Genomic DNA, 57,671 nt, shown 5'->3' with positions numbered 1-57,671 from the left:
CAAATCGTTTCCAGCAAATGACCGGTCAGGGAGATGCCACATGAACGTAATGGTAGACGTCGAAGACACGCGCAGGCTGGAGGCATTTCGCGCTGAGGCGGAGGCCTGGATCAAGGCCAACTTTCCGGAATCGCTGAAGTCGAAGCTGGAAGAATACTATCAGAACATGCCGCGCTACCCGGACGGACCGGATTGGGCGCTTTGGAAGGAGCGGGTCCGCGACAAGGGGTGGGGCACGCCGGGCTGGCCCAGGGACTATGGCGGCGGCGGATTGCCGACGCCCGAGGCGCGGATCGTGCTTCAGGCCTTCACGGACTGTAGTGCCTTCAACCCGATGATAGGCATGGGTACGTCGCTGCTCGGTCCGACGCTGCTCGAATATGGAAACGAGGAACAGAAGAAGCTGCACCTGACCCGCGTTTCGCGCGGCGAGGTCCGCTGGTGCCAGGGCTATTCCGAACCGGGGGCGGGCTCCGACCTCGCCGGGCTGCAGACCAAGGCCGAGGACAAGGGCGATCATTATCTGGTCAACGGCCAGAAGATCTGGACATCCGGCAGCCGGTTCGCCGACTGGTGCTTCTGCCTCGTGCGCACCGACCCCAAGGTCAAGCAGGACGGCATCAGCTTCCTTCTGATCGACATGAAGACGCCCGGCGTCGAGGTTCGGCCGATCAGGACCATCTCGGGCGAGTCGCCGTTCTCGGAAGTGTTCTTCACCGACGTGGTGGTTCCGAAGGAGAACCTGGTCGGCAAGCTCAACAAGGGATGGACGATCGCCAAGCGCCTGCTGCAGTTCGAGCGCAATGCGACCAACACCGCCCGCCGCCAGCTCGCCGGCGACACGCGCCCGCTTGATGTGGTCGCCAAGGAATACATCGGTACCGACGAGAAAGGGCGGATCGCCGACCCGGATCTGCGCCAGCGCATCATCAAGCACATGATGGAGTTCCGCTCGCTGAAGCTGATGCAGCAGCGCATGCTCGATGAGACCAAGGCCGGGCAGGGGCCGAGCGAGTTCACTTCGGTGGCCAAGAATGCGCGCGCTCGCATCCAGCAGGAGCGCGAGGAACTGCTGGTCGAGATCTTCGGGCAGCAGGGGCTCGGCTGGGGCGCCGCCGGCGATCAGTTCAAGCAGGAGGAGATCGACACGACCCGGGCCTTCTTCTCGAACAAGGCCATGACGATCTTCTCCGGCACCACCGAAGTTCAGAACAACATCATCGCCAAGCGGATGCTCGGCCTGTTGGATCATCAATAAGAAACCGCGCGGGAGAGCATCATGTCGTTGTTGACCGAAGAACAAGTCATGCTCCGCGACAGTGCGCGGGGCTGGGTGAAGGCAAATGCGCCCGTCAGCGCATTCCGGAGAATGCGCGACAGCGAAAATCCGAAGAGTTTCGACGAGGCGACGTTCAAGAGCATCGCCGAAATGGGCTGGACCGGCGTCGTCATCCCTGAGGCCTATGGCGGATCCGAGTTCGGCTATCGCAGCATCGGCGTGGTGCTCGAAGAGCTCGGCCGCAATGTTGTCGCCGCGCCGCTGATCGGTTCGGCGGTGGGGGCCGCGAGCGCACTCGTGCTTGGCGGCACGGAGGCGCAGAAGAAGGCGTGGCTGCCGAAGATCGCCGAAGGCACCGCGATTGCCGCGCTCGCGATCGACGAGGGGCCGCGCTATGCGCCGGACAAGATCGCACTCGCAGCCAAGAAGAAGGGGAAAGGCTACACGCTTTCAGGCAGCAAGACGTTTGTGATGGAAGGCATGGCGGCCGATGTGTTCGTGGTTGCGGCGCGCACCAGCGGCAAGCCGGGCACCGAGAAGGGCATCACCCTGTTCCTGATTCCGGCGGATGCGACGGGCCTCAGCCGCAAGGGTCGTTCGCTGATCGATTCGCGAGGCTATGCGGATCTGACCTTCGAAGGCGTCGAGGTCGGCGCTGATGCGGTGATCGGTCAGGCCGACGCCGGCAAGGCGCTGCTCGACAAGGTGCTCGATCGCGCGACGGCGGCTGTCGCAGCCGAGCAGATGGGCCTCGCGCAGCAGGCGTTCGACACAACGATCGAATACATGAAGACCCGCGTTCAGTTCGGCCAACTGATCGGTTCGTTCCAGGCCCTGCAGCATCGTGCCGCCTATCTCTTCACGGCGATGCAGCTTGCGCGGCCGACGGTCGACGAGGCGTTGCAGGCGATCGATGAGGATCGGGACGAGGTGCCGGAGCTGGTCTCGCTGGCGAAGGCCGCCGCGAACGACTTCATCAACTACGCGACGCGCGAGATGATCCAGCTGCACGGTGGCATCGGCATGACCGATGCACACGACGCCGGCTTCTACCTCAAGCGCGCGCGCGTGCTTGAGGCGGCGTTCGGTTCCTCAGCCTATCATCGCGAGCGATACGCAAAAATCATCGGCATGTGAGTGGCGCGGTAAAAAGCAGGGGGCGGATGATGCCGATCAAGTATCCCGAGGTGATGAGCCTGAAGACGGAAGGCGTCCCGTATGCCTGGTCCGATCGTGAGGTGATGCTGTATGCGCTCGGCATCGGCATGGGGGAAGACCCGCTGAACGGGAAGGAGTTGCTGTTCGTCAACGAGGGCTATATCAATCCGAAGCCGCTGAAGGTCGTGCCGACCTTCGCCTCGGTTTGCACCTGGGGCGCCAATCCCGGGCCGATCGACCTCAATCGTGTGATGGTGGTCGACGCCGAGCGCGACATCTCTTTCCACAAGCCGCTGCCGGTCACAGCGAAGGTGACAGCCGATTCATCCGTCGTCGGCGTCTATGACAAGGGCAAGGAAAAGGGTGCCGTCATCCAGCGGCAGACCGTGGTGAAGGATGCGGCTTCCGGCGAGAAGCTCGTCACGATCCGCTCCTCGACCTTTGCTCGCGGCGATGGTGGGTTCGGCGGCCCGACGGAAGGCCAGCCGGAACCGCACCAGGTGCCGACGCGTACGCCGGATCTCAGCGTCGACATTCCGATCCGGCCGAACCAGGCGCTGATCTATCGACTGTCCGGCGACCGGAACCCGCTGCACTCGGACCCGGAGTTCGCCAGCCGCGCAGGCTTCAAGATGCCGATCCTGCACGGCATGTGCACCTACGGCCTGACTTGCCGCGCCGTGCTGCAAACCTACGCGGATTATGATCCGACCGCCTTCCGCCGCCACGCGGTGCGGTTCTCCTCGCCGGTGTTTCCTGGCGAAACGATCACCGTCGACATGTGGAAGGACGGCAATGTCGTTTCGTTCGAGGCGCACATCAAGGCGCGCAATGTCACGGTCGTGAAGAACGGCCGGACCGAACTCGCTTAAGTCAGCCAACAGAATCCGGGAGGTGTGAATGGGCTTGCTGGACAAGAAGGTTGCGATCATCACTGGTGCCGGCGGCGGCCTCGGCGAAGCCTATGCAAAGCTGTTTGCACAGGAGGGCGCCTCGGTTGTCGTCAACGACCTGGGCGGGCCGCGCGACGGCAGCGGCAAGGACGCATCGATGGCGCAGAAGATCGCCGATGCCATCATCAAGGAAGGCGGCAAGGCGATCGCCAACGGCTCCGACGTCAGCACGATGGAGGGCGGCGAGGCGCTGTTCAACGACTGCATCAAGGCGTTCGGCAAGGTCGACATCCTGGTCAATAACGCCGGCATTCTGCGCGACGGCACCTTTGCCAAAATGACCGAGGTGCAATGGGACTCGGTGGTGAAGGTGCACCTGAAGGGAACGTTCTGCGCCACGCTGCCGGTGTTCAAGCACATGAAGGATCACGGCGGCGGTGTGATCGTGAACACCTCGTCCGGGTCAGGCCTGATAGGCAACTTCGGCCAGACCAACTACGGTGCTGCGAAGGCGGGCATCGCCGGATTCACGCGAGTGCTGTCGATCGAGGGTCGCAAGTACAACATCCGCGTCTGGACACTCTCGCCGGGCGCACTGACGCGAATGACCGAGGATTTGCAGGAACGCCGCGGCGCGAGCTACGCACCCTGGAAGCCCGAAATGATCGCGCCGGGCGTGCTCTATATGGTGAGCGACCTGTCCGGCGATCAGACCAACAAGATCCTGGCGGTGTCGTCGGCACGCGGCGTGCGCGAGATGAAGATTTTCATGGCCGAGGGCTGGATGCCGACCGGCCCCTGGACGGCACAGGATCTCGCCAAGCACGCCGACAAGGTATTCTTCAAGGAAGACGCCAAGGTTGTTTGATCAGGGCGGGTTGCGAGGCGTAGCCGCTGGTCAAACGGCGTTGGCGGCATTGATGCTGCGGGATGACGTCCTCGGCTGACTTCGGTATAAGGGGTAGAGACACTCCTGAAGGACAACCCCATGCCGCTTTCCCACGACGCTTCCGGAACCTTTGCGATCGCGCCGACGCCGTTTCACGAGGACGGCCGCATCGACGAGGCCTCGATCGAGCGGCTGACCAACTTCTATCGGGATGCCGGTTGTAACGGCATCACAGTGCTCGGCATCATGGGAGAAGCGCCGAAGCTTGACGGCCAGGAGGCGGTGGACGTGGCCTCACGCTTCATCCGCTGTGCCGACAAGATGCAGATCATCGTTGGCGTCTCGGCGCCGGGATTTGCCGCGATGCGATCGCTCGCGCGCGGCGTCATGGAGGCGGGTGCCGCCGGCGTCATGATTGCGCCGCCGCCGCATCTGCGCACTGACGATCAGATCGCGACGTATTTCAAGCAGGCCGTCGAGGCGATCGGCGCCGACATTCCATGGGTGCTGCAGGACTATCCGTTGACGCTGACGGTCGTGATGACGCCGCAGGTGATCCGCCGCATCGTCATGGACAATCCATCCTGCGTGATGCTGAAGCACGAGGACTGGCCGGGGCTGGAGAAGATCAGCGCGCTGCGCGCGTTCCAAAAGGACGGGTCGTTGCGGCCGCTCTCGATCCTCACAGGCAATGGCGGGCTGTTCCTGGATTTCGAGATGGAGCGCGGGGCGGACGGGGCGATGACCGGCTACGCCTTCCCGGACATGCTGGTCGATGTGGTGCGGATGTCGCAGGCAGGCCAGCGTGATGCGGCGCACGACCTGTTCGATGCGCATCTGCCGCTGATCCGCTACGAGCAGCAGCAGGGGGTCGGACTTGCCGTGCGCAAATACGTGATGAAGCGGCGCGGCATGATCGCGAGCGACGCTCAGCGCAAGCCGGCGTCGGCACTGACCGCAGCAGCGCGCGCGGAGGTCGATTATCTGTTGTCGCGGCTCGCGCGCAAGGACAAGCGTGCCGACCTTGCGGCGCGGCTGAACGTGGCTTGAGGGACGGATGAGCAAGGAAGCAGTCGCCGTTCGTCCAGCCTCCACGATGCTGCTTCTGCGTGATGGCGCCGAAGGCATGGAAGTCTTCATGGTGGTGCGTCATCACCAGATCGACTTCGCCTCCGGCGCTCTGGTGTTTCCAGGCGGCAGCGTCGACGCAGACGATCATCGCATTGCCGGCGATCCCACGCTCTACGGTGACTCTGCGGGCCTCGACGCGGCGGCGCTTGCGTTTCGGATCGGCGCGGTGCGGGAGACCTTCGAGGAGTGCGGCATCCTGCTGGCGCGGACGAAGGGATCGAATGCCCTGGTCTCGGCAGCACGTGCTGACGAAGTTGCCGCTGCGCACCGTGCCGCGCTCAACAAGGGCGAAAGAAGTTTTTCGGAGATCCTGACGACCGAAGGGATGGTTCCTGCGCTCGACCTGCTGGTGCCGTTCGCGCATTGGATCACGCCGGTCGGCATGCCGAAGCGCTTCGATACGCATTTCTATCTTGCTGTCGCTCCGGCGGATCAGGTCGGCGCCCATGACGGGACCGAGTCGGTCGACTCGATCTGGGTTTCTCCGAATGCGGCCGTGGAGGGCGCGAAGACAGGCAAGTTCAAGCTGGTGTTCGCGACCGAGCGCAACCTGATCAAGCTGGGCAAGCAGAACTCGGCTGCAGCTTCGCTCGACGCCGCAAGACGGGACCGCGTCGTCACCGTCTGCCCGGAAATCATCCGCAGCGAAACAAGCCGGCAGCTTCGTATCCCCGCCGACGCCGGCTATGACGGCAGCCTGTTCGACATGGGCGCGGGATAGTCATTGCGAGCGAAGCGACGCCGTTCTTCGAACGGCTATGCCTCGCAATGACGGCTAGAGCCCAACTTCCGCCTTCGAAGCTTCGTTCAGCACCTGCTCGCCCGCGAGATAGCGCCTCAGGTTTTCCAGAAACAGCTCATCGCCGCGGCGGACCGTGCCCGATCCGAACGGGGAGGTGTGGGCGCTGACACGGATGTTCGGATGGCTCCACATCCAGTTGTCTGCCGGCAGCGGCTCCTGCTCGAACACGTCGAGCACCGCATGGCCAGGCTGGCCGCGCTCGAGGCCGCGCTTCAGCGCCTCGGAATCAATCAGGGCGCCGCGGCCGATGTTGATCAGGATTGCGCCCTTCTTCAGCTTCGCAAAGAAGGCCTCGTTGGCGAGATACCGGGTCTCATCGTTCAGCGCGCAGGCAAGAACGACGACGTCGGTCTCGGGCAGAACCTTGCTGATGTCCGAAAGCGGAATGACAGCGTCCGCAAGCCCGCGATCGTCCGACTGCCGCCGCACGACGGTGAGATGCACGCCATAGGCCTTCACGCGCTTGGCGATCTCCGGACCGATGGCGCCGAAGCCGACGACGGTCCAGCGAGTCTCGTTGATTTCACGAAAGGCCGTACGCGTCCATTCTTTCTTGCCTTGCGCGGCGCGCTGCGCGTCGATCGGCACGATCAGGCTGAAGGCGTGCGTCGTGACGTATTCGGCGATCGATATTGCCTGGGCGCTGCTTTTCGACAGGCGGATGCCTTTGGCGATGATCTGCTTGAATGCTGGATGGTCGAGGCCCGCAAGGAACGACTGCATCCACTTGGTCTTCTTGCTGTTGACGACGCAATCAAGGAAGTTCTGAAGGTGTCCCTCGCGCATGGCGTCAGACGCGATCCAGACGATGTCCGGGTCGACCTGATCGGCAGAGATCTCCTTGCCGTTGCGTTCGAACGTGCCCGCCGGCGTGATGAGCGTGAGTTCGAGGTCGGGGGCGAGCGCCTTGAGGCGCGGCTCGATCCGCGCGAGCGCGGTTTTTCCAAGAAGAAGCTGCACGAAGATGCTCTCTGCGATGGGTTATGGCGCCGGATCGGCGCGATTGATGGCCGGAAAGCTTAGCGCAACCGCCGCGCAGGCACCAGCCGCGCAGCCTGGCCTAGGCCGTACTGGTCGGGTCGGCCTGGATCGGCACGTCTTTCGCCGCGCGGTCCGGCGTCTCGTCCTTCCAGCGCACAGATCCGAATGGGCGCTCCAGCATGCGGCGGATGCGCACCGGTTCGGGCCCTAAGTGAAATTCCTGGGCGCTCTGGGTCAGCGCGCGTTCGGATTGCGTCGGCCGGTTGCGTTGGCGCAAATAATCCAGCCAGGTCGGGCATTGGTATCGCTCGGTCCATAGTTCAGGGTCGGCGATGTCACGGGCGATCGACCAATTGTAAGCTCCGTTGCGCTGACGTGACAGCTGCACCTGCTGCATCAAGTTGTGAAATTCGCGCGCGCGCGCTTGATCGACCCGGTATTCGATCTCGATCACCACCGGGCCGCTGCGCGCCGTGAGCGCCAGGTGGACCTCCGGATCGGCGAGCGCCTCGGCATCGTCGCTCGGAGTGCCGACCGTCGGCATCGTCAGCCAGAAGCCGATCAGCGGCGAGGCCAGCATCACCCCACCGGATAGCAGCAGGGTCTCGCCGACGCCTGCACCGTCAGCGACGTGGCCCCAGATCCAGCTTCCAAGCGCGACCCCGCCGGCGATCGACGCCTGAAATGCAGCAAGCGCGCGACCGGCAACCCAACGCGGAGCGGATAACTGTACGCCGATGTTGCACAGGGCGATCGCGAGCATCCAGACGGCGCCGGCGATCACGAGCGCGCAGGCGGTCAGGATGGACCATGGGCTCAGCGCAGTGACGATGACGGACGCGCCCATGATGAACGAGCAGATTCGCACAGCGGTTTCGGCGGCAAATGTCCGCCGCACGGTTGAGATGTTCAAGGCGCCAATCACCGCGCCCAGACCGAACGCGCCGAGCATGATGCCGTAAAGCCGGGCGCCGCCGCCAAGCAGGTCGCGCGCGAGCAGCGGCATCAGCGCCGGCACCGCACTGCCGATCATGCCGAACAGCAGCGTCCGGCTTAGAATGGTGCGCAGATTTGGCGAATGGACGATATAGCGGACACCGGAGACGATCGCGCGGGTAAGCCGCTCCGGTGGCAGGCGAGGCGGCTCGACGGTTCGCTTCCACAACAGCAGCACGACAATCAACGGAATGTAGAGCAGCGCGTTGACGACGAACGACGCCATTGCGCCGGCAGCAGCCACGATAACGCCGCCGATGGCAGGGCCGAAACTGCGCGCAATGTTGAAGCTGATACCGTTCAGCGCCACCGCCTGCGGCAACGTCTCCGGCGGCACCTGTTCGTTGACCGAGGCCTGCCAGGCAGGCTGGAACAACGCCATGCCGGTGCCGATCAGGAACGAGAAGCCGAGCAGGATGTAGGGCGAAAGCAGGCCGATAGAGGCGAGCACGGACAGCGTCGCCGCGGACATCAGCGAGATCGTAAGCCCGACCAGCGCGACGATCCGCCGGTCGTGCATGTCGGCGATGGCGCCTGCCGCGATCGAGATCAGCAATGTCGGCATCAGCGCGGCCGTCTGCACCAGCGCCACCATGTCGGCAGACGACGTCATCAGCGTCATCGCCCAGGCCGCGCCGACGCCCTGGATCAACAGGCCGAGATTTGACAGGAGGCCCGCGACCCAGATGCGGCGGAACACGGAGAAGCGCAGCGGCGCCACGATGCTGTCCGGTGTGGCGATGCCGGCAAGAGAAGTTTTGATCATGCACGAGGACCGTGAACGTTCGCAGCGGGAAGGTCAACGCCAGACGCGACACCTGCGCCTTTTCTCGCAGGCGCTGACGGCGACGTCAGGGGCCGAGCAGTTGCTCCGCATTGGCCGTCACGAAATAAACTGAACCTGCGACGGTAAGATGGCCATGATCCCAGGCGATCGGTTGCGGCGGCGTACCGGGAGATGTCAGCCGGCAACCGGCAGAATTGCAAAGCGTTGTCCGCGGCGAAATGAACGTCACGTTCGACGCCATCCAGGATTGCCTGACAAAATCGTCGGCAGCGAAAGCCTTCTGGTCGAGGTACTTGGTCTCGTAGTCCGCAAGCGGCGTGGAAGCTTTGGCTTCGCGCGTGAGCAGGCCAAGCTGGTGGTTGCGGATCAGAATGCGCGAGGGCGCGAGTGACCAGGCTGGGAACTGCCCGACCACGACGATTCGCTGCACACCGCTTGCCGCGAGCTTTGCGCGCGTCGCGTCGATTGCGGATCGGTCCATGGCGCCCCAACCGCGATGTCCGTCATAGAGATTCCACCGCCCTGCAAGGATCACGGTATGCGGCTTTAACGTTTCGATCCGTTTCATCACGAACGTGTTCACCGCATCGCAATTGGTTCGTTGCGTGCTGGTGAATCCCAGGATCGGCGGACAACCGGACGCCGTATATTCCGCAAGATCAAAGTTCTTCGTGCGCTGCAGGGCGGCTAGTCCTGGAAACAGATGCGCGGCATAGGAGTCGCCCCACAGCAGGACAAGCCGCGGCGCGGACGGTGTCGCGCTGACGCAGGCATCGGAAAAAGCGGAAGGCGCCTGCGTCTCTGTCAGGAAGCACGTGTTGGTGCGATAGGCCTGGTTGGCCTCGGTCTGGAAATCTTTCGCCAGTTTCTGGACGTGATTATCGAAGCGGCCCGGAATGCCTGCCTGGCTCCAGACCAGCACAGCCAGACAGGCCGCTGCCGCAAGACCCGCCGATGCGCCGATCGGCTGCAGGAGCGACGGATGGCCAGTGCGGAACGGGCGTTCGATCCACCGCCAGGTCAGATGCGCGAACACAAAAGAGGCGCCGACAAGGGCGAGCTTCATGATGATCGTCGGCTCGGCGCCGAAACGCGCTATGCGCGTGAACACCAGCAAGGGCCAGTGCCACAGGTACAGCGGATAGCTGATGAGGCCGATGTAGACGAGCGCGGGATGCTTGAGCAGCAGCCTGTTGATGTGGGCGGTGGGACCCGCGAAGATCAGCAGGGCTGTACCCGCAACCGGCATCAGCGCCCACCAACCTGGAAAAAGGCTGTCGGGATCGATCAGCATAACGGCGGCCACGAGCAGGCCGAGGCCGGTCCATGCTGCGGCATTTTGGATCGCGAAAGGGTGCGGGCGCCGGGGCATGAGGGCGAGCAGGGCGCCAGCCGCCAATTCCCAGGCGCGCGATGCAGGCAAATAGAAGGCTGCCGTCCGATCGGCGGCTGACAGCGCGATATTGCAGGCGAATGAAAGGAGCAACACCACAACGGCGGCGCGCCACATCCAGCGTCGTCGCGCGGTCAGCATCAATAGCAGCGGCCAGATGATGTAGAACTGCTCCTCGATGCCGAGCGACCACAGATGCAGGAGCGGCTTCGTCTCGGCCGCAGCATCGAAGTACCCGGCCTGGAAGAACAGTGCGATGTTGGCGACGAATGCCGCGGACCAGGCCGCGTCTGCACCCAGATTGCGGTAGTCGGCCGGCAGCAGCAGGAGGAAACCCGCAGCAAGGCAGACGAGCAGCACGAGAACCAGCGCAGGGAATATTCGTCGTGCCCGTCGGCCGTAGAAGACCGGCAGGCTGAACGTTCCCGCCTCGAGCTGCTGAGCGATCAGGCCCGAGATCAGAAAGCCGGAAATCACGAAAAAGACGTCGACGCCGATGAAGCCGCCGGGCACGGCGTTCGGAAACGCATGGAAGCCGACAACCAGCAGCACCGCGATTGCGCGCAGGCCATCGATGTCGGGACGGTAGGCGGGGGAGCGCTGCGCGCAAGATATCATGGGCGTGGCGCCACCGTCAGCATCGTGGGAAAGGGATTTGAAGTAGGCGAGGCTCAGGGCGAGAGTATGATCTAGGCGGCCCGCTTATGTGCCACGAGCGCCTCGCCGAACGCCTCGAACAGCTTGCGGTTGATCGGGTTCTTCTGCGGATCGTATTCGGCGTGCCATTGAACGCCGAGCGCGAAGCCAGCTGCTTCCGCGATGCGAATGGCCTCGATCGTGCCGTCCTCAGCAATTCCTTCGATCACCACCCGCTTGCCAGGCTCGAGGATGCCCTGGCCGTGCAGAGAGTTGACCCGGATCTTTTCGCATCCGAGCAGCCGGGAAAACGTGCCGCCGGGTGTCAGGGTGACGTCGTGACGGTCGGCGAAGATGACCAGGGGGTCGGGATGGATCTCACCCGTCTCCAGCCGCGGCATCCGGTGGTTCATGCGGCCGGGCAGCTCGCGGATCTCCGGGTGCAGCGAGCCGCCGAAGGCGACATTCATCTCCTGCAGGCCGCGACAGATACCGAAAACGGGCACGCCGCGGGCGACGCAGGCTTTCGCCAGCTCGAGCGCGACGCCGTCGCGATGCTCGTCATAGGGTTCGTGCTTCGGGTCCGGTTCGAGGCCGAAATGGGTGGGGTGCACGTTGGCGCGGGCCCCGGTCAGCAACACGCCGTCGACCACGTCCAGAAGCGCGCCGATATCCGTGATTTCGGGCGAGCCCGCAAACATCAGGGGCAGCGCGCCGGCGACTTCAGCGACGGCGCGGAGGTTGCGCTCACCGACCATCTGGGTCGTGAACCGGTTCTCGACGCGCTGGGCGTTGCCGATCACCCCGACAACGGGTTTTCTCATCGTCAGCCTTGGTCCTGCAGCGGGCACTCAAATCAGTATATTCGCCAATCATGCCCGGGCGTTGCGGCGGGATCAATATCCACAGGACTGCTTGGTTCGGACCCCTCATATGCATCTCTCGCCTTTCCGAGCATATTGAACGGCTGGCTTAACCAGACTTAACTGGCGGCGAAAAAAGAGGCGGAGCAGGGGGACAGTCATGTTCGAAGGTAATCGCGTCGTTGCGCATACGCGCTCCCGCTACCCGATTTTCCAGTCGCCGATGACCTGGATTGCACGTTCGCCCCTGGTGTCGGCCGTCTCGGCGGCGGGCGGCATGGGCCTGCTGGAAAACTCGATCGCCGACCTGTCCGTGACCACCCGCGAATTTTCCGCCATCCGCGCTGCGACCAACCAGCCGTTCGGCGTGAACCTGCCGGTGCGCTACCTGCAGGCCAACCAGAACGAGGAAAAGAAGATCATCGACTGGCTGCTCGCACAGGGCATCCACTTCGTCACCACCTCGGCAGGCGATCCGACGCGCTACGCCAAGCTATTGAAAGACGCGGGCGTGATTGTCTACCACGCCACCGCAACCTTGCGAGGCGCGCAGAAGGCCGTGGACGCGGGTGTCGACGGGCTGATCGTCGAGGGCGCGGAGAGCGCCGGACTGCGCAACCCGGACGAGGTGCATTCGTTCGCGCTGCTGCAGGCAGTGCGGGAAGCTGTCGATGTGCCGATCGTTGCGGCTGGCGGCATTGTCGATGGCCGGGGCATGGCGGCGGCCTTCGCGCTCGGCGCCGAGGGCGTCACCATGGGTACGCGCTTCGTCGCCTCGCTCGAAAGCCCCGTGCACCAGAACTACAAGAACGCGATTGTGAATGCGCCGATCACCGGCACGATCCTGACCGACAATCCACCGCGCGCACGCTCGCGCGGTTTGCGCACGTCCTATGCGGAGGGCGTCAAGGAGGGGACCCGCGAGCGCCACCAGGGCAGGGCGACGCTCGACCTGCTTTATGTCAACGGCGACGTGGACAACACGTCCGGCTCGGCGGGCGAAAGCGCCGGTCTGATCCACGAGGTCAAAGCAGTGCGCCAGATCATCGACGATACGGTCACAGGCTTCTGGCGTGAGATTGACCGGCTTGCGGCGCTCCGGCCGCAAATTCGGCAGGGGCAGCAGAGGCCGGTGCGATCCGCATAGCGGGTTCCGGGACAGGGCTTATCGGCGCCGTCGAAGCCTCCCCGGGCAACGGGCCGCGCCCCTTTTTTTCGACCGTCCGACACTCGTGCCGTCGTGCGCGGGCTGTTGTATAGTCAAGGAAGGCGGGGGAGATGTTGCAATGCATCCAGCAACGGAGGTCCGCCATGAAAGTCAAAGACGCGATGCACAGGGGCGTCGACTGGGTCAGCCCGGACACCCCGATTAGCGAAATCGCAAAACTGATGCGAGCGCACGATATCGGCTGCGTCCCGATCGGCGAGGACGACAAGCTGGTTGGGATGGTCACCGACCGCGATATCGTCTGTAAGGGAGTCGCCGACGGGCAGTTCGACGCCGCCCGCGCGACTGCGCGCGACGTGATGACCGAAGGCATCCATTGTTGTCGGGAGGACGACGACCTCGCAAAGGCCGTGCATCATATGGAGCAGTTGAAGGTCCGGCGGTTGCCGGTGATCAACAAGAGCAAGCGGATGGTCGGCATGATCAGCCTGGGCGACGTTGGCACCTTTGCCCCCAATGATCTGCTGGCTGGGTGCGTCAAGACGGTGTCGGCGCACCACTGACGACGGTGAGGCTGTTCGCCGGCGCGCAGCGTCTTGAGCCAATGTTTCGGGCCGAAGCCGCGGTAGCGCACGCGGCGCGGGGTCCGTCGTGCCGGAGCTAATGGTCCGCCGGTGCTGTGGTGTTGCAAAAATGCACCGCGTGCCGATGATCGTTTCCACAAGGTGGGCTCTGGCGTTGCGATTCACAGTCGCGCAGTAGATGTATCGGCCCCTAGGTAACTTGGGGGTTTTCAAAAGAAATGAAGAAACTAGTTCTTGCCGCTGCCGCGCTCGCTGTCTTCGGAACGACGGCATCGGCAGCCGATCTCTCGGCCCGCATGCCGCTCAAGGCTCCTCCGGTCGTTTCTCCCGCCATCAACTGGTCCGGCTTCTACGCGGGTGCCATGGGCGGATATGGCGTATCGGATGAGGTCAGCGCGTCCATTCCGGGCGTGGGGGGCGTGTCGGTCAGCTCGAGCGATCTCGACGGCGGCTTCGTCGGTGGCACGATCGGCTACAACTGGCAGGCGCCGGGCAGCCAGTTCGTCTTCGGTATCGAAGTGGATGCGGCCTGGTCCGACATCAGCTACAGCGAAAACTTCGGCTTTGGCGTCACGGCTGAAGATCGCATCGAGGCTCTGGGCAGCGTCACCGGCCGTCTGGGTGTCGCGTTCAACTCCGTGCTGCTTTACGCCAAGGGCGGTTACGCCTGGGGTATCAACGAAATCTCGGCATCGAGCGTCGGTGTTACCTTGTCCGAGAGCCAGACGCATCACGGCTGGACGGTCGGCGCAGGCGTGGAATGGATGTTCCTGCCGAACTGGTCGCTCAAGGGCGAATACATGTACGTCGATCTTGGCGACGCGAACTACCTCACCAGCGCGCTGCTGCCGACCGGCGTCGACCTTGGTGTGACGCTGCACACCGGGAAAGTTGGTGTGAACTACCGCTTCTGATCGAGCGGACTGTCGAGATCCCAAAGCCCCGCTTCGGCGGGGCTTTTTTTGCGCCATGGGACAAGGCGACGCTATCTGAGTAACCTCCAACGATTCATGTCTGTCTGCTCAGGCGTAATGGGGCTGGCCTCATGATCCAGACAGTCGTCTCGCGATTGATAGCGGACCTGCTCCAGGCCTTTGCCTTTGCGGTTGGCGCGGAAAAGCAACTGATGCGTGGGGTGCGATTACGTGGTGGAGCGTCTTGTCTCTGGTCGAGGGAGATGGCTCCTCGTGCCTGTTCAAGGCTCACTCATACGTAACGGACCAGTGCCAGACAACGGCGTAGTGTAACTCTCCATCTGTCGGTCCGGCCGTCATACCCTCGCTTTGAAACGGCACTTCTTCCTGCAGCCCGGTTGGAAAGTTGATGTACTTCGTCTTCAGGTCCGGCCGCCCGGGATGCCAGTAGTGAGCGTCATCGGTCGAGTAGAAGAGCGTGAACAGCACCTCGAACCGATCATACTCCCTTCCTTCGGTGCTGACACCCACACCTTTGCCCTCTCCATTGAGGGCCTCCGGACCGATCGTGTGCTTGAAATTGAGGTCGAAGATCTTTTTGCTATTCGATGGATCATTGCTGTCATCTATTTCGATCTCGCCGAGGTGAAATTCCTTCACCTCCGGGCCGTTGTGCACCTTGAACCAGAATCTGGCTTCGCCGGTATCTTCGATCCCGATCGAATCGCTGTCGTCATGAACGACGAGCCGATCAAATTGAACCTCGACCTTGCGGCGTTTGGTTGTGATCTCGTAGTGCAGGTTCTGCCAGCTTCCCTGCGCATCGCTTGCCCGAACGACGACATGATAGCGGGTGCCGGGTATGAGGGGCTGAGCGGTGAGCCCATGCGCTGTCCCGATGAAGCCGGAAACAGTAACGACGGGCGATGCAATGTCGATCGATCCGAATGGGCCTTGCACGGGAGCGTCCCGTCCAACCTTCATGACCAGGTGCGCCGGCCGGCGCGTGAGGAGGCGCGCGTCGTGAAAGGTTCCTCCGGTCAACAACGAGCCACGATCCGGAAGCCATAGTCTGTCGGAAACCTCGAGCGGCAAGATCAGGTCACTGGGACCGGGTTGCTCGAGCAGAGCGAAGATCGTGATGAGGGGGCGGAAGCGCCCGAGGCTCATTCCGGAATTATTCGGATCAAGCTCCTGCGGCAGCAGGCCATACTGCAACACGTCTCCCGGCTTCATCAGAGGCGTGAGCCGCCGGCCTTCGCGTTCGAGCTCTGCTGCTTCTGCGGCCGTCGTGGCGTCTTCAACGAGATTCTCTTTCGTCCATGGCTGACCCACGAAGCGCCGCCACAGCACGGTGAAGGCGTCGTCGATCTCGTAATTGACCCCTGTAGACAGCGTCATTCCAGGCTTCAGGTAGAAGGTTTCGGTGTCGGCCGTCAGCTTGCTCATGGCACTCGCACTCCAATTCGCGATGTCGCCACGCTGTACGTCCGGCCGTCGGTCAGCATCATCCAAACGAAGGAGGTTACGGAAAAGCTTAACGATGGCAACGGCTCTTGCCCCGCACGTACCAGACCGCCGAGCAGGGCGGTCGGGCCTGGTCGTTGCTGATACGCGCTCGATTCCCGACAAACGGATTGCTCATGGTCCGTTTTCCGTCATCAGCACGTCAACGCCGCCAACCTCGATGGCGCAACGGGAAAGGCGATGTCCAGTTACGATGAGGTGTAGGCGCGGTCGCCGCGGCGAACATCACGGGAGCGCGGGACGTTCCGCGACACCGGACTGACGTAACCGGTGCAAGGATCCACGCGCCAGTCTCAATCCCGCAAATGCCAAGTGCGCCACACGTGCAACCGTTGTTGCGAAAGCGCGGCCAGCGCGGCAAGGGTGTGCTTGTGCTGATAGATGATGATCTTGTGACCCGCATTCGCCGCATGGGATGCAGGCATGTGGCAAAGCGCGCCTCGCGTCATCTCAAGAGATCGACAACACGGAAGGAATCATCGCCCAATACGACTTGGCGCGGGGGCTTCTTGTCTGGAGAAACTGCCGATGAACAGTCTGCATGCAACCGCGCAAACCAGAGGTCTGACGTTCGGAGCTGCCGCCGGTCCCCGGACGATCACCGAGCCCGAGCTTTGCGCGCTTGTGAAGCAGCATTGCGGAATCATCACCACGGACATTGCGCTGAAGTGGAATACCGTCTGCCCGTCGGGACCCTCATATGATTGGACGCAAGCGGACAACATGATCGCCTGGGCGGAGGCCGCAAACATCAAGGTCAAGGGCCATCCACTGGTCTGGAACGAGTTCAACCCGACATGGCTCTGGACCGACAGCAAGACTGCGCCCGATTTCGGCGAGTTGACATCGCCTATGACCGTCGACGAAGCGAAACGCGTATTCGATCAGCACATCACGGAAACGATCGAGCGTTTTTCCGGGCGCATTCACATCTGGGACGTGGTCAACGAACCCATCGAGCTCGCGCACGGTCGTGACGACGGGATGCGCGCAAAACTCTGGATGAAGGTTTGGGGACCTGACTACGTCGCGCGCGCCTTCGTCCGCGCGCATGCCGCCGATCCGCACGCGAAGTTGTTCATGAATGAGCAGTCGCTTGAGAAATTCAACAACGAAAAGGCGCGCGTCAAATTTCTTGCGTTGATTGACCGGTTGCTCGACGCCGGCGTCCCCATCCACGGCGTCGGGCTCGAAAGTCACCTGATCATGTGGGCGATGGTGACGCATGAGGGCATCATGTGGCTGCTGAATGAGTTGCACAAACGGGGCCTCGAGGTGCACATATCCGAACTGGATGTCGCACACGTGGGTGACAGCGGTCAGGGCCTTCCGGCTGGTACTGATCCGGCGACGGTGGATGCTGCTGTCGCGAGTTTCGTGGGCTCGTACCTCGATGACGTGCTGTCGTTTCCGAACGTGACGACAGTGATAACATGGCAACTCATCGACAAGTACTCGTGGCTCTACAACTCAAATCCGCGCCCGCTGCCGTTCGACGACTGCTGTCAGCAGAAGGCCTTTGCCCGGGAAATCGAGCGGGCGCTCATCTCGGCGCGGCCGCGCGCGCGGCGATGAGATGGGCAGTTACGGGAGAGAGGCGCCCGAAACGAAGCTCCCGGCTTCTGGTCGGGGCTTTTTCATCGGCCTGAAACCAGTACGCCTTATCCTGAGCGGGGATTTAAAGTCGTTCGGTGCGCGGACCTGGCGCAATCAGTGCGTCCGCCACTCTGGGCTATCGCACTCGAAAGCTAGACCTCCGCATGCTTCGCATGGCGCAGGTGCGGATGGCGATGTCGAGCGGAGGTTGACCGGGAATATCGTGAGGCGAGATGGCGGCTTCAGTGATACCGGTGCAGCCTAGAGCATCAGTAGCCCACTGATCATCGTCACTGTTCCTAGAAGGATCGCGGCCAACAAGGCGTTTTCAGCAAGCGTGGTGTTCTCCATCGCGCGAACCCCTCCCAGGCTAGCAACACAACGATATGAAATATGAGTCCTAGGAGGCGACCGTCGTTCCTGCGGAACCGAAAATTTTGTTCACTTTGTAACACTGGGGCAATCGTAACCATCAATTGCAAGGTTTTCGCAACCTTATCTAAAACACTGACTTGCGGTTGGCGCTAAATCGTTCATCGTTGCCGAGCTTTCGAAAGAAAGTATGTGGAACTCCTGGCGGTGTCCCTTTGGGGCGCCGCCTTCTCTTTATCAGCACTGCTAACTGGGATTAGCGAGGGCTGCGTTTGTTGCGTACATCCGCACCAGTCTCTTGCGAGCCGCCGCTGCCGTTGCCAGCACACCGTCGAGTTCACCAGCCTCGGTCGCTGCAATCAGCTCGGTGAGGGCATCCGTACTGCGTGCTGATCAAACTTTCCGATCATGAGACCAGCTTTGCCCGGTGAGAGCAGGACGTTCTGCAGCCCGTTCAGCTAATCCGTTGCGCTGTAAGGATTTTCATTGGCGCACTCGGAGTGCTTCTAAAACGCTCCCAGCTCGGTGTCTCTATTTTGAGCGGCTACCTCACTTCCGAGGAGCAGCGGACTGGTCATATTTTTCGGGAGATGCCGATCTCGCAGAGCCGTGCGCTGATGACCAAGGGCCAACTCTATGGAGGGTAGCGTGCACGTCCGGATAGAACCGTGTGAGCCTCTCTCTGATCTTCGGAGCCCCCAGCTCGGCCTGTCCTGCTTCAGGCGTAGGATCTGCGTCTAATCTGGACGCGAGTTGGCTGGCGTAGCGATAGGGCCGGCGAGCGGGTCGCTCAGCGCTTCCAGACCGCATTGTTGTAGCGGGTGATGAGCTTGTCGCCGGTCTTACCACCGCACCTGTCCTAGATTGGATTTTCCCGATACGCGAGAGCCTGCGCTGCGCGATCGCGCCTGACGCACTCACCTGCACCTCACCAGCATGACGTCCCGTCTCGATCTTCCGCGTCGGGACAATCTGGTGACGACATTGCATCAAGAGGCGCGGCAGATCGAAGCGCAGCTTGAGCCCGTATTGGCAATGGTTTTAGCGACTGATCGGCAGGCCCCAAGACCCGGAATCAGCTACTGACCTCTCCGCGCTTTTCCTTGTTATCGGGAATCACCTTCGCCAGTGCTGCCTGAAAGGCAGGGCCGTAACGCTCAACCAAATGGTCGTGATCGGGGTACGGGTCGGATACGCGTCGTACTCCGTCGCGGGCCGTTTGCGCCAGCGAATTAGCCATTTGCGTTTCCACCTAGGGCCTCTCGGTCAGGTGGCAGGCAACCTGATGGCCGGCTGCCGTGGTGCGAAGCTGCGGTTCCTGTGTGCGGCAGATCGGCATGACGTGCGGGCAGCGCGTGTGGAAGCGGCAGCCCGTCGGCGGATTGAGTGCGCTCGGGATGTCGCCAGCAAGACGCGCGCGGCGCCCGCGGCCGCGGTCCTGCGGGCGCAGCACCGGCACGGCGGCGATCAGCGCCTGCGTATAGGGATGTTGCGGGGATGCGTAGATCGCGCGCTTCTCCGCGATCTCCACAATCTTGCCGAGATACATCACCGCCACGCGATCCGAAATGTGTTTCACCACGCTGAGATCGTGCGCGATGAACAGGTAGGTGAGGCCGAGTTCGGCTTGCAGGTCCTGCAGCAGGTTGACGATCTGCGCCTGCACCGAAACGTCGAGTGCCGAGACGGGCTCATCGCACACCACAAAGCGCGGCTTTAGCGCGAGCGCCCGCGCAATGCCGACGCGCTGGCGCTGGCCGCCCGAGAATTCGTGCGGGAAGCGGCTAGCCGCGCGCTGCGGTAAACCGACGAGGCGCAGCATGTCAGCCACCACCGCACGGGCTGCGGCGTCGGCCCTGGCGCCGTGAATTACCAGCGGCTCCATGATGATGTCTTCGACCGACATGCGCGGGTTGAGCGCGCCATACGGGTCCTGGAAGATGATCTGCATGGCGCGGCGTTTCGGCCGCATCGCTTTCATGTCGAGCGAGGTGATGTCGTCTCCATCGAACAGGATCGTGCCGCCGGTGGGTTCGATCAGGCGGATCAACGTGCGGCCAAGCGTCGACTTGCCGCAGCCGGATTCGCCGACGAGGCCCAGCGTTTCTCCGGGCATGATGTTGAGGTCTACGCCGTCGACCGCGCGCAAGGCAATGGCTTGCCGGCGCAGCAACAGGCCGCCGGAGATCGCGTATGTTTTGGTGAGGCCGGCGGCGGAGAGGAGATGGGTCACGTGGCAACCAGTTCATCGGCGCGGATGCACGCGACGGCGCGATCGTCATGCTGGACCACGAGCGGTGGATTGGCCGCGCGACATGCCTCAATGCAATAGGTGCAGCGTGGGGCGAAGCGACACCCCGCCGGACGGTGCGCGGGTTCGGGCAGCGAGCCCGGAATGGCGATCAGGCGGTGCCGGTCCTGCTCCAGGGTGGGCACGCAGGCGAGCAGGCCTTTGGTATAGGGGTGCTGCGGCGCATCGAACAGGTTTGCAACGGAGGCGCGTTCGACGATGCGCCCCGCATACATCACCAGCACGCGATCGGCGACCTCGGCGATGACGCCCATATTGTGGGTGATGATCATGATGGCCATGCCCAGCTCGTCGCGCAGGTCCATGAGCAGATCGAGCACCTGCGCCTGAATGGTGACGTCGAGCGCCGTGGTGGGCTCGTCCGCAATCAGCAGCTTGGGCCGGCACGCGAGCGCCATCGCGATCATCACGCGCTGGCGCTGACCGCCGGACAACTGATGCGGATAGTCGTTCAGCCGTTTTGTCGCCGACGGGATGCCGACGCGCTCGAGCATTTCGAGTGCGCGATCCCGCTGATCGCTGGCGGACATTCCTTCGTGCGCGCGAACAGTTTCCATGATCTGCTCGCCGATGGTGAACACCGGGTTGAGCGACGTCATCGGCTCCTGGAACACCATCGAGATGCCGGCGCCGCGGATTTTCTCCATGCGGCTTTGCGAGGCGGTGGTGAGTTCCTCCCCCGCGAACCTCACGCTGCCGGCGGCGATGCGTGCGGGAGGCTGCGGCAGCAGGCCCATGATGGTCAGCGCAGTGACGGATTTGCCGCTGCCTGACTCACCGACGATGCCGAGGATTTCGCCGGCGTCGAGGTTGAAGCTGACATCTTCGATGGCGGTGATCTCTCCGCGGGCGGTCTGGAACGCAGTCGTGAGGCCGCGCAGTTCGAGCAGGCTCATTGCTGAATTCTCAAGCGTGGATCGAGCACGTCGCGTAAGCCATCGCCCAGCAGATTGAGGCCCATCACGGTGATCATCAGCGCAATGCCCGGGATGGTGATGATCCAGGGCGCCTCGACCATGTATTGGCGGCCCTCGGCCATGATGTTGCCCCAGGTGGGCGTCGGCGGGACAGCGCCAAGGCCGAGGAAGCTCAGCGTCGCCTCCGAGAGCACAGCGTAGGCGAACAGAAAGCTGAGCTGCACGATCAGCGGCGCCATCGCGTTGGGCAGGATGTGGCGGCGCAGGATGCGCCAGTGCCCCGCGCCGGCCGCCACCGCCGCCTGCACATATTCCATCTCGCGCAGCACGATCACGGAGGAGCGCACAATCCGCGCCGTGCGCGGGACATAGACGATGGCGAGCGCCAGGATGGCATTGAGTGTGGATGGGCCGAGCACGGCGGTGATGCCGATCGCCAGCAGGATCGCCGGAAAGGCCATCATCGCGTCGTTCACCCGCATCAGGGCATTGTCGAGCGACCTGAAATAGCCGGCCAGCGCGCCGATCAGCGTGCCGAAGACTGCGTTGAGCGCGACCACCGAAGATCCGATGATGACGGACAGCTGCGCACCCCAGATCACGCGCGACCAGAGGCTGCGGCCAAAATTGTCCGTCCCGAATGCGAACTCCGAACCGGGCGGACGGAATTTGAAGCGCATTGCGAGCTTGGTCGGATCTGTCGGCGCGATCCATGGCGCGAGAACCGCCGCAGCCAAGATGATGCCGAACAGACCGAGCCCGGAGAGGAAGAGGCGGTGGCGGAACAGACGCTTCAACGTGGCCCGCGCGGGATGCACATGCGTCTCGGGGACGTCGGCGTCGAGTTCGAGTTGCGCCGCTGCGCTATTCATGACGCACCCGCGGATCGAGCAAGGAGTAGCACACGTCGACGCCGATATTGATCAGAACAAGAAATGCCGTGACCAGGAACAGCCCGCCCTGGACCATCGGGTAGTCTCGGTTCAGCACCGCCTGCGTCAGCAGCTGCCCCATGCCGGGAATGGAGAACAGCGTCTCCGTCACCACCGAGCCTGAGACCAGAAGGCTCACGATGATGCCCACCACCGTGGTGATCGGGATCAATGCATTGGATAACGCATGCTTCATCACCACGAGCCGTTCCGGCAGACCCTTGGCGCGCGCGGTGCGGATGTAATCCTGCCGTAGCACCTCCAACATCGTAGAGCGCGTGATGCGGGCAAGCAGGCCCACCTGGAGCAGCGCGAGCGAAATCGCCGGCATGGTGGATGTGCGCAGCCACCCGATGGGATCGTCAGTGAATCCGACGTATCCGCCCGTCGGCAACCAGCCGAGCTGCACGGCGAAGAAAATGATCATCAGCAATCCCAGAAAGAAGTTCGGGATTGAAATTCCCAGCATCGCGAGCATCATCGCAAGCTGGTCGATCAACGTGTTCTGGCGCAGCGCCGCGAAAATTCCGCTCGCCAATCCCAGCACCAACGTGATGACGAGCGCATAGGCCGAGAGCGCAATCGTCACCGGCAGCCGCTGCAGCGTCACCGACATCACGTCCTGGCCCATCAGAATGGACCGCCCGAGATTGCCCTGCAGCAGTCCGCCGTACCAGCGCACGAGCTGCACGGCGATCGGTTCGTCGAGGCCGAGATCTCTCCGGATCTGCTCCAGCTGCGCCGGCGTCGCGCTCATGCCGCCGATGACCGACGAAGGATCGCCGGGGATCAGCCGCATCATCCCGAAGGTGATGAGGCTGACGATCAGCAGAACCGGCAGCGCGCCGAGAACGCGGCGCAGGACAAGGCTTGCCAACTCATCATCCCTTCATCGGCTCATTTCGTAAACCACACGTTGGACATGCGCGGAATCCGGAAGGACTTGTACCCTTGCACGTTCGCCCGCACACCCTGTACCTTGGTCAGCGCACCGAACGGAAGGGCGTAGACCTTCTCGAGGATGAGTTTCTGCATGCGCGCGAATGCGGCCTGACGGTCCTTCGGGTCCGGCAAGTTGTTCATGTCGTCCCACGCCTTGATGATCTCCGGATCGTCCTTGCCTTCGCCGGGCTTGTAGTTGGCATTCGGCGGCGTGAAGAACTGCATCGTCGCGAGCGCGCCGAGTGCGGGCTGCGTGCCGTATCCGGTGAAGAAGAAATTCCAGCCCGGCTCGTTCTTGGTCATAATGCCGACCGAGGTTGGCCAATCGACCACCTTCAGGTCCGCCTTGATCCCGATCGCCTTCAACTGCTCCGCCATCACGAGCGCAGCGTTGTACATCGAGGTGTAGTCCTTGTTGGTGAGCAGCACGATCGGCTCGCTCTTGTATCCGGCTTGCTTGAGATACTCTTTCGCCTTGGCGGGATCCTTGATGTTGTAGGTCTCCTTGCCGACGTCGGTGTAGCTTGGTTGGTTCGGATACTGGAAACCGACGTTCAGTTTGTAATTGCCGTCGGTCGCGGCATCCATGATCTCATCCATGTCCAGCGCTGCCTGGATTGCCTTGCGTAGCAGCAGATTGTCTGTGGGCGGGTTGGTGATGCTCGGCAACGCGATCTGGATCCACCAGTTCGGCAGTGGCACGATCGTGATGTTCTTGTCCTTCTTCAACTCGTCGAGCGACTTGGTCGGCAGGTCCTCTACGCCCTGCAACTCGCCCGTCTTCAGGCCGGCCACACGCGCGCCTGCCTCGGTGACGATCCGGAACACCACGGTATCGAAGCAGGCCTGCTTGTAGCCGCCAAAGCCGGTGCGCTCCTCGTATTTCGTGTTCGGCGTATAGCCGTCATAGCGCTTCAGCTTCACCTGGCCGCCCGGCGTGAAATCGACGAGCTGCCACGGCCCGGTGCCGACGACATGCAACTGCATGGCGGGATCATCCTTGAATTCTGCCGGGATGATGACAATCGGAACCGAGAACGAGCTGAGCTGCTCGATGAAGGTTGGCTGCGGCTGCTTCATTTTGATCACGAAGGTCGACGCATCCGGCGCGTCCCAGCCCGCAACATTCTTGAACATGCCACGCTCAAGCCCGACCTTGTTGTAGCGGTCGAACGAAGCGAGCACGTCCGCCGAGGTCATCGGCTTGCCGTTGTGGAATTTCACGCCCTGACGAAGCTTGAATGTGTAGGTCAGCCGGTCAGGCGACTCCGTGTAGGACTCGGCGAGGTCCGTGATCGCGTTGTTGTTCTCATCCCGAGTCATCAGCGTCTCGAAGATGTTCATCGCGATGTTGCGGGTCGAGATGGTGTTCGACGCGGGCTGGTCGAGGCTATTGACGTTAGCCTCCTGGCCGAACACGAACTCTCCGCCCACGGACGGACATTTGAACGGCGCCGCGGATGCCAGACCGGTCGAGCACAGAAAGGCAGCAGCGAGCCCGATCGGGACAAGTCTCACGCGAACCATGGGGTGCCTCCAGGATGTTGCGGCGCCCGGGAGCGCCAGGACCAAACCGTCACGTCTCTCCCGCGAATTTTCGAACGACGTTCTCCAGCAAGCAAGAGATGGGCCCGTTAAATCCGCGATTGGCGGGAGCCGGGTTCCAGAGGCTACCGCAGAACGTGATGGAGCCAACCGCGAAGACGGCCCCGCCGGACTCCGTGTTGAAATAGACGATTTCGCCACGCATCAGCGCGTCCGGTTCTTCGCCGCTGACCGTGTGCAGGTGCGAGAGGAGTTCTTCCGGTACGGTGACGAATGAGGCGGGGGGATTTTCCGAGCGAGCGAGGATCGCCGCGTTGGCGGGCGTGCCGAGAACCGGGTCCGCGCGGTCGAGCTCGAAGCCAGCCGCACCACCGCCGGAGAGGCCGTAGTCGCCGATGATCTCCCCGTCGATGCCGGCAAACATCCAGGCGTAGTCCGGATGATAGGAAGCGGGCAGTCGGCGATAGTAAGTGCCTTCGAACTTGCCTTGGCCCGAAAAGCCAACGCCAGCCAGCATTTGCGGCGGGCGGCGATTGCGGCGCCAGAGGCCGCCGTATTGGCCATCGAGCTGATGATAGTATTCGCCGGGTTCGGCTTGCCAGGCGCGAATGCCGCCCTCGGCGCGGCGCAACTCGATGATGTGGGGAAGTTCGGGCACACGCGCGACGCGCCAGTAGAAGCCGTTGCCGCCGAGATAGGCGAGCTTGCCCCCGGCGTGCGTGTAGTGCTGTAGCGCGTTCAAGGTGTTGGGCGTGTGGTACTCGGGATGTGAGCCGGTGAGCACGGTGCGGTACGTCGCGAGCAGTGCCGGGCCCTCGTTGTCGAGGTCTTCGTCGGTGATGACGTCGAAGGCGATGTTCTTGGCCTCGAGCCACCCCAGCAGATGCGTGTCGGCGGGATAATGCCGCAGGCCAGAGCCACGCGCATCGTCGAAGGTGAGAAAGCCCGGGCGCATCGTGAGGATGGGGCGCCGGCGCGACGAGATGCTGATGCCGCTATTGTCGGCGTGGCAGTTGTAGGTGGAGCGGCCGTAAATCGGATAGTCGTCGGGGTTGTAGGGCGAGGCACCCCAGGCCGCGGCGCGCGCCTTGTAGGCAGCGTCGGCATTGCCGCGCGCGTGGTTGGCGTAGGCCTGGTATGTGAAGGTCGAGGCCAGGAAGGCGACCCGCGCGAACGGACCGGTTTGCTTGGGCAGTACATAGAACGGGATGTGATCCTGCCCCGCATCGCAGGTGAGGTGCAGCGCGTAAGCACCACTCGGCATGTCCGACGGAACGGTCCAAGTGAAATCGGAATCCCAGCCGCAATCGTCGAGATCGCCATCGTGGAATTGGATGGCGGCGTAGTCCTGCGGGGCGTGGCGCCAGCACATTTCTCTGCCGATCCAGTGAGCGCCGACGATGGCGCGTGCGGGAAGGTTGACGAGGTGCCCGTGGCAAGCCTGCGGACCGGTATCGGTGATGACTTGCGTCGGGATGCCGATCGCGAAATCCCAGGCGGCGAGTGTCGGGGGGAGGGGCGCCGACCAGTCGGTGACAAAGCCCGCGAGAATGGCAGGGGCTTCGAGCTTGCCGGTGAAGTGATGCCGCGGAGTGCCGGGTGTATCGGCCGCGAACATGACTGCGGCGGCGCTGGGAAGTTGCAGGCCGTCGAGTTCACGGCTCGCCTGAACGATATCGCTGGAGCCGAGCGCTTGTTGTCCGACCACGATACGACCGGCTGCGGGGTCGGCTGACAGCCACACGCGATACCATCGCCGGGGCGCAAGCGGTGTGCCGGTGTTGATCCGCACGACACCACTGGAGCCGGCTATTTCGGCGAACGCGCCGGCACTGTCGCTGCCGATGCGCAAGTGACCGTCGGAAAGGAGAGTGGCCGCGCCAACGACATCGGCGGTCCAAACTAGAATAGTCCATGTGCATGGCGCCGTAGGGCTACGTGCGGGACCTTTGGGGACCAATCCGTAGGAGCCGAGATGGATCGGCTGATGGCGGCCCTGGAGTGTGCGGTCGAGGCGCGCGGACAGGTCCTCGAACTGCATGCCCGGTCCATCCGGGTTCGGATCACCACAGATCACGCGCACCAGCCGGGCGCGATAGGGGCCTGCAGTGCGCAGACTGATGCGGGCAACGACGTCCTCGCCGGGGCGCGCAGAGAAGCGGTCGAGATATCCGGTGATCGGCAGGACCGCTTGGTTCACTGTGCCTCTCCGGGCGCGGGTTACGAACTCTTCGGCAGCCCGGCGATCGCGTCATCCACAGCGTCGCCGAGGCGCTCCACGATCGCGTCGATGTCGGAGGGTGTCGCGATATAAGGCGGCGCGATGCAGATGTGGTCGCCGTACTTGCCGTCGACGGTGCCGCCCATCGGATAGATGGCGAGGCCATGCGCGAAGGCGGCGTCCTTGATACGCTCGTTCAACTTCAGCGCAGGATCGAAAGGCGTCTTGCTGGCGCGGTCGCTGACCAGCTCGATTGCCTGGAACAGGCCGCGGCCGCGGATGTCACCGACGTGGTGGTGGTTGCCGAGGCGCTCGGTCAGCCCGCTCATCAGGCGCTTGCCCATGACGCTGACGTTCTCAACGAGGTTATCCTCGGCGATCACTTTTTGCACGGCAAGCGCAGCCGCGCAGGCGACGGGGTGGGCCTGATACGTGTGGCCATGCATGAACGCGCCGGAGCCGGCGCGGAAGGCGTCGATGATCTTCTTGCCGATCAGGATGCCGGCGATCGCCTGATAGCCGCCGCCCAGCCCCTTGCCGATGACCTCGATGTCGGGTGCGATTCCTTCCTGCTCCCAAGCGTGCATCGTTCCGGTGCGGCCCATGCCGCACATGACTTCATCGAGAATAAGCAGCGCGCCATGGCGGTCGCAGATCTCGCGCATCGCCTTGAAATACCCCGGCACGGCGGTAACGCAGCCGGTGGTGGCGCCAACGACCGGCTCGGCCATGAAGGCGGCAATGTTGCCGGGTCCGAGGCGCTGGAATTCGGCTTCGAGCTCGTCCGCGAGGCGCCGAACGTACTGTTCGTCCGTTTCGTCCGCATTCTGCCAGCGGTAGGCGAAGCACGGTGAGACGAGAGAGAAGGCTTCGGACAAAATGGGCGCATATGGCGCGCGGCGCATCATGTTGCCGCCGGCGGAGAGCGAGCCGAGCGTGTTGCCGTGGTAGCCTTGGCGTCGGGCGATGAAGCGCGTGCGCTGAGGCTGACCGATCTCGATGAAGTATTGGCGTGCGAGCTTGATCGCGGCTTCGTTGCCCTCGGAGCCGGAGGAGCAGAAGTAGGCGTGGCTGAGGCCGCCGGGTTCATGGCCGACGAGTGTTTCGGCAAGCTCCTCGGCGGCCGGGTTGGTGAACAGAACCGTGTGGACGTACGCGACGTTGGAGAGTTGTTCGGCGATTGCGGCGTTGATCCGCGGATGCCCATGGCCGAGGCAAGCGACCGCGGCGCCGCCGGAGCCGTCGATGATTTTGCGGCCATCGGCGGTGTGCAAATAGATCCCTTCTCCTCGTGTCGCGAGGAGGGGATCGGCGAACAAGGTGCGGTGGAAGACACGGCTCATCGAGATGGACTCGCTACATCAGTGCCGAGATGGAACAGGCAATCTCCGCGTTCGCAGCGCGCAGGCTGGCGTTTGCATAGGACGAGCCCGGCACGGGCGAACTTCAGCAGGATCGGCTCCCGCCAGGGCACATCAATGAGGTGGATGCGGGCGGCAGGCTGATTGGCCTCAACCTCATCGCCCGGCTCGACGAGCGCTTCGTAGACGCCGGGATCGGACGCATAGACGTAATAGTCATCGCCACCGAGTTCGGTCAGCCTCGTCTTGCGTGGCGGCGGTACTACAACGCTCTTCTGCAACAATCCGACGTGGGAGAGGGCCCGCAACAGGCAGGACCGTGCCACCTCTATGGTGGTCTGGCTGAGCGAACCCGCGCCGCCGAGCTCGGTGCCGATTACTGCAACGCCTTTGCGACGACACGCGGAGCTGAACGTCCGTCCACCGCCCTGCGGCGCGGCCGCGATATAACTGACGGGCGCACCGAACGCCTCTATGAGGTCGAGGCATCGTTTGACATAGGCCTCGTCACCGTCGCGCGTCATCAGGGCGCTTGGCGTGTACATCAGCGAGCTGCCGCCGGAATGAAGATCGATCGCGTAGTCATTGCCGGGCAGGAGCACGTGTTCGATCCAGAAGGCGATCTGGTGCGTGATGTCGCCGTCCTGGTCACCCGGATAGGCGCGATTCATGTTGCTGCCATCGATGGGCGAGGTGCGCGTTGCCGCCATGGCGGCGGGGAAATTCGCTGACGGCAGTATGATGAGCCGACCCTTGATCTGCGAGGGCTCGAGCTTGCGGATCAGTTCGCCAAGTCCGAGCTGACCTTCCCATTCGTCGCCGTGATTGCCCGCGATCAGCACTACGCGTGGTCCTTCGCCGTTGCGGATGCACACAATCGGGATCGGGATCCATCCATAGGCAGAGCGATGCACGGAATGCGGTACACGCAGGAAACCGCAGGCCTTTCCCTCTGCCTCAAGGTCGATATCGGCATAGAGTCGGCTGACGGCGGAAAAATCCGTTCGCGCGGGCGTGGAGGCCATGTCGTTCACAGTGGTTGATCCTGATTGGGCCCGTGGCGGGATTGAGCTGCGACGTTCTCACGTCGCGTAGTCCGGTTCTTCCCGATCGAGAATCCGCCTGTAGGCGGCAAATTCGAGGTTCGAGTCCCAACGCTCGCTTAAGGGACCGTAGTGCCGTTTGCGCAGCTGTTCGGGCATTTGTTTGAGCTTGCCGCCGTAGCTGGCGGCGATCGACTGCCACATCGCCGAGCGCTCCACGGCCGCAAGCTCGCAGAAGGCATCGGCGACTGTGCTGCCAACCGTCGTCAACCCGTGGCTGCCCATGATCAGCGTTGTTCGCTGGCCGAGCAGATGGGCGATGCGGTCGCCCTCCTCGTCGTCGTTGACGGCGCCATTCATCTCGTCGTCGTAGGCGATGCGATCGTTGAACAGCAGGTCGTTGCTGTGCGCCACGGCCAGCCGGCCGCCTTCGACCAGGGAGAGCGCCGTCGTATAGGGCGGATGCACGTGCAGCACCACCTGTGCCTGCGGATGCATCAGATGGATGCGCGAATGAATGTGATGCGCCACCTTGCGCAATTCGCCTTTGCCCGAGACGACATTGCCTTTCAGATCGCAGACTAGGAGGTCGCTCGCGCGGAGTTCATGAAAGATCATGCCGCGCGGGTTGATCAGCATGTACTCGGTATTGGGGATCATCGCGCTGTTGTGGTTGCCGATCCCTTCGTTCCATTTCTCGCGCGCGCTTAGCCGAAACGTCGCCGCGAGATCGACCCGCAATGCCCACTCAGCGGCATCAGCGTCCTTCAACACGTGCAATTGCGCCATGAGTGGCCACCACTCCCATCTCGCCTGCAGCAGGTTTGCCGTTCAGTAGATACGAAAACCCGCCTGCCTTCAACGTGTGGCAGGCGCGGTCCAGTGCGGCGAGAGGCGCGGGGCTCGGCTTGATGCAAGTCGTCGTGGTCGAGCGCTACTCAGCAGCCGAGCTATTTATTGCGATGCGCAACGACGCCGAAACGTTCCCAAAGTAGCAAGGCAGGCGCGTAAAAGCGCTTCCGCATCAGAAATCGTGGTCCGCATAATGTGGGCGCCTGCCAATGGGGCGCTGCCCGGACGCCGGCGGGGTTGGTGGGACCACCGATACGAGATCTACATATGGAGGCCGCACAAACGCTGCGGGGTTTGGGCGCTTGTGTTGAAACGCCTTGAAGTTCAATCGCGACTCATTTCGCGAAGATGCCAGATCGCAAGCAACGTCGCCTCGACATGCTTTGGCATGATTTCGTCAAGCCACAGATCGTGCAGTGGCTTGCAGTGGTTGTCGATGATGTTCTTTAGTTTCTGACGCGCTTTTGGATGGCGCAGTCCCTTTTCCATCTTCAGCCGCCATTCGGTGGCGAAGGGATAGAACTTTTTGCGGACCGTCGAATCCTTCGCGTCGCCGCGCGTGTCGCCCGGTACGCCATTTTCGAGGACGTTCTGCTTCAGCCCCAGCGCTTTCTCTTGGCTTCGCTGGGGGTCAACAACTTGGCTGCGCCAAGGCCGCGCTTGAACGGCTTGCCACCCACATGCCACCGAAACTTCCAGCTACGGTTCGTGACTGACACCACATCGTAGTAAACGTTGTTCCCGCATGCGTAGACACCCGGTTCTAGCTTCGGTGACAGGTAATTCTTTTCCGTGATGGTGGTTGTGTCGGACATTCGATCGTTAGTGCGGTCGTTGTACCTTTGTTCTTCGGAGTGATCCTAACTCGCGAAAAGGTACAGGCAAGGGTACAGCGAAGCGGGGTGGAAGCACCGGACAGGGACGGCCGCCTACAGACAGCACAGACACACGAAGTGCCTAGTTTTATGGGAGTTTTGATTTTTTTGGATGGCGGCGGATGTGAAGGATGCTGTCAAACAGCGTCTTGGCGCACTCGGAGAGATTCGAACTCCCGACCCTCGGAATCGAAATCCGATGCTCTATCCAGCTGAGCTACGAGTGCGTTGGGGCACACAATACTGATCGTGCGGCAGAACGCCAGAGGGGGCGTGATTTCAGTCAGGCATCGACGGTCGCGGGTCGCTGTGTCGTTCCCCAGTGGTCGAAGGCCTGAAACAGGGCCATTCCGCAGAACATTGCTGCAACGAAGACGGCCGCGGGGGTGCTCAGGAAGCCCAGATTGACGAGCGCCGGTCCTGGACACACGCCGGCGAGACCCCAGCCGGCGCCGAACAGCAGGCTGCCGACGATCAGGCGCACGTCGATCGTCGTGTTCGAGGGGATCTGCATCGGTTCGCCGAGCGCGCTGATGCGACGGCCACGGGTGACAAGATAGGAGATGCCCGCGACCACGAGCCCGGCCGCCATCGTCAGGATCAGCGAGGGATCCCAGGCGCCGAAGAGATCGAGGAAGGCCAGAACCTTGCGCGGCGCCACGAGGCCCGAGATGCAAAGCCCGAGGGAGAAGCAGCAACCGATCAGAAACACCGAAATGTTTTTCATCTGAAGCACTCCTTCAGAACACGTGCCGCGTCAGGTAGACGATCAGAAATCCCGTCAGCATGAAGCACGCGGTCGCCGCGATCGAACGCTTCGAGAGGCGCGCCAGGCCGCAGATGCCGTGTCCGCTGGTGCAGCCGGATCCCATCCGCGAGCCGAAACCCACGAGCAGGCCGGCGGCCCCGACTATCCAAAGAGGGCTTGCGAATTCAGGCGCCTCCATCGTGCCCGATAGCAACAAGAGAAGTGGCGACGCGAGCAGTCCGGCAATGAAGGCGAGCCGCCAGCCGGTGTCGCCGGCGCGCGGTTGCAACAGGCCGCCGGCGATGCCGCTGACGCCAAGGATGCGGCCGTTCAGCAACAAGAGCGCCGCGGCAGCGACGCCGATCAGCAGGCCGCCAAGCAACGCCGACACCGGCGTGAAGTTACTCCAGTCGATCGTCACCATGAGTGCCTCCCGGACAGCCGGTCCAATTTATTGTCCTTGCGACCCGGCTACGGCCTTCGGGCTACGCCGGGGACGAGGTGAAGCGACTTGTTCGCCGCAGCGCGAAGCGGGCAGGCGGAAGCGATCCGGCAACGTGAGCGCAAGCTCAAACCTGGACTGCCAAAGTCCCTTCGCCTCGTCCGGCGTCAGCCCGGCAGGCGAAGCCGATCGGTCGCAATATCCATCTCAAAACGTTACCACGCTCCTGATCGACTTGCCCTGATGCATCAGATCGAAGGCCTTGTTGATATCGGCGAGCGGCATCACATGGGTGATCATCGGGTCGATCTGGATCTTGCCGTCCATGTACCAGTCGACGATCTTCGGCACGTCGGTGCGGCCACGCGCGCCGCCGAAGGCGGTGCCTTTCCAGACGCGGCCGGTGACCAATTGAAACGGACGGGTTGCGATCTCGGCGCCTGCCGGTGCGACGCCGATGATGATCGATTGACCCCAACCCCTGTGGCAGGCTTCCAGCGCCTGCCGCATTACTGTGACGTTGCCGGTGCAGTCGAATGTGTAGTCGGCGCCGCCAATCTGGTCGTCGCCTGATTTCGTCATGTCGACCAGATGCGGGACCAGATCCTTGCCGGCATCTTTCGGGTTGACGAAATGCGTCATGCCGAAGCGCTCGCCCCAGGCCTTGCGCTCGTTGTTGAGATCGACGCCGATGATCATGTCCGCACCGGCGAGCTTCAAGCCCTGGATGACGTTCAGGCCGATGCCGCCGAGCCCGAACACGATCGCCTTGGCGCCGACTTCGACTTTGGCAGTGTTCAGGACAGCGCCGATGCCGGTGGTGACGCCGCAGCCGATGTAACAGACCTTGTCGAACGGTGCGTCCTCGCGAATCTTGGCGACGGCGATCTCCGGCAGCACCGTGTAGTTAGCAAAGGTCGAGGTGCCCATGTAGTGATGCACCATCTGGCCGTCACAGGAGAAGCGCGAGGTGCCGTCCGGCATCAGCCCCTGGCCTTGGGTGGCGCGGATTTTCGTACAGAGGTTGGTCTTGCGGGATCGACAGGACGGACACTCGCGGCACTCGGGCGTGTAGAGCGGGATGACGTGATCGCCCTTTTTCAAACTGGTGACGCCCGGGCCCACATCCACGACGATGCCCGCACCCTCATGGCCAAGGATCGCCGGGAAAAGTCCTTCCGGATCGGCGCCCGACAGCGTGAATTCGTCGGTATGGCACACGCCGGTCGCCTTGATCTCGACCAGGACTTCGCCCGCCTTCGGCCCCTCGAGCTTGACGGTTGTGATCTCGAGCGGTTTTCCGGCGGCAAATGCGACCGCGGCGCGAACATCCATGACGAACTCCTTAAGCTCATTCCGCTCCGGCGCAGGGCGGAGGCGACGAATTGTCGATTGCACGCCATCATACGATCGGGCAAGCAGCGCGGCAAATGACCGATCGGTTCGACGATTTTGCCGCGCGTGCGGCGCCTGCGTTGTTCGTGCTGCTGTGGAGCACCGGCTTCATCGGCACGAAATACGCGCTTGAAGGCGCCGAGCCGTTGACGATGCAGGCGCTGCGCATGACGCTTGTGGTCATTCTGCTTGCGGTGCTCGCGCTGATGACGCGACCTGCCTGGCCGGACCGGGCAGGGGCGATGCACAGCATCGTCGCGGGCATTCTGGTGCACGGCTTCTATCTCGGCGGGACAGCTATTGCGATCGCGCATTCGGTGCCGGCAGGACTGTCCGCGCTGATTCCAGGATTGCAGCCGGTGCTGACGTCGACGCTGGCGAACCGCTTTCTCGGCGAACGCGTGACGTCGAAGCAGTGGGTTGGGCTGCTGCTCGGACTTTCCGGGGTGGTGCTGGTGCTTCACAACCGGAATTTCGAGGGGCAGTCCCTCATCGGCTGGGCGGCCTCCGGCGTCTCGCTCGTCAGCATCACCATCGGCACGTTGTACCAGAAGCGCTTCTGTAGCCTCATCGATTGGCGCGCGGGCAACTTGATTCAGTTCATTGCGGTGACGATCTTCTTCGCGCTCGGAGCGCTCGCATTCGAGACGCGCGTCGTGACGTGGAGCACGACGTTCGTGCTCGCAACCGCCTGGCTATCGGCGGTGCTGTCGGTCGGCTCGATCGGGCTGCTGTACTGGCTGATCCGGCATTCCGCCGCAACACAGGTGGCGAGCCTGTTCTATCTGGTCCCGGCCGTGACCGCGCTGATGGCCTATGTACTGTTCGACGAGCGTCTCGATGCGCTGTCCGTCGCCGGCATGCTCATCTGCGCCGCAGGCGTCGTGCTGGTGAACAGGCCGGCGAGGCTGGGCAGCTAAAGCACGATGAATCTAGCTTCGAAAGCCGACGCCACAATGCTCGGCGTCATCCCTGCGAAAAGCAGGGATCCATATTCCAGAGCGACTGTGATCTAGTCTCGAACGCTCTGGAATATGGGTCCCCGCTTTCGCGAGGACGACACCGGGGGGCGTAGTTGCGACCAAACTGATTTCGTCAAGCATTAGTTAGTCGCGCGAGCCAACTCTCGGGTCATCACCGGGCTTGACCCGGTGATGACGTTTAGCGACGCGGTGCTCGCCCGATCAGGGGCGATTGCGTTACTTCGGCTGCGGCACGATGCGGATGTACGGCTTCGGCGCCTTCCAGCCCTGCGGGTAGATCTTCTTGGCCTCGTCGTCGCTGACAGAGCCCGCGATGATCACATCCTCGCCTTGCTGCCAGTCGGCGGGGGTCGCGACGCGGTGCTTTGCGGTCAACTGCAGCGAGTCGATCGCGCGCAGGATCTCGGCGAAGTTGCGGCCCGTGGTCATCGGATAGGCGAGCGCCAGCTTGACCTTCTTGTCGGGGCCGATGACGAACACGGTGCGGACGGTCTGGTTGTCGGCCGGCGTGCGCGTCGCCGGATCGCCCGATGTCGACGCCGGCAGCATGTTGTACAGCTTCGAGACGTTGTAGTCGCTGTCGCCAATCATCGGATAGTTCGGCGCAAAGCCTTGCGTCTCCTTGATGTCGTTCGACCACAGCGTGTGCTTGTCGACCGGGTCGACGGAAAGACCGATCAGCTTGACATTGCGCTTGTCGAACTCCGGCTTCAGGCGGGCGAGCGTGCCGAGTTCCGTCGTGCAAACCGGCGTGAAGTCCTTCGGATGCGAGAACAGCACCGCCCAGCCGTCGCCGATCCAGTCATGGAACTTGATCCGGCCTTCGGTCGTCTCCGCCTCAAAATCCGGTGCAGTGGCGTTGATCTGCAGGGTCATTCGAGCCTCCTCGTCGTGAAAAATCAGGTTAAGATATAGCTCGTTGGCCCTTGAGCGAAATGCCAAGTCTCAAGTTGGGAAAGTTCTTTTAAGGCTTGAAGATTCCGGGGATAAACCTTCTTTCGCAAACGTGATGGCAAGAAGACCCCAGTTAACAAGGTCTTTACAGTTTGCCGCGAATTTGCCCGCGCCCGGCCTCACCGAGGCCCGCCTGCATCGCCATCTGAACCTCTGTGACGTACGTCACGACAAAACGGAAGCCACTCCGGTAGAGCCGCCGTACCTCAAGGGGTCGCGCAATTCACCGGGCGTTCAGGCGGGCGCGGGCATGATGGAAGAAAGACGAAGAGATTGGAAATGTTGACCGCTGTGAACCGTCCGACCGGCAGCCCTGCTGCCCTCGTTGCCACCATCGAATCCTCCGCCATAGCCACCATCACAGATGCCGCGCAGGCGCTCGCCTTCGTCCGCGATGGCGTCATCACCGGCGAAGGGCCGACCACCACCGGCCGCGTCCACTTTTCGCGTTCGCTCGATGCCCGCGATGCCGAGTGGTGCACGCGCATTCTGACCTCTGACGCCCTCAATGAGAGTGCCGTCAGCCGCGAAGAGGCGCAGGCGTTGTTCCAGATCGATGAAGCTGCCGCCGAGCGTTCCGACGACGGAAAATTCGACGACCTGTTCGCCAAGGCTATTCTGCATCATGCTGCGAGCGCGTCCGGCCTGCCGGTGCCTCCGCGTGCGGTTGCACTGTCGCCCACGACGGCGATCGAGAGCTGGGCGCCGAGCCGCTCCAGCGACGTCAAGGTCGAGGTGCTCGAGTGGGTCGCCGCGCAGATGCGTGGCAGGCGCCGCACCAGCCGTACCCTGATGACGGTCGTCGCAGCGCTGCTGGGTGCCGCCTTGCCGCTGTCGCAGTCCCTGCCGCACGTCGCCGACCTGGCGATCTGATCGGAGCCGCGCAGAGCGGCCGCTCCAAGTGATATTGCCGCGCTGCGGAAAAGCCCGGCCGCAGCGCCGCCCATGCGCCACTGAACGTTGACTTTTTCCGGCCAACCCGCGAAGGCTGGATCAAGGGTTTCCAGCGACGGGCGTACATGTTCAAGAAGATCCTGATTGCGAACCGGGGCGAAATCGCCTGCCGGATCATCAAGACCGCGCGGCGGATGGGCATCAAAACCATCGCCGTGTATTCCGAAGCCGACGAGGACGCGCTGCACGTGGAGATGGCGGACGAGGCTGTCTTCATCGGCCCACCGCCAGCCGCCGAATCCTACCTCCTGATCGACCGCATCATCGATGCCTGCAAGGCGACAGGTGCTGAGGCGGTGCATCCCGGCTACGGCTTCCTGTCCGAGCGCGAAGCGTTTCCGAAGGCGCTCTCCGAGGCGGGTCTGGTCTTCATCGGCCCGAACGCCGGCGCGATCGCGGCCATGGGCGACAAGATCGAATCCAAGAAGGCCGCGGCGAAGGCGGGCGTCTCGACAGTGCCTGGCCATCTCGGCGTGATCGAGGACGACAAACGCGCGGTGAAGATCGCCGAGGAGATCGGCTTTCCGGTGATGATCAAGGCCTCCGCCGGGGGCGGCGGCAAGGGCATGCGCATCGCCTCCAATGCTGCCGAGGTCGCCGAGGGCTTTCGGCTGGCGCGCGCGGAGGCGAAGTCCTCGTTCGGCGACGACCGGGTGTTCGTCGAGAAGTTCATCGTCGACCCGCGTCACATCGAGATCCAGGTGCTCGGCGACAAACACGGCAATGTGATCCATCTCGGCGAGCGCGAATGTTCGATCCAGCGCCGCAATCAGAAGGTCATCGAGGAGGCGCCGTCGCCGCTACTCGACGAGGCGACGCGGCGCAAGATGGGCGACCAGGCGGTGGCGTTGGCGAAGGCGGTCAATTACGATTCCGCCGGTACCGTCGAGTTCGTCGCAGGCCAGGACAAGAGCTTCTATTTCCTGGAGATGAACACCCGTCTGCAGGTCGAGCATCCGGTCACCGAACTCGTGACCGGCATCGACCTGGTCGAGCAGATGATCCGTGTCGCCGCAGGCGAAAAACTGGGGATCGCACAAAAAGACGTAACGCTGACCGGCTGGGCGGTGGAGTCGCGCGTCTACGCGGAAGATCCGTTCCGCAATTTCCTGCCCTCGATCGGCCGGCTGGTGAAATACCGTCCGCCGGCGGAAGGGGCCACAAAGACGATCACCGTCCGCAACGACACCGGCGTGCAGGAAGGCGGCGAGATCTCCATCTTCTATGACCCGATGATTGCGAAGCTGGTGACGCACGGGCCGTCGCGGGCCGCCGCAATCGAGGCGCAGAGCCAGGCGCTCGACGCCTTCTATATCGACGGCATCCGCCACAATGTGCCGTTCCTGTCCGCCGTGATGCAGCATCCGCGCTGGAAGGAGGGGCGGCTCTCGACCGGCTTTATTGCCGAGGAGTTTCCGCGCGGCTTCGCTCCGCGCGCGGCGGAAGGCGAGGTGGCGCGCCGTATCGCCGCTGTTGCGGCGGCCATCGACCATGTGATTGGCGAGCGCAAGCGGCGTATCTCCGGCCAGATGATCGGTCGGCCGGTGACTCGCGAGCAGCGGCGCGCGGTCTGGCTCGGGCGCGCTGAAATACCACTCGAAGTATCGCGCGAAGGAGACGGCATCGCCATCCGCTTTGTCGAGGCCAACGGGGAGGTCGGGTCGGCGCATCTCCTGGTTTCGAACTGGAAGCCGGGCGATCCGACATGGCACGGCACGGCCGACGGGCACCCGCTCGCGGTGCAGGTGCGCCCGATCGCCAATGGCTTCCGCCTCGCGCATCAGGGCGTCGAGGTCGCGGCGTATGTGTTTACCGAATTCGAGGCGCAAGCCGCGCGGCTGATGCCTGAGGAGACGAAGGCCGATGCCGGCAAGAAGCTGTTGTGCCCGATGCCGGGCCTCGTCATCTCCATCGACGTGAGTGAGGGACAGGAGGTCAAAGCCGGCGAGACGCTGGCCGTGGTCGAAGCCATGAAGATGCAGAACGTGCTGCGCGCCGAACGCGACGGCGTCGTCAAGGCAATCCATGCCAAGGCGGGCGCAACGCTCGCCGTGGATGCCCCGATCCTCGAATTCGCGTAAGGAGCCCTTCCGATGTCGTGGTCCAAACAGCGCGCAGGCCTGCGAAGCATCCTTTCCGGCAGCACCTGCATTCGCCCGGCGTCCGTCTATGACGCCGTCTCCGCGCGCATCGCCGAAGACATTGGCTTCGAACTTGGCATGCTCGGCGGTTCAACGGCGTCGTTGACGGTGCTCGGTGATCCCGACCTGATGCTGATCACCTTGAGTGAGCTCGCCGAAACGGTGCGGCGCATTACGCGCGCCGGGACATTGCCGCTGTTGATCGATGCGGACCATGGCTTCGGCAACGCGCTGAACGTCCGTCGCACGGTGCAGGAGCTCGAAAACGCGGGTGCCGCAGGCCTCACGATCGAGGACACGCTGCTGCCGACTGCTTATGGCCAGGCCAAACCGCAGCTGATCTCGCTGGAGGAGGGCGTCGGCAAAATGAAAGCGGCCGTCGAGGCAAGGGTCGATCCTGTGCTGTCGATCTTTGCGCGGACGGCTGTGAACATCACCGGCCTCAACGATGCCATCGCACGCGCCAAGGCCTATGAGGGGACCGGCGTCGACGCATTGTTCTTCACCGGCATAAAAGCCCGGGCTGAACTTGACGCGGTGAGGGCGGCGACCAGCTTGCCGATCATGCTCGGCACTACCGAGCCGGAGCTCGACGACATTCCCTATCTGACATCTGCCGGCGTGCGGATCGCCAATCAGGGGCACACGCCGTTTGCCGCCGCTGCCTTGGCCGTTCACGAGACGCTTAAAGCGTTGCGTGAGGGAACGAAGCCGAAGGATTTGAAGGGATTGCCGTCCGCCGATTTCGTCAACCGCTACATGCGCAGTGGCGACGTGCAGAAGCGCTCGGCGGCGTATCTGGGATTGAAGGCGTAGCGTCTCATGGTGAGGAGCCGCGCAGCGGCGTCTCGAACCACTCGGCGCGCGCCTCGGAACCCGGACTTCCCCCAAACACCTCCTCGAACGCGTGCTTCAGCGCTACGTCGAGATCGTCCATCGTCACCGGCAGGCCGAGGTCGACCAGGCTGGTGACGCCGTAGCGGGGGTCCGCGACGCCGCAGGGCACGATGCCGCCGAAATGCGACAGGTCCGGCTCGACGTTGATGGCGATGCCGTGCAGCGAGACCCAGCGCTTCAGCCTGACGCCGATCGCCGCAATCTTGTCTTCGTAGCCGTCTCCCTTGTCGGGCCGCTTAACCCAGACGCCGACGCGGTCCTCGCGCCGAAGGCCGCGCACGTTGAAGGCATCGAGCGTGCGGATGATCCATTCCTCGAGACCGGCCACATAGGCGCGCACATCCGGCTTTCGCCGCTTGAGGTCCAGCATGGCATAGGCCACCCGCTGGCCAGGGCCATGATAGGTGAACTGACCGCCGCGGCCGGTCTGAAAAACGGGGAAACGCTGGTCGAGCAGATCGGCGGTTCTGGCGCTGGTGCCAGCGGTGTAGAGCGGCGGATGCTCAACCAGCCAGACGAGCTCCTTGTCCGCGCCCGCAGCAATGGCGGCGGCCCGCGCTTCCATCAGAGCCACGGCGTCAGGGTAGGCGACCGGGTCGTCCGCGATACGCCACTCGACATCGCTTCGCCCGGCGGGGCGGGAGAGGGTCAGATCGAGGCTGTCGCGTGTGTTAACCATTGCTTCACCATACCGTGGTGACCTGAAGCCAGCATCCTCATTTGAGTCACCTCGTCCGACCTGCGCCGGAGCGCCTGTGCCAACCCTCGATAAAGTCTCAGTCGATCTCATGGTGGTGCTCGGCACCACCTCGATGCCCGTTCACCAGGTGCTCCGCCTCAGCCGCGGTGCCATCATCGAGCTCGACGCCACCGAGCAGGACGAGGTGAAGGTGCTCGCCAACAACCTGCCTGTCGCCAGCGGCGCGGTGGTGGTGAATCGCAACCGTATCGCGGTGGAAGTCAAGCGCATGCTGCCGCGCGAGGCCGGCGCAAGGTAATAGGGCGCTTGGCACAGGCGGCTCTTGTACCCCCTATCTCGATTTGTTACATGGGCCGGCGTTGCTCAGGCGCTGGTCATTCGACCGGCGCTATCTCCCTGCGGCCGTGGCGGAATTGGTAGACGCGCTAGCTTGAGGTGCTAGTGGGGCAACTCGTGGAGGTTCGAGTCCTCTCGGCCGCACCAATCTGGAAAACAAGGCTCCAGGTTCGTGCTTTCAATTTGAAGGCAGCCCCATCCGACCAATTTCCTCAGCCTCGCTGTGTTCGGTCTTGACCGGATGCGCGCAATGTTCTTATTTTGTTCCATTGCGGGTTAAGGTATTTGGGGCGGGGCACAATGAGTGAACTTCAATCGGCAGACGCGCCGGCCGTGCCGTGGTCGGCGAGTGGATCGGCCGCGGCGGAGCTGCGGGGCATCGGCGGCTGGCTGCTGGTCGCAGCCCTGGCTCAGCTGTTCGGACCTCTCCGACTGCTGATCCTGCTCGGGCGAGATTATCTCAATCCGGAAAACAAGGAAGCCCTCGAGCAATTTCCGATCGCAGGATATGGCGAATTTGCGCTCAACGTCATGTTGCTGCTGTTGATGACGGTCACGGCGGTGCTGTTCTTCCTGACGTCCCGCCATTTCCCACGCTTCTTCATTTGCACGCTGATCACGGTCGTCATTTTCCCGGTTCTCACGTCGGCCTGGCTGGCGTTTGCGCTCTCGGTCCAACTCGACGAGCCGTTCGGCGACCACTTTGTGTTCGAGGGGCAAGACGTTGCGCAGATCGGCTTCGCAGCGATATGGGCGCTCATCTGGATTCCCTACACGCTTCGATCGAAGCGCGTGAAAAACACCTTCGGCGCACCGGCGCTCGCGGCGGAAGAGGCAACGGGTCCCGTCAGCTAGATGCTTCTCACGGTTGTCTGCTTCTTCGTTGTGTCCGGGCTGTTCGGGGTGCTTGCAGGCCTGGGCCACTTGTACGGCCGCGGCGTCTTCAGCGGCCAGTTGGTCGGCGGGTCGCTCCAAATTGCACTCGCTGTCTGGCTGTTTCGCGGCTCGAACATTGCGCGAGCCCTTCTGGCGATTCTTTCCTTTGCTGGCGCTGGCCTCTTCGGTGCGCTTGTTATCTTTTTTCCGGGGGAACCTGCCGCCATCATGCTCTGGCTCGCGCTGGCGGCCACGTCTGTTGTTATGTTTTGGGTGTTGGTTTTCTCGAAGCGTTTCCGCGCGGAACTCGCGCTGAACGCAGCGAAATATAGGGATCCCGAACTGGCGATTGTCTCGGGAGAGCGATAGGCTCGGTCACGACTGTTGGATCGAGTGGAGGCATGCATGCGAGAGCTGACGCCGGAAACGATCACAGACGCGGTGCTCGAGCAGATGGCGGCGACGCCGGATCCGCGTATGCGGGAGGTGATGGCCGCTGCAGTGAGACACCTGCACGCCTTCGCCCGCGAGGTGAACCTGACGCCGTCGGAATGGCTCAAGGGCATCGCCTTCATGACCGCCGTCGGCAAGATGTGTACGCCCGAACGGCAGGAATTCGTCCTGCTTTCGGATACGCTTGGTCTGTCCGCGCTGGTCAACGGCCTGCATGACAAGACGGCGATCGAGGAGGGCACGCATACGAGCCTGCTCGGCCCGTTCTATCGCGAGGCGTCGCCGAAGCTCGCGGCCGGTAGCCAGATCGCCAGGACCGTCAAGCCCGGCAGCGAGTGTGTTCTCTACGGTCGCGTGACCGATACCAGTGGCATTCCGATCGCGGGCGCGACGGTATCGGTTTGGCAGACCGGCGCAGACGGTCTCTACGATATTCAGGAAGACGGGGCTGCGACCGACTATCGCGGGGTTTTCACGACGGACGCAGATGGCAGCTACCTGCTGCGTACCGTCAAGCCGATGGGATACTCGATCCCGATCGACGGCCCTGTGGGCGAGCTGGTCAAGGCGCAAGCGCGGCATGGCATGCGGCCGGCACATATCCATTTGCTGGTCGGAGCGCCGGGATATCGCGAACTGGTGACGGCGCTTTATCTGCGCGACGATCCTCACCTTGCAGACGACGTTGTGTTCGGCTCGTCCGATGATCTCGCCGTCGATATTCATCCCAACGATCTGAACTGCCCCATCACGGGGCTGCCGAGCATTCGTTTCGATATGCGGCTCTCACGCGAAGGGGCAGCCGACGCAGCAAACGGACGCGTCGGCGCCGACCCGGCCGCGATCGTGAAATCATCGGCCCAGGCGGCGAGCCAACAGCGGGCATGAGCACGCGACTGCGGCGACACCGATTGGCGGGATTTGACCTCGGCGCAGCGTAGCTGCAAGCTGCCGGCACGACGCGCGGGTGCAACGTCAATAGCAGGGGACCATCTTCAGAGCGATACCATCCCGTCCATCATAAATCGGGCGAAGATCCGAATGCGGCCGGGAGCAACAGACACGTGGGAGGATCGATGAAACGCAGAGCACTTCTCGGTGCTGCGATTGCCGTTGCCGCAATCGCCATCGACGCAATCGCGCTTGCCTCAGGCGCTATCGCTCAACAACCGCCGATCAAGATCGGCATGTCGATGGCGCAGACGGGAGGGCTGGCGGGGGCGGGAAAGGCCTCGCTGCTCGGTATCCAGATCTGGGCGGATGAGCTCAACGCCAAAGGCGGTTTGCTCGGCCGCAAGGTCGAGCTTGTCGTCTACGATGACAAATCGACTGCCGCTGAAACGCCCGCGATCTACGCAAAGCTGCTTGATGTCGACAAGGTCGACCTGCTGTTTGCGCCTTACGCAACGGTGCCGACTGCGCCGCTCCTGCCGCTCGCCAAGCAGCGCGAGCTGCTGCTCATGGGAAACTTCTCGTTCCAGGTGAACAGCAAGGTCAAGCACGACATGTGGTTCAACAACGCGCCGTGGGGTCCGGCCGACAGCTGGGCGGCGTCGTTTCTCGAATTGGGCCAGAAGGCGGGCGGCAAGCGGATCGCGCTTCTCGCGGCGGACCAGGAGTTCGCGCAGAATCTCGCACTGACCGCCCGGGAGGTGGCAAAGACGCGCAACATGCAGATCGTTTTCGATCAGGCCTATCCGCCGAACACGGTCGAATTCTCCAGCATCATCCGCGCGCTCAGCGCCACCAAGCCCGATATCGTCTACGTCGCGTCCTATCCGCCGGATTCGGCCGGCATCCTGCGCGCCGTGAATGAGATCGGGGTCGGCGACAACGTCAAGATCTTTGGCGGCGCCATGGTCGGCCTGCAGTTTGCCGCAGTGATGGAGAATCTCGGCTCGCTGCTCAACGGCGTCGTGAACTACAACACCTGGCTTCCTGAGCCGAGCATGTATTTCGAAGGCACGAAGGCGTTCTTCGAAACCTATGCGAAGCGTGCCGTTGAAGCTAAGGTCGACCCGCTCGGCTATTATATCGCGCCTTATGGGTATGCGATGGGCCAGATGGTGGAGCAGGCCGTAAACGCGACAAAATCGCTCGACCAGAAGGCCATTGCCAAATATCTGCACGCGAACGAGCACAAGACCATCGTCGGTCCGATCGCGTACTCGCCCGATGGCGAGTGGAAGGAAACCGCGACGCTCCAGGCACAGTTCCGTGGCGTCAAGGACAAGAACGTCGAGCAGTTCCGCTCCGCCGGAAGGCAGGTGATCCTGTTTCCCGAGAAGCTGAAGACCGGCGATCTCATCAGCCCGTTCGAAGCCGCCCGTAATTAAGACTCGCCGGGGGCACGCGTGTTTTCTTTTGACCTGCTGCTAGGCGCGATTGTGCTCGGCACGCTGCTTGGCTGCTTTTACGCGGCCGTCAGCATCGGGCTGTCGGTGTCGTTCGGCCTTCTCGACGTTCCTCACGTTGCGCACCCGGCCTTTCTGGTGCTGGCCTCCTACGGCGTCTATCTGCTCAACGATCGCTATGAGGTGGACCCGCTGCTTGCAGGACTTTTGATCACGCCGCTGTTCTTCCTGCTGGGTCTGTTCGTCTACCGTCTTTACCACGAAACCTTCGAACGACGCGGCACCGACGCAGCCGTGCGCGGCATCGCCTTCTTCTTCGGCGTCGCCTTCATCGTCGAAGTGCTGATCGTGCTGCAATTCGGCGTCGATCAGCGCTCGGTCACGGCGTCCTATATCGGCAGGTCGTGGCGGATCGGCGATCTGCGGATTCCGATCCGCCAGCTCGTCGCATTCGCGGTGGCGCTCTCCCTGACGATCCTGCTGACGCTCTATCTGTCGAAGACGTTCATGGGCCGCGCCATCCGCGCGGTCGCTCAGGATCAGGAGGCGCTGCGGCTGATGGGCGCCAACCCGGTCCGCGTCAAGCAATGGGCCTTCGGCATCGCGACCGCCGTGCTTGGGATAGCGGGCGCACTGCTGATCATCGTCGCACCCGTCGAGCCGATGCTCGACCGCGCCTATATCGGCCGCACATTCTGCGTCGTGGTCCTGGCGGGTCTCGGCAGCATGACCGGGACACTCATTGCCGGCATCATCCTCGGTGTTGCGGAATCCATCGTGCTCACCATGTTCGGCGCCTCCTGGGCGCCAGCCATCGCCTTCGCAATGCTGCTCGGCGTGCTTGCCGTCCGGCCGCAGGGTCTGCTCGGCAGGCGGTTATGAAGAGCAAGAGCACCGGCGTCCGGTTCTGGATTGGCGCGATCCTGTTTCTTGCGGCCATGCTGGCGGCGACGCAGGTGATCCGCAATGAATATCCCTTCTTTGCGGGCTACATCATCCTGCAGTTCGTGGTGCTTGCGGTGGCGTGGAGCATCCTCGGCGGCTACGCCGGCTACGTGAATTTCGGCACCAGCGCGTTTTTCGGCATGGGCGTCTATACGGCGGTGTTTCTGGTCAAGGCGACGGGCGCGCCGCTTGCCGTGCAGATCGCGGCCGCCGCAGGCGTCGGCGCGTTGCTCGGCTTCGCCGTAGGCCTGTTGACATTGCGCATGCAGGGCATCTTCTTCTCGATCGCGACGATCGCGCTGACGATCATCATCGAGACGACGGTGACGAATTGGCGGTTCGTCGGCGGGGCGGCCGGCATCCAGATCCAGCGGCCGCCGGTAACGCCGCCATTCGACACCTATGTGCAGATGCTGTTCTTCGTTCAGGCCCTGCTGGTGGTGCTTGCGGTTGCGATCGCGCGCTACATCCAGCGTTCGTGGATCGGTCGCGGTCTGCAGGCGATCAAGGACGACGAGCTCGCCGCCGAGTGCACCGGCGTGCCGACGTTGCGGCTGAAGCTCCTGGCCTGCGTGATCTCCGGCGCGCTGATGTGTGCGGCGGGCGCGCCCGCCGCCATGTATTTCCAGTACGCGGACCCGTCGTCCGCCTTCAATCTCAATTACTCGGTCTCGGCGCTCGCCATGTCGCTGATCGGCGGCACCGCGCACTGGGCGGGGCCTGTGCTCGGCGCGATCCTGCTGGGGGTCACGCAGCAGTTCCTCGCGGTGACCATCTCGTCGGAAGTGAATGTGCTGATCCTCGGCATCATGCTGGTGCTGTTCGTGGTGGCGGCGCCGGAGGGCCTCATCGGCCTCATCCGCAAGATCGGCAACTGGCGCGCGGGGAGGGCGACGTGATGGCTGTAGCCGAAAGCGCATCCCCCTTGCTGCGGATCAATGCGGTTACCAAGCGGTTCGGCGGCTTCGTGGCGGTGAACAACGTCAGCGTCGACATTCGTCCAGGCGAGCGCTTCGGCCTGATCGGCCCGAACGGCTCGGGAAAGACGACGCTGATCAACTGCATTTCCGGTGCGTTCCGCACCGAGGCCGGCACGGTGATGTTCCGCGGCGACGACATCTCGCGGCTGCCCGCCCATATGCGCACACGGCGCGGCATCGCGCGGAGCTTCCAGATCCCGCGGCCGTTCCGGAGCATGACGGTCGCCGAAAATCTGTTGGTGGCGCTCGACTTCACGAGCCTCCACGGCTTCGCCTCGGCCGTGCAGCGGCGCGACATCGTGATGTCGATCCTGATGCGCACAGGTCTTGCCTTGAAAGCCGACGTCCCGACGGGAAACCTCAGCCAGGTCGAGTTGCGCAAAATGGAGCTTGCGCGTGCGATGGCGACGCATCCGAAGCTCCTGATCTCCGACGAGGCCATGGCCGGGCTTGCCGGATCGGAAGTCGACGAGGTCCTTGATCTCCTCATGAAACTTGCGAGCGAAGACATCACGATCATCATGATCGAGCACATCATGCAGGCGGTGATGCGCTTCTCGGAGCGAGTGATGTGTCTCGACGCCGGCAAGATCATCGCGATCGGCACGCCGGCCGAGGTGATGGCGAACAAGCGAGTGCAGGAGGCCTATCTTGGCACTTAGCCTCGCGGTCACGGGCCTTGATGCGGGATACGGCGCCGTGAAGGCGTTGCGCGGTGTCACGCTTCATGTCGAGGCCGGAGAGACGGTCGCGCTGCTCGGCACCAATGGCAACGGCAAAAGCACGCTGATGAAGTGCATCGCCGGCCTGGTCCGTCCACAGCGCGGCGGCCTGTCGCTCTCGATCGATGGGCTCGCGCATGATCTGGCAAGGCTTACGCCCGAGGCCATCGTCGATCTCGGCGTCGCGCTGGTTCCTGAAGGGCGGCGACTGTTCTCCAAGCTGACCGTCTCGGAGAATTTGATGCTCGGAGCGTTCCGCAAGGCCGCCCGCCGCGACATCGATCGCAACCTTGCCTTCGCCTATGAGACGTTTCCGGTGCTTAAGGATCGGCAGCGCCAGCTCGCCGGCACGCTGTCGGGCGGGCAGCAGCAGATGCTTGCCATCGCGCGCGCACTGATGTCGTCGCCGCGGCTGCTGCTGATCGACGAGCCCTCTGTCGGCCTGTCACCGCTGCTCGTGTCGCAAACGATCACCAAGATCGGCGAGCTCAACCGGCGTTTCGGCCTGACCGTGCTGATGGCTGAGCAAAACTTCAATCAGGCGATCCGGATTGCCGACCGCGGTTACATCATCGTCCATGGCGAGATCGTCGTCGCGGCAGGCTCAGTCGACGAGTTGCAGGACAACGACATCGTCAAGCGGCTCTATCTCGGCGGCGTCGCATGATTTGCCGCAAGCACGTCCAGGTGTAGGTTCGGGAGCAGGTCCATGAATCTCGGCTTCTTTACGATGCCAATCCATCCATTGGACAAGGATTGGCGGCAGTCGTTGCGGGAGGACAGGGACGCGTTCGCGCTCGCTGACGAACTCGGCTTCACCGAAGCCTATGTCGGCGAACACATCACCGACAGGGCCGAAAACATCACGTCCTGCATCAGTTTTCTTGCCTGGATCGCCAGCGACATCAAGCGCATGCGGCTCGGCACCGGCACGGTGAATCTGCCAAATGCACATCCCGCAGCGGTGGCCGCGCAGGTCGCCATGCTCGATCACATGCTCGACGGCCGGTTCAATTTCGGCATCAGTCCTGGCGGCCTGATGTCCGACGCGGAGGTGTTCGGAAACATCGATGCCAATCGCAATGCGATGTTCCTTGAGGCGATCGATTTCGTCATCAGGATCTGGACCACTGACCCGCCCTATGCGCTGGGAGGGACGTACTGGAAGGTGTCGACGGCGCGGACGATGATGGCCGAGATCGGTCAGGGGGCCATCGCAAGGCCGTTGCAGAGGCCGCATCCGCCGATCGTCGTGACGGCGGTTTCACCACACTCGCAAGGGGTCGCGGAGGCTGCGGTTCGCGGCTGGCTGCCGATTTCCGCGAACTTTCTGCTTCCGAAGTGGGTCGCGACCCACTGGTCAAAATACACTGAAGGCTGCGAGCGCACCGGGCGGCCGGCCGATGCGGCCAACTGGCGGGTGGCGAAATCCATCTTCGTCGCCGACGATCTTGCCGAGGCCAGGGCTTACGCGCTTGGGCCGCAAAGCCCGTACCGTTTCTATTACCGCCAGTTGCTCACCAAGCTTCTTAAAGGCGGCCGCGGCAACCTCTTCAAGGAAGACCCGAACGCACCCGACGAGTCCGTCGACCTCGACCGCGTTCTGAATGAGCTTGTGATCTGGGGCACTCCCGACAAGGTGGCCGACGACCTGCTCGCGTTCGGTGAGAAGGTCGGCCGCTTCGGCACGTTGCTCTATGCCGGCAAGGACTGGGCCGATCCGTCACTGGCGCGCCGTTCCATGATCCTGCTCGCCGACAAAGTGCGCCCGAAGATCGCGTCGATGGCGGCGCTGCCACCGTAGGGCCATCCCATACGATCGCCGATAAGTCTCTCTGAACAGCGGATGCGGCGTGCTCCCTCTCCCCATCGGGGAAAGGGTTGGGGTGAGGGGGCTCGGCGCTAATGGTGGAAAGTAAACGACAGGACACTCGCGCGCATTCATTCCATCGGCGCCGCTTCCTGCGCGGAATAAGCCCAGCAGAGTTCCGGGGGCAGCAGGATTTCGACGTCGCTGCCGACCGGGTAGCGCACGTTCGTGCCAAGCTCCAATGCCTCGAGCCGGCCGCCGAGGGTCGCGAGCTCATAGATCGTCTGTGTGCCCTGGTAGCGCTGGCCGGTGACGCGCGCAGTGAAATGATTGGGCTCGGCCGCAGCCTGCACGCCGAGCCGGATGTTTTCGGGCCGCAGCGCAACATTGACCTCGCTCCCGGCCGCGACGCCCGGCGGCAACCACGCGGTCAGGCGATTGCCGCCGCCGGTCTCAACCGTGCCGAACTCGCCGTTGCGCGCGAGCAGACGCCCGGGCAGCGCGTTCGACGCGCCTGTGAAATTCGCGACGAACATGTCAGCCGGGCGATTGTAGATTTCGTTGGGCGGGGCGATCTGCAGCAGCTTGCCGTCGCGCATGACGCCGATCCGGTCGCCGAGCACCACGGCTTCGGACTGATCGTGCGTCACGTAAAGCGCGGTGACGCCGGTCTGCTTGATGATGCGCCGCAAATCGTCACGCAGTCGCAGCCGCAATTTCGCGTCCAGGTTCGAGAGCGGCTCGTCGAGCAACAGCAGTTGCGGCTGATACACCAGGCTGCGCGCGAGCGCCACGCGTTGCATCTGGCCGCCCGAGAGGGAGACCACCGGTCGTTCGGCGTATTCGGAGAGCCCGACGAGGGCGAGCACCTCGTCGACCTTGCGGCCGGCCTCGGCCCGCGGGACTCTGCGCTGGCGCAGCGGGTAGGTCACATTCTGGCGGACGGTCATATGCGGCCACACCGCATATGACTGGAACACCATGCCGATATTACGCAGGCGCGGTGGCACCAGTACACCGCGCGCCGGCACCGAGACTGCCTCACGACCGATGGCGATTTCGCCGCTGGTCGGCGTCTCCAACCCGGCAACACAACGCAACGTCGTGGTCTTGCCGCAGCCCGAAGGCCCCAGCAGCACCACGATCTCGCCGGCTGTCGCGCGAAAGCTCACATCGTCAATGGCCGGGCGGCCGACCGAAAAGACTTTGCGCAGGTGCTCGACTTTAAGTTCCGCTGACATGTCGTTGGATTCACTCCATTGCGAAAGCGGGCTCGACGACTGCTACTGGCGATAGCCGTAGGTCTTGTTCCATTCGTCGATCCAGGCGTCGCGCAGCGACTGATACTGCTCGAAGTTCGGCGCCCAGGTCTTGATCACCGCCGGATCGTAGCCTGGCGGATTGAACGGCGGCTTCTTCAACGCCGTCAGATAGCCTAGTTCCTTGATGTGGAATGCCTGTCCTTCTTCGGACATGCACCAGTTCAGGAACAGCTTCGCAGCGTTCGGGTTGGCGGCGGCCTTAGTGACGCCGGCCGCGTAGTAGTTGAGCGGCACACCGTCCGAGGGGAAGATGATCTCCAGCGGCGCGCCATCGCGCTTCTTCATATAGGCGATGTTGTAGAGCAGAACGCCGATCGAGACTTCGCCACGTACCAGCGCGTCCGCGGTCGGAGCGCCTGATGGATAGAGCACCGGCTGGGTCGCGGCCTGCTTTTTCCAGTAGTCGTCGCCGAACGTTTGCCGCTCGAACATGATGCGGGTCCAGGTCGTGCCGCCGGACGGCGCAATCACCTGACCGATCTTTTTCGGGCCGTACTCCGCCTTGCAGAGATCCATCCAGCTGCGCGGCGGTTTCTGCTCCAGTTCCGTGTTGTAGGCGATGGACCATCCGAGCGTGGTCTTTGGCCAGAGCTGTGGCGAAACCTGCACGTCATCGCGATAGGCGTCGGCGTTCGGCGGTCGATAATCCTGGAACAGGTCGGCGATGTCCTTCATCAGGCCGCGATCGGAGTGGTTGACGACGTCGGCAAGTAGCTTGTTGGCCGCGGCCTCGGTCTTGATCCGCGTGATCAGCTGTCCGCCCGGTGCGCGCACCATCTCGACCCGGACGAAGGGAAATCGCTTGTTGAAGGCCTTGATGATCTCCTGTTCCGGCTCGGTGAAGTCGGCGGTGTAATAGACGATCTTGCCTTCCTTCTTGGCGGCGTCGATGAGTTCCGCCGGGCCGTATTCCTGGGCCGCCGCGCCGCGTGCGCCGAGGGCTGCGGTTGCAACGCTCGCCGCCGCCGCGGTGGTGAATTGCCGACGCGTGAGGTGGGTTCTCGTCATGGCGCTCCTCCGAAGTTCGTCATCATTTATCCGGCCTTGCCGACGCCGGTGTCGGTGCCGCCGCGCGACAGGACGTGTGCAAATCCAATCAGCACGCCGAGCAGAATCGTCTGGACCAGGCTGAAAGCCGCGGTGATGCCGACATTACCGCCCTCGTAGTAATCGAGCAGCAGCACCGCCATCACCATGGTTTCGCTGGTGTAGAGAAACAACGACGAGCCGAGTTCCCGGATCGCCAGGACGAACAGCAGCGTCATCGCGGCGATCACGCCCGGCCGCGCCAGCGGCAGCACAATCATGCGGATCGTGCCGAGCATGCGGGTGCCGCAGATCCACGCGGCTTCTTCGAGTTCCCGGTGGATCTGCAAGAGCGAGGTCGAGAGCGCCTTGATGGTGTCCGGCATGAAGCGGGCGACGAAGGCCAGCGCCAGGATCCAGATCGTGCCGTACAGACCGCCCGGCAACCCGATCCAGGCCCACAGATAGGCCACGCCGATCACCAGTCCCGGAATGGCGACGGGCAGGGTGGAGATCACGTCGATGCTCTTGCGGCCCGACAGTCGCGTGCGATGGATTGTGTAGCCGATCGCGAACGACAGGATTCCGCCGATCACCGCGGTGATCAGGCCGACCTCGATCGTATTGACGATGGAGCGAAGCGCGAGGGGATTGTCGAACAGCCGCTCGAAGTGGATCAGCGAATATTGCCGGGCATCGAACAGGCTCGCCATCGTGCGGATAAAGAGGAACTTTCGAAATGCCGCCACGATCAGGGCCAGCGTCGGCAGCACCACCACAATCACCAGGTAAACGATCGCCAGCCCCAGCGTGAAGTAGCGCCAGCGGCCCAAATTCATCACGGCCGGGCGAAACGCCTTGCCGGCGACGGTGATGTAGCTGCGCGCGCTGACGACGCGATGCTGCAGCCAGACGAGGAAACCGGTGACGGTCATGAGGATGACGGCGACTGCCGCCGCGGTCGAATAGAGCGGCGGCGACCAGGCCGTGAGCTTGAAGATGTACGTCGTCAGGACCGGGATATCGCCCGGCGTGCCGAGCACCGCCGGTATTCCATAGATCCCGAGCATCACGATGAACGAGAGCAGCATGCCCGAGATGATCGCCGGCGCGATCAGCGGGAACGTCACCGTCAGAAGCGTGGAAAGCGCGGTTGCGCCGGAGATCTCGGCGGCTTCCTCGAGCGCCGGGTCCATGTTCCGCAGCGCAGATGCTGTGAACATGTAGACGTAAGGCGCGTAATAGACGCCGAAAATCACGATCATCCCCGGCATCGAGTAGACATCGAACCGCCAGTCGATCCCAAGCCCCGCGAGTAGCGTGTTCAGAAGACCGGATTTGGGCGAGGCCAGAATCGACCAGGCGACGGCAGCAACCAGGGGCGGCACGAACAGCGGCACCAGGCTCACCGCGGCAATGAAGCCCTTGCAGGGGGTGTTGGTGCGCACAACGATCCACGAGAAGCCCAGGCCGATCACCACCGCGAGCGCGGTGCCGCCGCCGCAGGCGATCAGCGAATTGATGAGGGCCAGGTGGACGTTCGGATTGGCGAGAACCGTGACGAAGTTCTCGAGCGACAGATTGAAGGTGGCGAACCCGTCGACGACCGGATTGGTGTTCGTCAGCGCGCCGAGCAGCAGCATGCTGACGGGGTAGACCACCAGAAAGCCGAGGATGACGAGCAGCCCGGCCGACCACAGCCAGCGTCCGGCGGCCCGCAAACGCGCGGAGCGCTGGCTTGCCTCGTATGATCCGGTCAATGGCTCGATATCTGCCCCAAGGGCAGTGCTGTCCGCCGCCACAGACGTCTCCCTCTCGTCGTCTCGCGTTCAAACCCGCGCGAGTTGTTCGTTTTTTGTAACGCCTAAAGGCCGATGAGTCCCGCAGCTTTTGCCGTTCCAGCCTGAATCGCGACTTAATGCTTCACGCGTGCTTGAGTGCTGCGGTGCAAAACCAGCGCCGAGCTGCAGCCGGCTCAGCGCATCGACATCCGCGGAGCACCTGCCGCGGAGTCAGATCGGGGGTATCGCTGTGCTCAGCCTCACCAGGGCCCCGGTGCGACCTTGTGATCATTGAGATCACTCCAGCGAATTTAGCGAAGATACTTGGAATCTCAGCAACTTTCCCTTGGTTCATCGTTGTGAGGCTGAATGCGACGGCAATCTCAACCATGATTTTCTCAAGGAGACAGTCCATGAAAAGTGTACCCTCTGCCGGTACGACCGCAGGGGCGCGTGCGACGTCAAGCGCGGCTGCCGAAGGGCGTATCCATCACGACATCTTCATTACGCTTAAAGACAAGAGTTCCGCCGCCGTTCAGAAGCAGCTGGAGCTTGGAAAGAAATACCTGACCGATCATGCCGGCGAGCTGTCCTTCTCCGCGACGGCGCTGGCGGATGATCTGACGCGACACAAGCAGGTGGCTTATCTCTTCAATGACGATGGCTTTGACGTCGCCTTTCACATGGTGTTTTCCGGTCGGCAGGCGCACGACGCGTATCAGGTTTCCGACGCGCACGTGAAGCACTTCATCCCCGAGAGCAATCCCAACTGGGTGAAGATTCGGGTATTCGACTCCGTGGAGCGGTGAGATTGTCGTAGCCCGCATGAGCGAAGCGATATGTGGGGACGGCCCTGCAGAGCACTGATGCTGTCCCGCATGTCGCTTCGCTCATGCGGGCTACGACAGGCGGTCTTGCTTGGTCGCAAGATCGAGGGTCATGAATACGCTGTTCGGATCAAGGGTGTAGTCGCCGAACGGTCCCGTGCCGATGAAGCCGAAACCGGAATACAGCGCTCGCGCTGCAGCAAAGGCATCCATTGAGCCGGTCTCGAGGCTGAGCCGGCGGTAGGCGCGGGATCGGGCTTCAGCGACAATGTGCCTGAGCAGGCCCATCGCTACGCCGCGGCCACGATGTTTTGCGGCCGTGTGCATTGATTTTACTTCCCCGTGGAGCGGATCGAGCTGTTTCAGAGCCCCGCAGCCCAACAGGCTGGCGCCGTCCCACGCCGTCCAGAAAGTGATCTCCGGCGACCGCAGCGCTTCCAGGTCGAGAGCGTGAACGCTCTCGGGAGGTGACCACTTTTTGCAGTGCTCGAGATGCGCGTGAAGGAGGCCAATGACTTTGGCCTCCCGCAGCTCATCGACACGGATTTGCATCGTCATCAGGGCGCCGCCTGCGGCAAGGCCTCGCCAGCGAAGAAGCGGCGTGGATTGTCCTCGAGGATCGAGGCGATGTCCGCCTGATTGACGCCGTGCGCATGCAGCATCGGAATGAAGTCGGTGAACATATAGGTGTAGGGCGGCGGATAGCGGCCCTGCGAGCGCAGTTGCTCGATCCTGGCTTGTTCCTCAGCACTGACCTGACGCGGAAACTTTCCGAGCCAGCCACAATGCCGGTCCTGGCTCATCATGATCTGCGCGCGGAAGCCGGACTTCACGAGCGTGGCCAGATTGTCCGCCCGCACTTCGTCCGGCTGAAATCGCGTGATGCCGATGCGATCGAAGCCGATATAGGAGCCGCCATCGACCACCTGGCGGTGGTAGGCCGGATCGGCATTGCCGCAGCAGTGGCCGATCAGGCAGCGATGCGCGTCGACCCCGCCCTCGGCGAACAGCTTCTGTTGTTCGGGGCCGGCGCATCCGTCTTGGGTATGCGTGATGATCGGCACGCCCGTTGCCTTCTGGGCGATGCAGGCGGCGGCCAGAAATTTCTTCTCCATTGCCGTCACGACCGGCGCGCCGGTCGCGACCTTGATCGCGCCAGCCCTGATGCCGGTCTCGCCGATGCCGTGGGTGATTTCGCGGATGTAGAGCTCTGCGATCTCGTCGACCGTGCGCGCACGCCAGTACACGGGCAGACCCATGTCCTCGAAATAGAAGCCGGTCGTGCAGATGATGTGCATGTCGGACTTTTCCGAGATCTCCTTCATGACGGCGGCGTCACGACCGAGTTCGATCGGGCAGGGATCGACGAAACTGCGCACGCCGTGCTCGGTGCGCAACTGCACCAGCCGTCGCACCGCCTCTTCGATGAAGGCGGCCCGGTCGAATTTTGCCGTCGGATCGAACTCGGCGCCGGGGAAGGCGATGAAGAGATGCTCGTGCATCAGCGTTCGCCCAAGCCGCTCGAGGGGAATCGGGCCCGTCACCGTCTGCACCATCATCGTCGATCCTCCATTGTTGTTGGATGTTGTTGGTATCTTATTATGGACGTCGTCGTTGCGGCGCTCAATGCGCGAGCCGGCCGGGAGATCGCGAGTGGTGGTTGTGGCGACAGCGCGCGCGCCGCGCGTCATCAACACGGTTATTTGCCGAACATTCTCTGAAGCTTACGCCCGTGCCGGCCACGTGATACCGCTTCCTGTCTTTATTGGTGCAATCTCGCGCGTCGCAAGCGCGTGACGATCCAGCTTTCGCATGACTTCGGAAGGTGATACTCAACTGGTCGATAAGGCTCGTTGATTTTTTTGTCCGTAGCGTCGCGAGTTCACATTGAGCGTCACCGAAGTTTCCAACCTCGGTTTGGCACTGTCCGGTTTGGGTTCTCATTCCCCAAACATCGCGATCGATTCCGATTCGTCAAATGACACGCTCGCAGACGCGGTCGTCGTCTCCGATGCGGACCTGCTTTTCACGGGCGAGTTCAGGCGGTCCGGTTCGGACCTGATGATTTCGAAAGACGACAGACGAATCGTCATCGACGACTATTTCAAGAGCGAGACGCGGACGGCGCTCGCGACGCGCGACGGTGCCGTGCTGTCAGCCGACGTCGTGCAGGCGCTGAGCGGAGAGGTCCAGTACGCACAGGCGGCTCCTCTCGCAAGCGCCGGCGCAGTGATCGGACGGGTCAGCAAACTGACCGGTTTTGCGACGGCGGTCCGCAATGGCGTCTCAGTTCAGCTGAATCTCGGCGACAATGTTCAGAAGGGGGACGTCGTCCAGACCGGCGCGGGCTCGTCGCTCGGACTGGTTTTCATCGACGGCACCGTCTTCGGGCTCGCGGCGAACGCGAGGATGGTTCTCACCGAAATGATCTATGACCGGGCGGGGTCATCCAATTCGTCATTGCTGAGCCTGGTGCAGGGGACGATCACCTTCGTCGCGGGCGAGACGGCCAAGCGCGGCGACATGCGGGTCGAGACGCCGGCGGCAACCATGGGAATCCGCGGGACAGCGGTTCTGGTCGAGATCGAGTTCGTGGTTCCGGGAGCCGGCGCTGCACCCTCGGTTCGTGTTCAGGTGCTCTCCGAGCCTGGCGGTGTGACGGGCTCGCTTGTCCTGTTTAGCAGGAGCAGTCCGAACACGCCGATCGGACAGGTCAGCCAGGCCGGGCTTGTGACGAGCATTACCGGCACCGGCGATGTGTCGACGCAGCCCGCGCCGCCGCTTTCTCTCGCGGCACAAGCGATCGTCGACCAGACGTTGCGGGAGTATTTTCCGAACTACCGGCCGGGTGGATCATCGACACCGCCCGGGTCGCCTGATGACAGGTTGCAGCCCGATCCGATCAACTTTCCGGTCGACAGCCCGACGATCCTTCCGCTGAAAGTCAATCTGACGACGCAAGACCTGCCGACCGACGACATTCCCATCAGGGTTACGCGGTTCAACACGCCGCCCGATGTCAGCGTCAATGACCTGACCGTGGTCGTCAACAATGTGGGTGCCAATCCCGCGTTCAACATTGCCGAGCGGGTCAACATCGTTGACCCGGACGCCGGCAACGACGTCCAGGTCCTCTATGTCGCCGATACCGCTCGGCTCATCGGTGTGACCGGTCCGCCGAGTGTCCCGGCGACGATGGATCTTGCGAGACTGATCAACATCGATCCGCAGACCGGCACCGTCAGCTACGATCCTGCCAGTTTCGCTTTCCTCGCCCAGGGCGCCTCGGTCGGATACATGATCGCCTTCGACAGCCGGTCCGGGCCCGATACCGTGCACCGGACTTTGCTCGTGACCATCGTCGGCGTGAACGATGCCCCGGTTGTTACATCGGCTTCGCTGGCAATGGACGAGGGAGCCAGCGTCCTGCTAACAGCTTCCAGTATAGGCATTACCGACCCCGACGCGACGAGCTTTACGGTCGCCGCTTCGAACATCAGCAACGGCCGGTTCGAGATCTTCAGCGGCGAAAGCTGGGTGAGCACGACGACGTTCACGAGCGCAGACATCGCTGCCGGCCATATCCGCTTTACGCACAACGGAAGCGAGAGTGCGCCGACGTTCTCGGTTCAGGTCCATGACGGGCTCGATACGAGCAGCACGTTCGACGCGACAATAGCCTTCAACGGCGTGAACGACGCCCCGGTCATTACGTCGGCGTCGCTGGCGGTGGACGAGGGAATCAGCGTCGCGCTGACAGCGTCCAGCATAGGCATCGTCGACCCCGACACGACGAATTTCACGGTCGCCGCTTCGAACATCAGCAACGGCCAGTTCGAGATTTTCAGCGGCGGCAGCTGGGTGAGCGCGACGACGTTCACGAGCGCAGAGGTCGCTGCCGGCCATATCCGCTTTACGCACAATGGAAGCGAGAGCGCGCCGACGTTCTCGGTTCAGGTCAGTGACGGGTTCGACACGAGCAACACGTTCGACGCGACAATAGCCTTCAACGCCGTGAACGATCCTCCCGTTGCGGTCGCGGACACAAACTGGGTGC

Annotated in this window: 52 protein-coding genes and 2 tRNA genes; 27 read left to right on the top strand and 27 right to left on the bottom strand. The window is 62.9% G+C overall.

Annotation, left to right across the window (positions count from 1 at the left end; genetic code table 11):
* The first annotated feature begins 40 nt into the window (after nt 1-40).
* The 6 genes from RCO31_RS01610 to RCO31_RS01585 all read left to right on the top strand — a co-directional run bounded on the left by RCO31_RS01610 (nt 41) and on the right by RCO31_RS01585 (nt 6,071).
* On the top strand, nt 41-1,258 hold the full coding sequence (locus RCO31_RS01610; protein ID WP_308966439.1) for an acyl-CoA dehydrogenase family protein: 1,218 nt from the start codon (nt 41-43) through the stop codon (nt 1,256-1,258).
* A gap of 21 nt (nt 1,259-1,279) precedes the next feature.
* Entirely contained in the window at nt 1,280-2,416 is a 1,137-nt protein-coding gene (locus tag RCO31_RS01605; RefSeq protein ID WP_308966438.1) for an acyl-CoA dehydrogenase, read from the top strand.
* Between the two features lie 29 nt (nt 2,417-2,445).
* Nucleotides 2,446-3,309, top strand: a complete 864-nt coding sequence (locus RCO31_RS01600) for a MaoC/PaaZ C-terminal domain-containing protein (protein ID WP_308966669.1) — start codon at nt 2,446-2,448, stop codon at nt 3,307-3,309.
* A gap of 28 nt (nt 3,310-3,337) precedes the next feature.
* Nucleotides 3,338-4,198, top strand: coding sequence for an SDR family NAD(P)-dependent oxidoreductase (locus tag RCO31_RS01595; RefSeq protein WP_308966437.1), 861 nt, complete (start codon nt 3,338-3,340; stop codon nt 4,196-4,198).
* A gap of 120 nt (nt 4,199-4,318) precedes the next feature.
* The gene (locus RCO31_RS01590; protein ID WP_308966436.1) at nt 4,319-5,269 is read left to right on the top strand and encodes a dihydrodipicolinate synthase family protein; all 951 of its coding nucleotides are present in this window, start codon (nt 4,319-4,321) and stop codon (nt 5,267-5,269) included.
* A gap of 7 nt (nt 5,270-5,276) precedes the next feature.
* Nucleotides 5,277-6,071, top strand: a complete 795-nt coding sequence (locus tag RCO31_RS01585) for an NUDIX hydrolase (protein WP_308966435.1) — start codon at nt 5,277-5,279, stop codon at nt 6,069-6,071.
* A gap of 54 nt (nt 6,072-6,125) precedes the next feature.
* Here the strand turns inward: RCO31_RS01585 and RCO31_RS01580 are convergent, their stop codons facing one another.
* The 4 genes from RCO31_RS01580 to RCO31_RS01565 form a co-directional block, all read right to left on the bottom strand.
* On the bottom strand, nt 6,126-7,112 hold the full coding sequence (locus RCO31_RS01580; RefSeq protein ID WP_308966434.1) for an NAD(P)-dependent oxidoreductase: 987 nt from the start codon (nt 7,110-7,112) through the stop codon (nt 6,126-6,128).
* Between the two features lie 100 nt (nt 7,113-7,212).
* On the bottom strand, nt 7,213-8,895 hold the full coding sequence (locus RCO31_RS01575; protein WP_308966433.1) for an MFS transporter: 1,683 nt from the start codon (nt 8,893-8,895) through the stop codon (nt 7,213-7,215).
* A gap of 85 nt (nt 8,896-8,980) precedes the next feature.
* Entirely contained in the window at nt 8,981-10,927 is a 1,947-nt protein-coding gene (locus RCO31_RS01570) for an acyltransferase family protein (RefSeq protein WP_308966432.1), read from the bottom strand.
* A 71-nt stretch (nt 10,928-10,998) separates the two neighbouring features.
* A complete protein-coding gene (locus RCO31_RS01565; RefSeq protein WP_308966431.1) occupies nt 10,999-11,769 on the bottom strand; it encodes a gamma-glutamyl-gamma-aminobutyrate hydrolase family protein in 771 nt (256 codons plus the stop codon).
* 199 nt (nt 11,770-11,968) lie between these two features.
* Between RCO31_RS01565 and RCO31_RS01560 the strand changes: the two genes are divergently transcribed.
* The 3 genes from RCO31_RS01560 to RCO31_RS01550 all read left to right on the top strand — a co-directional run bounded on the left by RCO31_RS01560 (nt 11,969) and on the right by RCO31_RS01550 (nt 14,474).
* Complete coding sequence (locus RCO31_RS01560) at nt 11,969-12,955, top strand: nitronate monooxygenase (RefSeq protein WP_308966430.1); 987 nt, start codon at nt 11,969-11,971, stop codon at nt 12,953-12,955.
* A gap of 164 nt (nt 12,956-13,119) precedes the next feature.
* Nucleotides 13,120-13,539, top strand: coding sequence for a CBS domain-containing protein (locus RCO31_RS01555; protein WP_308966428.1), 420 nt, complete (start codon nt 13,120-13,122; stop codon nt 13,537-13,539).
* Between the two features lie 239 nt (nt 13,540-13,778).
* Nucleotides 13,779-14,474 (top strand): porin family protein, encoded by a 696-nt coding sequence (locus tag RCO31_RS01550; protein WP_308966427.1) that lies wholly within the window; start codon nt 13,779-13,781, stop codon nt 14,472-14,474.
* 288 nt (nt 14,475-14,762) lie between these two features.
* Here RCO31_RS01550 and RCO31_RS01545 read toward each other — a convergent pair whose 3' ends face one another.
* Nucleotides 14,763-16,106 carry a hypothetical protein gene (locus RCO31_RS01545; protein WP_308966425.1) on the bottom strand — a complete coding sequence of 448 codons (1,344 nt, stop codon included), beginning with the start codon at nt 16,104-16,106 and terminating at the stop codon, nt 14,763-14,765.
* Between the two features lie 423 nt (nt 16,107-16,529).
* On the opposite strand from RCO31_RS01545, the gene RCO31_RS01540 reads away from it, so the two are divergent.
* Complete coding sequence (locus tag RCO31_RS01540; RefSeq protein ID WP_308966424.1) at nt 16,530-17,576, top strand: endo-1,4-beta-xylanase; 1,047 nt, start codon at nt 16,530-16,532, stop codon at nt 17,574-17,576.
* 1,468 nt (nt 17,577-19,044) lie between these two features.
* On the opposite strand, the gene RCO31_RS01535 is transcribed toward RCO31_RS01540, so the two are convergent.
* The 15 genes from RCO31_RS01535 to RCO31_RS01465 form a co-directional block, all read right to left on the bottom strand.
* Nucleotides 19,045-19,209: a hypothetical protein gene (locus RCO31_RS01535; RefSeq protein ID WP_308966423.1), complete on the bottom strand. Its 165-nt coding sequence runs from the start codon at nt 19,207-19,209 to the stop codon at nt 19,045-19,047.
* A gap of 12 nt (nt 19,210-19,221) precedes the next feature.
* Nucleotides 19,222-20,202 carry an ABC transporter ATP-binding protein gene (locus RCO31_RS01530; RefSeq protein ID WP_308966422.1) on the bottom strand — a complete coding sequence of 327 codons (981 nt, stop codon included), beginning with the start codon at nt 20,200-20,202 and terminating at the stop codon, nt 19,222-19,224.
* A complete protein-coding gene (locus tag RCO31_RS01525) occupies nt 20,199-21,176 on the bottom strand; it encodes an ABC transporter ATP-binding protein (protein ID WP_308966419.1) in 978 nt (325 codons plus the stop codon). Before RCO31_RS01525 ends, RCO31_RS01530 begins: the two co-directional genes overlap by 4 nt.
* Entirely contained in the window at nt 21,173-22,069 is an 897-nt protein-coding gene (locus RCO31_RS01520; protein ID WP_308966418.1) for an ABC transporter permease, read from the bottom strand. Before RCO31_RS01520 ends, RCO31_RS01525 begins: the two co-directional genes overlap by 4 nt.
* Nucleotides 22,062-23,006 carry an ABC transporter permease gene (locus tag RCO31_RS01515; RefSeq protein ID WP_308966417.1) on the bottom strand — a complete coding sequence of 315 codons (945 nt, stop codon included), beginning with the start codon at nt 23,004-23,006 and terminating at the stop codon, nt 22,062-22,064. Before RCO31_RS01515 ends, RCO31_RS01520 begins: the two co-directional genes overlap by 8 nt.
* Nucleotides 23,007-23,026: 20 nt before the next feature.
* A complete protein-coding gene (locus tag RCO31_RS01510; protein ID WP_308966416.1) occupies nt 23,027-24,598 on the bottom strand; it encodes an ABC transporter substrate-binding protein in 1,572 nt (523 codons plus the stop codon).
* A 49-nt stretch (nt 24,599-24,647) separates the two neighbouring features.
* Nucleotides 24,648-26,816: a N,N-dimethylformamidase beta subunit family domain-containing protein gene (locus RCO31_RS01505; RefSeq protein WP_308966415.1), complete on the bottom strand. Its 2,169-nt coding sequence runs from the start codon at nt 26,814-26,816 to the stop codon at nt 24,648-24,650.
* A gap of 20 nt (nt 26,817-26,836) precedes the next feature.
* Nucleotides 26,837-28,180, bottom strand: coding sequence for an aspartate aminotransferase family protein (locus RCO31_RS01500; RefSeq protein ID WP_308966414.1), 1,344 nt, complete (start codon nt 28,178-28,180; stop codon nt 26,837-26,839).
* Entirely contained in the window at nt 28,177-29,223 is a 1,047-nt protein-coding gene (locus RCO31_RS01495) for a succinylglutamate desuccinylase/aspartoacylase family protein (protein ID WP_308966413.1), read from the bottom strand. Before RCO31_RS01495 ends, RCO31_RS01500 begins: the two co-directional genes overlap by 4 nt.
* Nucleotides 29,224-29,280: 57 nt before the next feature.
* Entirely contained in the window at nt 29,281-30,030 is a 750-nt protein-coding gene (locus RCO31_RS01490; protein WP_308966412.1) for a class II aldolase/adducin family protein, read from the bottom strand.
* A gap of 387 nt (nt 30,031-30,417) precedes the next feature.
* Nucleotides 30,418-30,780 carry a hypothetical protein gene (locus tag RCO31_RS01485; RefSeq protein ID WP_308966411.1) on the bottom strand — a complete coding sequence of 121 codons (363 nt, stop codon included), beginning with the start codon at nt 30,778-30,780 and terminating at the stop codon, nt 30,418-30,420.
* A 338-nt stretch (nt 30,781-31,118) separates the two neighbouring features.
* A tRNA-Arg gene (locus RCO31_RS01480) sits at nt 31,119-31,195 on the bottom strand.
* 56 nt (nt 31,196-31,251) lie between these two features.
* Nucleotides 31,252-31,695 (bottom strand): DUF6691 family protein, encoded by a 444-nt coding sequence (locus RCO31_RS01475; protein WP_308966410.1) that lies wholly within the window; start codon nt 31,693-31,695, stop codon nt 31,252-31,254.
* A 13-nt stretch (nt 31,696-31,708) separates the two neighbouring features.
* On the bottom strand, nt 31,709-32,140 hold the full coding sequence (locus RCO31_RS01470; protein WP_308966409.1) for a YeeE/YedE thiosulfate transporter family protein: 432 nt from the start codon (nt 32,138-32,140) through the stop codon (nt 31,709-31,711).
* Between the two features lie 225 nt (nt 32,141-32,365).
* Nucleotides 32,366-33,493, bottom strand: a complete 1,128-nt coding sequence (locus RCO31_RS01465) for an S-(hydroxymethyl)glutathione dehydrogenase/class III alcohol dehydrogenase (RefSeq protein WP_308966408.1) — start codon at nt 33,491-33,493, stop codon at nt 32,366-32,368.
* A gap of 95 nt (nt 33,494-33,588) precedes the next feature.
* Between RCO31_RS01465 and RCO31_RS01460 the strand changes: the two genes are divergently transcribed.
* Complete coding sequence (locus RCO31_RS01460) at nt 33,589-34,473, top strand: DMT family transporter (RefSeq protein ID WP_308966407.1); 885 nt, start codon at nt 33,589-33,591, stop codon at nt 34,471-34,473.
* Between the two features lie 279 nt (nt 34,474-34,752).
* Here the strand turns inward: RCO31_RS01460 and RCO31_RS01455 are convergent, their stop codons facing one another.
* Nucleotides 34,753-35,412 (bottom strand): peroxiredoxin, encoded by a 660-nt coding sequence (locus tag RCO31_RS01455; RefSeq protein WP_308966406.1) that lies wholly within the window; start codon nt 35,410-35,412, stop codon nt 34,753-34,755.
* Between the two features lie 357 nt (nt 35,413-35,769).
* On the opposite strand from RCO31_RS01455, the gene RCO31_RS01450 reads away from it, so the two are divergent.
* From RCO31_RS01450 to RCO31_RS01440, 3 genes are all read left to right on the top strand, one after another.
* Nucleotides 35,770-36,363, top strand: a complete 594-nt coding sequence (locus tag RCO31_RS01450; RefSeq protein ID WP_374991405.1) for a hypothetical protein — start codon at nt 35,770-35,772, stop codon at nt 36,361-36,363.
* Between the two features lie 146 nt (nt 36,364-36,509).
* Nucleotides 36,510-38,525, top strand: coding sequence for an acetyl/propionyl/methylcrotonyl-CoA carboxylase subunit alpha (locus tag RCO31_RS01445; RefSeq protein ID WP_308966405.1), 2,016 nt, complete (start codon nt 36,510-36,512; stop codon nt 38,523-38,525).
* Nucleotides 38,526-38,537: 12 nt separating this feature from the next.
* Entirely contained in the window at nt 38,538-39,401 is an 864-nt protein-coding gene (locus RCO31_RS01440; protein ID WP_308966404.1) for an isocitrate lyase/PEP mutase family protein, read from the top strand.
* Nucleotides 39,402-39,405: 4 nt separating this feature from the next.
* Here RCO31_RS01440 and lipB read toward each other — a convergent pair whose 3' ends face one another.
* Nucleotides 39,406-40,161 carry a lipoyl(octanoyl) transferase LipB gene (gene lipB, locus RCO31_RS01435; protein ID WP_308966403.1) on the bottom strand — a complete coding sequence of 252 codons (756 nt, stop codon included), beginning with the start codon at nt 40,159-40,161 and terminating at the stop codon, nt 39,406-39,408.
* 76 nt (nt 40,162-40,237) lie between these two features.
* On the opposite strand from lipB, the gene RCO31_RS01430 reads away from it, so the two are divergent.
* The 11 genes from RCO31_RS01430 to RCO31_RS01380 all read left to right on the top strand — a co-directional run bounded on the left by RCO31_RS01430 (nt 40,238) and on the right by RCO31_RS01380 (nt 48,652).
* Complete coding sequence (locus RCO31_RS01430) at nt 40,238-40,480, top strand: FliM/FliN family flagellar motor switch protein (protein WP_308966402.1); 243 nt, start codon at nt 40,238-40,240, stop codon at nt 40,478-40,480.
* A 100-nt stretch (nt 40,481-40,580) separates the two neighbouring features.
* A tRNA-Leu gene (locus RCO31_RS01425) sits at nt 40,581-40,665 on the top strand.
* 153 nt (nt 40,666-40,818) lie between these two features.
* Entirely contained in the window at nt 40,819-41,373 is a 555-nt protein-coding gene (locus RCO31_RS01420; RefSeq protein WP_308966401.1) for a DUF2569 domain-containing protein, read from the top strand.
* Nucleotides 41,374-41,763 (top strand): hypothetical protein, encoded by a 390-nt coding sequence (locus RCO31_RS01415; protein WP_308966400.1) that lies wholly within the window; start codon nt 41,374-41,376, stop codon nt 41,761-41,763.
* 36 nt (nt 41,764-41,799) lie between these two features.
* On the top strand, nt 41,800-42,735 hold the full coding sequence (locus RCO31_RS01410) for a dioxygenase (RefSeq protein WP_308966399.1): 936 nt from the start codon (nt 41,800-41,802) through the stop codon (nt 42,733-42,735).
* 188 nt (nt 42,736-42,923) lie between these two features.
* The gene (locus tag RCO31_RS01405) at nt 42,924-44,183 is read left to right on the top strand and encodes an amino acid ABC transporter substrate-binding protein (protein ID WP_308966398.1); all 1,260 of its coding nucleotides are present in this window, start codon (nt 42,924-42,926) and stop codon (nt 44,181-44,183) included.
* A gap of 18 nt (nt 44,184-44,201) precedes the next feature.
* Nucleotides 44,202-45,083 carry a branched-chain amino acid ABC transporter permease gene (locus RCO31_RS01400; RefSeq protein WP_308966397.1) on the top strand — a complete coding sequence of 294 codons (882 nt, stop codon included), beginning with the start codon at nt 44,202-44,204 and terminating at the stop codon, nt 45,081-45,083.
* Nucleotides 45,080-46,045: a branched-chain amino acid ABC transporter permease gene (locus tag RCO31_RS01395; RefSeq protein WP_308966396.1), complete on the top strand. Its 966-nt coding sequence runs from the start codon at nt 45,080-45,082 to the stop codon at nt 46,043-46,045. The genes RCO31_RS01400 and RCO31_RS01395 overlap by 4 nt, the downstream gene beginning before the upstream one ends.
* Nucleotides 46,045-46,788: an ABC transporter ATP-binding protein gene (locus tag RCO31_RS01390; RefSeq protein ID WP_308966395.1), complete on the top strand. Its 744-nt coding sequence runs from the start codon at nt 46,045-46,047 to the stop codon at nt 46,786-46,788. The genes RCO31_RS01395 and RCO31_RS01390 overlap by 1 nt, the downstream gene beginning before the upstream one ends.
* Nucleotides 46,778-47,515, top strand: a complete 738-nt coding sequence (locus tag RCO31_RS01385; protein WP_308966394.1) for an ABC transporter ATP-binding protein — start codon at nt 46,778-46,780, stop codon at nt 47,513-47,515. The genes RCO31_RS01390 and RCO31_RS01385 overlap by 11 nt, the downstream gene beginning before the upstream one ends.
* Before the next feature lie 42 nt (nt 47,516-47,557).
* Nucleotides 47,558-48,652, top strand: a complete 1,095-nt coding sequence (locus RCO31_RS01380; RefSeq protein ID WP_308966393.1) for an LLM class flavin-dependent oxidoreductase — start codon at nt 47,558-47,560, stop codon at nt 48,650-48,652.
* A gap of 137 nt (nt 48,653-48,789) precedes the next feature.
* On the opposite strand, the gene RCO31_RS01375 is transcribed toward RCO31_RS01380, so the two are convergent.
* Genes RCO31_RS01375 through RCO31_RS01365 form a run of 3 tightly spaced genes read right to left on the bottom strand, consistent with a single transcriptional unit; the run spans nt 48,790 to nt 52,808 of the window.
* Entirely contained in the window at nt 48,790-49,899 is a 1,110-nt protein-coding gene (locus tag RCO31_RS01375) for an ABC transporter ATP-binding protein (RefSeq protein ID WP_308966392.1), read from the bottom strand.
* Nucleotides 49,900-49,941: 42 nt separating this feature from the next.
* Nucleotides 49,942-50,988, bottom strand: coding sequence for an extracellular solute-binding protein (locus RCO31_RS01370; RefSeq protein WP_308966391.1), 1,047 nt, complete (start codon nt 50,986-50,988; stop codon nt 49,942-49,944).
* 26 nt (nt 50,989-51,014) lie between these two features.
* Nucleotides 51,015-52,808, bottom strand: a complete 1,794-nt coding sequence (locus RCO31_RS01365; RefSeq protein ID WP_308966390.1) for an iron ABC transporter permease — start codon at nt 52,806-52,808, stop codon at nt 51,015-51,017.
* 392 nt (nt 52,809-53,200) lie between these two features.
* Here RCO31_RS01365 and RCO31_RS01360 point away from each other — a divergent pair, with 392 nt between their 5' ends.
* Nucleotides 53,201-53,596, top strand: a complete 396-nt coding sequence (locus RCO31_RS01360) for a hypothetical protein (RefSeq protein WP_308966389.1) — start codon at nt 53,201-53,203, stop codon at nt 53,594-53,596.
* Nucleotides 53,597-53,686: 90 nt separating this feature from the next.
* On the opposite strand, the gene RCO31_RS01355 is transcribed toward RCO31_RS01360, so the two are convergent.
* Complete coding sequence (locus RCO31_RS01355; RefSeq protein WP_308966388.1) at nt 53,687-54,172, bottom strand: GNAT family N-acetyltransferase; 486 nt, start codon at nt 54,170-54,172, stop codon at nt 53,687-53,689.
* On the bottom strand, nt 54,172-55,173 hold the full coding sequence (locus RCO31_RS01350; protein WP_308966387.1) for a hypothetical protein: 1,002 nt from the start codon (nt 55,171-55,173) through the stop codon (nt 54,172-54,174). The genes RCO31_RS01355 and RCO31_RS01350 overlap by 1 nt, the downstream gene beginning before the upstream one ends.
* A 328-nt stretch (nt 55,174-55,501) precedes the next feature.
* On the opposite strand from RCO31_RS01350, the gene RCO31_RS01345 reads away from it, so the two are divergent.
* Nucleotides 55,502-57,671: cadherin-like domain-containing protein (locus tag RCO31_RS01345; protein ID WP_308966386.1), on the top strand; the 2,170-nt coding region annotated here is incomplete at its 3' end.

Source organism: Bradyrhizobium sp. LHD-71 (genome assembly GCF_031157255.1).
In the GTDB taxonomy this organism is placed as follows: Bacteria; Pseudomonadota; Alphaproteobacteria; order Rhizobiales; family Xanthobacteraceae; genus P52-10.
This window is presented reverse-complemented; position numbering and strand designations above follow the sequence as displayed.

Bases quoted from the DNA above. Each gene is read 5' to 3' on its own strand.
- RCO31_RS01440 (WP_308966404.1), top strand. From the start codon at position 38,538: ATGTCGTGGTCCAAACAGCGCGCAGGCCTGCGAAGCATCCTTTCCGGC.
- lipB (WP_308966403.1), bottom strand. From the start codon at position 40,161: ATGGTTAACACACGCGACAGCCTCGATCTGACCCTCTCCCGCCCCGCC.
- RCO31_RS01495 (WP_308966413.1), bottom strand. From the start codon at position 29,223: ATGGCCTCCACGCCCGCGCGAACGGATTTTTCCGCCGTCAGCCGACTC.
- RCO31_RS01355 (WP_308966388.1), bottom strand. From the start codon at position 54,172: ATGACGATGCAAATCCGTGTCGATGAGCTGCGGGAGGCCAAAGTCATT.
- RCO31_RS01470 (WP_308966409.1), bottom strand. From the start codon at position 32,140: ATGGTGACGATCGACTGGAGTAACTTCACGCCGGTGTCGGCGTTGCTT.
- RCO31_RS01605 (WP_308966438.1), top strand. From the start codon at position 1,280: ATGTCGTTGTTGACCGAAGAACAAGTCATGCTCCGCGACAGTGCGCGG.
- RCO31_RS01550 (WP_308966427.1), top strand. From the start codon at position 13,779: ATGAAGAAACTAGTTCTTGCCGCTGCCGCGCTCGCTGTCTTCGGAACG.
- RCO31_RS01595 (WP_308966437.1), top strand. From the start codon at position 3,338: ATGGGCTTGCTGGACAAGAAGGTTGCGATCATCACTGGTGCCGGCGGC.
- RCO31_RS01560 (WP_308966430.1), top strand. From the start codon at position 11,969: ATGTTCGAAGGTAATCGCGTCGTTGCGCATACGCGCTCCCGCTACCCG.
- RCO31_RS01555 (WP_308966428.1), top strand. From the start codon at position 13,120: ATGAAAGTCAAAGACGCGATGCACAGGGGCGTCGACTGGGTCAGCCCG.
- RCO31_RS01600 (WP_308966669.1), top strand. From the start codon at position 2,446: ATGCCGATCAAGTATCCCGAGGTGATGAGCCTGAAGACGGAAGGCGTC.
- RCO31_RS01500 (WP_308966414.1), bottom strand. From the start codon at position 28,180: ATGAGCCGTGTCTTCCACCGCACCTTGTTCGCCGATCCCCTCCTCGCG.
- RCO31_RS01535 (WP_308966423.1), bottom strand. From the start codon at position 19,209: ATGGCTAATTCGCTGGCGCAAACGGCCCGCGACGGAGTACGACGCGTA.
- RCO31_RS01420 (WP_308966401.1), top strand. From the start codon at position 40,819: ATGAGTGAACTTCAATCGGCAGACGCGCCGGCCGTGCCGTGGTCGGCG.
- RCO31_RS01510 (WP_308966416.1), bottom strand. From the start codon at position 24,598: ATGGTTCGCGTGAGACTTGTCCCGATCGGGCTCGCTGCTGCCTTTCTG.
- RCO31_RS01590 (WP_308966436.1), top strand. From the start codon at position 4,319: ATGCCGCTTTCCCACGACGCTTCCGGAACCTTTGCGATCGCGCCGACG.
- RCO31_RS01395 (WP_308966396.1), top strand. From the start codon at position 45,080: ATGAAGAGCAAGAGCACCGGCGTCCGGTTCTGGATTGGCGCGATCCTG.
- RCO31_RS01585 (WP_308966435.1), top strand. From the start codon at position 5,277: ATGAGCAAGGAAGCAGTCGCCGTTCGTCCAGCCTCCACGATGCTGCTT.
- RCO31_RS01445 (WP_308966405.1), top strand. From the start codon at position 36,510: ATGTTCAAGAAGATCCTGATTGCGAACCGGGGCGAAATCGCCTGCCGG.
- RCO31_RS01375 (WP_308966392.1), bottom strand. From the start codon at position 49,899: ATGTCAGCGGAACTTAAAGTCGAGCACCTGCGCAAAGTCTTTTCGGTC.
- RCO31_RS01540 (WP_308966424.1), top strand. From the start codon at position 16,530: ATGAACAGTCTGCATGCAACCGCGCAAACCAGAGGTCTGACGTTCGGA.
- RCO31_RS01610 (WP_308966439.1), top strand. From the start codon at position 41: ATGAACGTAATGGTAGACGTCGAAGACACGCGCAGGCTGGAGGCATTT.
- RCO31_RS01475 (WP_308966410.1), bottom strand. From the start codon at position 31,695: ATGAAAAACATTTCGGTGTTTCTGATCGGTTGCTGCTTCTCCCTCGGG.
- RCO31_RS01405 (WP_308966398.1), top strand. From the start codon at position 42,924: ATGAAACGCAGAGCACTTCTCGGTGCTGCGATTGCCGTTGCCGCAATC.
- RCO31_RS01465 (WP_308966408.1), bottom strand. From the start codon at position 33,493: ATGGATGTTCGCGCCGCGGTCGCATTTGCCGCCGGAAAACCGCTCGAG.
- RCO31_RS01565 (WP_308966431.1), bottom strand. From the start codon at position 11,769: ATGAGAAAACCCGTTGTCGGGGTGATCGGCAACGCCCAGCGCGTCGAG.
- RCO31_RS01370 (WP_308966391.1), bottom strand. From the start codon at position 50,988: ATGACGAGAACCCACCTCACGCGTCGGCAATTCACCACCGCGGCGGCG.
- RCO31_RS01350 (WP_308966387.1), bottom strand. From the start codon at position 55,173: ATGATGGTGCAGACGGTGACGGGCCCGATTCCCCTCGAGCGGCTTGGG.
- RCO31_RS01380 (WP_308966393.1), top strand. From the start codon at position 47,558: ATGAATCTCGGCTTCTTTACGATGCCAATCCATCCATTGGACAAGGAT.
- RCO31_RS01455 (WP_308966406.1), bottom strand. From the start codon at position 35,412: ATGACCCTGCAGATCAACGCCACTGCACCGGATTTTGAGGCGGAGACG.
- RCO31_RS01360 (WP_308966389.1), top strand. From the start codon at position 53,201: ATGAAAAGTGTACCCTCTGCCGGTACGACCGCAGGGGCGCGTGCGACG.
- RCO31_RS01460 (WP_308966407.1), top strand. From the start codon at position 33,589: ATGACCGATCGGTTCGACGATTTTGCCGCGCGTGCGGCGCCTGCGTTG.
- RCO31_RS01490 (WP_308966412.1), bottom strand. From the start codon at position 30,030: ATGGCGCAATTGCACGTGTTGAAGGACGCTGATGCCGCTGAGTGGGCA.
- RCO31_RS01415 (WP_308966400.1), top strand. From the start codon at position 41,374: ATGCTTCTCACGGTTGTCTGCTTCTTCGTTGTGTCCGGGCTGTTCGGG.
- RCO31_RS01575 (WP_308966433.1), bottom strand. From the start codon at position 8,895: ATGATCAAAACTTCTCTTGCCGGCATCGCCACACCGGACAGCATCGTG.
- RCO31_RS01520 (WP_308966418.1), bottom strand. From the start codon at position 22,069: ATGAATAGCGCAGCGGCGCAACTCGAACTCGACGCCGACGTCCCCGAG.
- RCO31_RS01390 (WP_308966395.1), top strand. From the start codon at position 46,045: ATGGCTGTAGCCGAAAGCGCATCCCCCTTGCTGCGGATCAATGCGGTT.
- RCO31_RS01410 (WP_308966399.1), top strand. From the start codon at position 41,800: ATGCGAGAGCTGACGCCGGAAACGATCACAGACGCGGTGCTCGAGCAG.
- RCO31_RS01570 (WP_308966432.1), bottom strand. From the start codon at position 10,927: ATGATATCTTGCGCGCAGCGCTCCCCCGCCTACCGTCCCGACATCGAT.
- RCO31_RS01450 (WP_374991405.1), top strand. From the start codon at position 35,770: ATGTTGACCGCTGTGAACCGTCCGACCGGCAGCCCTGCTGCCCTCGTT.
- RCO31_RS01525 (WP_308966419.1), bottom strand. From the start codon at position 21,176: ATGAGCCTGCTCGAACTGCGCGGCCTCACGACTGCGTTCCAGACCGCC.